This window comes from Lysinibacillus sp. FJAT-14222, assembly GCF_001278875.1.
Lineage (GTDB): Bacteria > Bacillota > Bacilli > Bacillales_A > Planococcaceae > Lysinibacillus > Lysinibacillus agricola.
Genome location: NZ_LIYL01000031.1, coordinates 1 through 49,923 on the forward strand (window position 1 = coordinate 1; position 49,923 = coordinate 49,923).

A 49,923-nucleotide genomic window follows, 5' to 3' on the forward strand; every position below is an offset into this window, starting at 1 on the left:
AAAGAGAATCCCACAGAAAAGCTGATAGGTCAGTTTTTCTGTGGGATTTTGTATATGTTGATGAATAATCTAGGTTTAGATATCAAATTTAATTAACAGCATAATTTTGATTACATTTGAGTTTACCTATAACTTTCAGCTTCAATTTGATTAATTTTTATACTAGTGGCATATGTATGATTAACTACTTATAATAAACAACATGGAAGTTCATTGTAATTTATTCTGAAGAACAATACTAAATAACCAGTCGTCAAATAAATTTCGACAACTGGTTAGGTGTATACTTTTTCGACTGTAATATATCAGCAATTTGCACTTCTACCTGTAGAAAGGATACTAAACATTAGTTTTTACAGAAGCAAGATCTCATCTTCTTTTGCAAATTCATTTTCTTTAAAAACTTTTTTACTTTTTGCTGGTCGGCTGTATAAATAATCAGCACTAGGGATTTAATGGCTCGACTACATGCAACATAAAATAATCTGTTTGTTTTATGAAAGATTATTACGTTCTTTCATGGGAGTTTAAGTATATTTCTTCACAAGGTGATTACATGCCATGCGTAAAGAGCAATACTTTGTTCAATTCGCATTTTACTACCTCAGGATACTGATATGTACGCTGTAATTGATTAGCTGTTAGATTCTTAAGTAAATATATCCAGCGTTCATGTAGACAATCTTTTTTTTTCAAACAGTACGACTTTATTTCAAAGACACAACGATCTTACGAGGGCACTGAAAAAGTCGATTTGCCACAAAAAATGTGATGCAAATCGACTTTTTTGAGTTTCTAAATCCAACAAAAGACAGATTTATAATATAAAAAATGAATTTCTTTAGTTTTTCAGTGCCCTTCGATCTTACTACCCACTTTTTATTTATCCTACACTCTCATCTGCTAGTACTACTATTTTTTATTACCAAATTAGCTGTTTCACTCGGATGGTTAAGAGGAAAATGATGACCATATGGAACAAAATCAACCTTACCAAGATGCGAAGGAGCAGAATAGCCTCTGTCATAATCCCCCCAAATAATGCGAAGATTATACTTTGTTACTTCATTGAAATCACCTTGAACGTTTTTCAATAGTAAACTGTTAAGCTGAACCGTAGTATTTAAAATTCTAGGAGAAGTAAAACTGTTACTTATTTTTTCAATATAATGTTCAGGGATGCTCTCCGTACTTTCAAATATACCATTACTTAATAAATAACGCTCTATCAAATTAGTAGTTGCCAATTTCAATGTCCATTTGTTCATAAATTGAGGAACATTTATCGATTTAGCATTTTTTTTAGCAACAGGTGGCTGAAGTAAAGTAATTGTATACTTCTTATCTATGTACTTTTGTACTAATGCTTCCAAAAGAATATACGCACCAAATGAATGGCCAATTAGATGGGCACCATTAGTAGCTTTCTCCAATAACTTTTTCACTACATTCAAATAGATATTTAAAAGGTTTTTCTCTCGTTTAAAAGGAGAACGTCCCAAACCTGGAAGGTCCATGATCCATACAGGTCGACCCGTTTTTTCATGAAGCTCTTTTCCTAAAGGAAATAAATCCTCTCCATCACTTAATAAACCATGTAATAAAATAAACGGTTTACCCTCTCCTTGTGATTGGTAAAGGGTAGTATTATTACATAATGTTCGTTTAAATAAATGACTGTGCTGGCCATTTTGATACATCATGCGATAATCCAGATCAGCTATTACGGCTGGGAAAAATTTCATTACATTTGTCTCCTTAAACCAATCTTCTCCCATAATCTTTTTCGCTGAACCATTTGAGAATGTTCGATTTGTAATAAAGTTCAGCCCATCAGCAGGAATTTGGGTTATTTTGCTTACGCCACTATTCATAAGTGCTTTCATAAATGGCAATGGGGCAGAAATTTTAGGTGCAGTCATATTCATACTTTCTGACATAGCATCTAATAATTCTGAAATATTCTGATCATGTTGTTTATCTTCAACAAGTGTATATGTTTGTATAGTTGGTTGCTCCAATCTGAAAACCTGCACAATAAACTTTGCTAGTTCATCGTTTGCAATAAGTGGTAATCTATATTTCTTACCTCCAGGAATCACTGGCATGAGCCCTTTTCGCATACTCATCACAAGCAAGCCTAAGCCTCCTGTTTGCTCCGTACTCCCTGTTTTACTACTACCAACTACAGTTGGTGGATTAATTACTGAAAGCGGATAACCTACTGTTGATGCCTGCTGACGGATATAAAGATCTGCTAAAAACTTTGTTCTCTCATATGGATTTTTTATTTTCAAAAAATTGTTTCCTTCTTTAAACACATCTATCGCAATCTTGCTATTTTTATCATCAAAGGGACTCATATAGCCTACAACATGAATAAATTGTTGCAATCCCTTCAATTGATGAATATTTTTAGCGAATTCACTAATATGTTGGGCACCATTCAAAAATACGGAAGCTGCCTCTTTGCTTGTCGCTTGAATATCCATGGGGCCTCCTGCGTGAATAATCACATCCGTTTTCAATACCCACTCCTTATCTTCAGCACTTAGACCTAAGTCTATTTTCGTCAAATCACCTTCAATAAAGTGCATAAATGCCTCTTTTAAGATGCCTCTTTCTTGATAAATGCGTGTTGCTTTACTTTTCGATCTCACTAATAGAAGAATTGTAACATGCTCTTTGGCTAATTCCTTCACTAATTGCTTTCCAATAAAACCTGTTCCACCAGTTAAAAATACTGTTCTCATATAAATCCTCCTTTTAGTACTATTCAGTACTAATTTGATGTAAAAAAAATGCTTCTTTTATCGAAGCAAGTTAAAAAAATGATCTGCTGTTTTCATGATTACAGTTGCATCCTTCAGTGTTTCTGAAATAAATAGCGCTCCTTCAAGATTTGTAATAAAAAGAGATGCAACCTCGTCAATATTAATTGTCTTTCTAAATTCACCATTCTCTACCCCTTGTTTAAGTAATATAGAAACTTTCGTTTGTAATCCTGCAAAAAAAAGACCTATTTTTTCTTTTACTTTTGTGGCATTTGTAGGGCTTTGAATATAAAGCGTAATAAATGGACAGCTCCCCTTATATTCTCTCGTCTGAACTCCTTGTGATAATTGCTTTAAAAACAGTTGGATACGATCTTCAACTAATAATTGGTTTTGAGATAGTAATCCATCAATTGCAGATTGATACATTTCAATCCAATAATCAACGACCCCTTCCAACAATTCTTCCTTATTAGAGAAGTGATAATACACATTAGACTTTGAAACTTTGCTTACACGAACTAATTCATCCATGCTTGTATAAGCAAACCCTTTTTCTAAAAATAATGTTGCAGCTACTTCAATCACACGTTTTTGATTCATTAATTTTCCCTTTGTCATAATTAGTACTGTACAGTACTATAATAGGTGTTGCAAGTATTTTTGTTAGTTTAATAAAAAAATTGATCAAAAAAGCTATACTTTAATTGATTTTACTGCTAAAAATTAATCTCATTTTGAACAAAGTTGAACTGAACCCCAAAACTGTTTTGGATGGCTTGCAATTTTTCACTTGTGTTTTAACGCTAGGTTCATATATTTTTGAAAAGAAAACAAATTCGCCTTGGGAAAATAATATATAAATTTTCTTCATACAATTCTACTTCCATTACACCCATCTCATACTTAGCAATAATGCTTCATCGGAAATGCCCTCGGTATTTATTATTCTATTAAAATTCACTGAAAGAGGACTTAATAAGAAGAAGAAAGATGATTGAACATTGGCCTAGGTATTCAGGGGGTATCATGGGAAGAAGCCCAGATTATTTGAACACAGTTTTAATGAGCTTTGTCTCTTCAGTATCCTTTTTAAATAATAAGGACAAATGTTTTCCAAACAATCTACAAGCATTTTACGAATTGGCTAGGGAAAATGACCTGTCGTTTACACATACCTTTATTTCCCCACAAGTGAATCGTTCTTATATCTACATTGAAAATACGGATGAGCCAATCTCCGCAAAAGTTATTGATAAAAATGAAGAAGGAATCATCATTAAAGGTGCACGTCTTCTTGCTACGCAAGGTGGTTTAACAGATGAAGTATTTGTATTTAGCGTAGGTAAATTTCTATTTAATGAAGATGAAGCTTTTGCTTTTTCGATCCCTTCTAACACAAAAGGATTAAAGTTTATTTGTAGGGAAACATTCATCGGCGGACAATCTTCTTTTAATCATCCATTAAGCTCGCGGTTCGAAGAAATGGATTCTATCGTCGTCTTTGACAATGTATTAGTACCTTGGAATAGGGTATTTTATTACAGCAATGCAGAAGTAGCAGGAGAATTCCCAATTCAAAGCTCTTTCCATCCCTTTACTAAGCACCAAGTATTGACTAGACAAATTGTAAAAACAGAGTTCATCTTAGGTATTGCTGAGCTTCTTATAGAAACTTGCATCTTTTAGAACTTTTAGATGGTGGGACAATGCTGGACGGGATAAATTAGTCTTTTTTGTAAGTTCACCCACACGTATACCCTTTTCAGATTCACTTTCACCTTCGATTAAAGCAATAATGATGGATTGGCGAGTTTCATCCCCGATTGCAGCAAGCGCTTTGCTACATTCTCTAAATTCTTCAGCTAATTTTTTTAGCTGTTTTTGTTTATCCATAAACCCACCTTCCTGTTCGTGACAAATTGTATAATATTTTTTTAATGGTTCAATCCCGTAAACCATACTAACATGGAATTGGCTTAGAAACAGTATTGGGAAAGAAAATCGAGACCATTGAACCTAAATAAATGGAGGAGATAAATAATTTCTTGACCATCATAAGGATTCACTAAAATAAGTAAACAATATACAAGATTCCTAAACAATCTGGCCCGATTGTTGAACACAAGTTAAACAACGCTATTGAACTAACCTGCCCCGTTAGTTGAAGAGCAACAATAATTTAAGCGAAGTAGGTGTCCTGCCTTAGGACATATTCACAAAGCCTGAAGACAAGCAGAATTCATGTGTTGTAATAGAAAGATGATACTAACACGCAGAAATAATGGGTTTAGACCTCTTAAGCCCCCCTTTGAAATAGGGGGTTGCCTTTGTATGTAGCCCGAATTTATGCTTAAAAATATAATTGGCTATAATAATAGCCAACATATTACCAAGGATATTTAATTAAGAAAAAAACAGCCATACTAGATGTAACATAACACCTAATCCGGCTATCTTATTATTTCAATTTATTAGAAATTTATATTCTACAATTATATTTCAACCACTTATAGCTTTGAAAAAAAGTTTGATCAAAAACAGCTCGCAAACCAACATTTCCTGCAATTAAAAAAGCATCCATTTAGAAAAAAGATTGATTAAAATGGATGCCTTCCAGCAGATTTTAATTGAATTTTTATAAAAAAGTTTGATCATTTTATACCTGCGTATCTTCCGCAATCGCGCCCGATTGTTGAATAATGAAATATGAGAAAAAGCTTTATAAATGAATCCTCAGTTATTGACGTTTGATAATTCTCTTTCAACTATCCTTCGTTCGTAAAAAAACGTTTAAATAGGCTAAATTCTCCTGTAAAAAAGTTTGATGTTTTTCGATACCTCTTCTTTTACACCAACCAATTGCATTAAACGCATCGGTAAAGCTATAAAACGGTAAAACTTCTTGTAAATCAATAAGTGGACGAATGGACTCATAGCCTTTGTGATACGCATCCCTTGTTCCAGGATATTTCATGAAAATCTCACGATTAATTTTTGTAAAGTCCATTTCGGTTGCGCCAATTCGGACACTTTCAAAATCAATGATGCCGGCTACATGATTTTCATGAACTAAAATATTACCTGGTCGAAAATCCATATGTATAAAACTAGGTCCGTCTGGAGATGGAAGTAATTTCAGTTGACGTTCAAAATGCTTCAATGATTGTTCGTATAAACGAGGATCAATCACTTCTTTTACATCTTCTGCAAAGGAATAAAATTGTCGCTTAATAAACTCAGACCATTGACCATATACATTGGAAACGGAACTTTTGAAATCCTGCTCATTTGGAATGATTGCATGCAGCCTTGCGTGGTGTACTCCGATATCATAAGCTAAAGCTGTATCCACCTTCTCTGTAATCGGCACACCGTAGATTTCGGATAATAATAAAGCACCAGTAACATCCTCATTACCTTCCCAATAGTCTAACATTTTTGGTACAGGTAGCTCATTGCGTAATCGTTTAAGTACAGTATACTCACGTTCAAGTTTTACTTTTGAATAAGGAATTTTTATATATACCGTACGATGATCAATTAGCTTAATTTTATATACAGTAGAACTAAAAGACTCAGGAACGTTCTCGACTGCTAACACATTCAACTTAAATTTATCTATTACTTGTTGCAACATATCCATTCGAAAAAAAACCCATTTCTGTACCGTTTATCTTCTTCACAATCTCTAACAAAATCCGGCTATCTTATTATTTCAATTTATATTCTACAATTATATTTCAACCTCTGTTTCAGACAAATTCAATGCTTTTCCGCCCACCTTTACCTCAATAATTTCTTTCCCTTGAGTGGTTAAGGCTATAACTATTTCTGAAGGTTTTTTCATAGAGTAACCTTGCTCAACAGATATATTAATAACATGTTCAGGTTTGATTTTACCATATTTATATAGATAACATGAAAGGGCACCATTGGATGTACCAGTTGCAGATTCTTCTGGAATTCCATATAAAGGTGCCAAATTTCTACAGTGAGCATTTGAACCCTTTAGTGATTCAAGGGTAAAAATATGATAACCAATGGTATTATATTTACTGCTGATATTTGTTACTTTTTCAAAATCTGGCTTTATAGAATTTAATATATCTAAGTTTCTAATCGGTACAAGTATATCCCTAAGGCCAGTAGATACAATTTGCACTGGTAGATCCCCTAACATTTCATCTATAGTAATATTTAAGGAATCTGCAATTTCCTCCTTGTCTATTATTTCATAATAGCTTGGAGCATTTTGATCCATCATAATTGATAGGTCTTCCATTACTTCTACATTTAAAATTCCAGCCTTTGTTTCTTGAGAATATTTTCCTGGTTTAATATATCCTTGGCTTGAAAGTGTATAGAACGCTGCTATCGTTGCATGGCCACAAAGATCAACCTCTTCATTAGGTGTAAAGAATCTAACCTTGAAGTCAGCAAGGTCTGACTTCATGACAAAAGCAGTCTCACTAAAACCGATGATACCTGCTATTTTTTTCATGTCCTCATCTGATAGATAATCAGCGCTAAGTACCACTCCAGCAGGGTTCCCTCCCTCAATGGATTTTGCAAATGAATTTAATGTATAAACTTTTAACTTCATAATATGATCCCTCCAAATTGTATATCGATTTTATATTTGCACGATTGTCCCAACATTCATTTCTTCTGCTTTTGATACAATATATTTTGAAACTGCAAGATCCTGCAATGCTATGCCAGTACTATCAAAAATCGTAATTTCTTCATCACTTGTACGTCCTTTCGCATTTCCAAGTATGAATTGTCCGATTTCAGTCAAATTGTTTTTGCCTAATATACCAGCCCTTATAGCACTTTGTGTTTCTCCGACTGTCGATGCTTGTGTAATATCATCTACATATACAGAAGCTACCTCAAAGATCTTTTCATCTATTTCCTGTTTTCCAGTCATGTCTGCCCCCACACAGCTGAAATGTATGCCTGGCTTAATCCACTCCTTAAAAATCAGTGGTTTTCGCGAAGGCGTTATCGTAATTACTGCATCGGTTTCTTCCAAAGCTTTCACTGGAGTTTCTACAGCTACAAACTGAACTGACTCAATTCTTTGTTTCCAGCTCTTATTATAAGTATCGTTGATATCATTTATGATTTTATCTAGTTCCGTCTTTATTGAATACTGGAATTTTGATGCATTTTCATATTTTACGGGGTCATATATATATACCTTGTTGATTGTCTGAACTTGAGATAGAGTGGCTGCTATTTGAAAAATCGCCTGAACTCCTGTACCTACAATCATTAGTGTTTTTGAATCTTGTTTTGACAGGTGTTTCACGCCTATTGAACCTGCTGCTCCAGTACGCATTCCTGTCAAATAACTTGCGTTGATCATTGCCTTAGGAAACCCATTCTTCAAATCAAATAACATAGTCAGCCCAGTTATAGCTGGAAGCCCTTGATTTTTATTATCACCAAACCATGAAACGAGTTTTAATCCAAACACATCTTCTTCATTAAGCATCCCTGATTTAATATCCATTTCTGCCCTACCCTCAAAAATCACCTCAGATACCATGGGGAATAGTCTCACCTGATTGTTGGCTTTAAGCGCATAGGCTTTTTCTACACATGCTACTGTATTCTTGATATCAAGAATGTTCTTAACATCATTATCACTTAGAATTCTTATTGGTACCATAGTTATCATTCTCCTTTAAAACTTTAATATCTGTTAATGTAATTGTATTTGAACAACAAAAAAAAGTCTCCAACCATTCTTGGTTGTTATTTAACCAACCAAATGATATTGTAAAAGTACTATGATTTTGGAGGAATTTTATGTTGGATATCAACTGGAGACCTGATAGAAATAGTCCTTATCGATTGAATATACAGATTGTTAACTTCATAAAAGATAAAATAGCAACTGGAGAATGGCCAGTTGGTTTCAAATTGCCAAGTCAGCGGACACTTTCTGAAATTTTCTGTGTAAACAGAAGTACCGTAGTATCTGCCCTTGAAGAGCTGGCAGCTGAAGGCCTTATTAGCGGTAATGCTGGTGGAGGTACAAAAGTAATAAACAATACATGGACATTAATGTCCATTAATCATTCACATAATTGGCTTCCCTATATATCTTCGGGATTACATCAAACAAATCAAAATATAATGCAGCAGATCAATCAGGCTGAATTCCAACCTGATATCATCCGAATGGGGTCCTGCGAACCTTCCCCTGAATTAATACCTAACAAAATGATTCAGGGCGTACTAAAAAAACTGTCTAAGTCTATGGCATCGCTGGGTTATGAAGAACCAAAAGGAAACATCCATCTAAGAAGAGAGGTATGCACATACCTTAAAACAATAGGAATAGAAGCTGATCCATCCTCTGTTTTGATTACCTCTGGTGTTTTGCAGGCACTGCAGCTTATTTCCCTTGGCCTTTTGCACACGAACTCAGTAGTATATGTTGAAAAGCCATCCTACCTATATTCTCTTAGAACCTTTCAATCGTTCGGAATGCAGCCTTCGGGAATTAAGCTGGATGAAGAAGGTATAGAAATAAAAGAATTGGTTGATCGACATAGGCGGAGAAAAGGAGCAATGCTTTTTACAATACCTACTTTTCAAAATCCTACCGGGAGTGTCATGTCACTAGAAAGAAGAAAAACGCTTGTTGATGCGTGTGATAGGGAACGTTTGCCTATTATCGAGGATGATGTATATAGGGAGCTTTGGTTTGATGAACAACCTCCACAGCCAATAAAGGCATTTGATAACAATGGACTTGTATTATATATTGGTGGAATATCGAAGAATTTAAGTCCTGGTCTCAGGATTGGATGGATTGTTGGATCAGAAAAAGTCATTGAAAGATTGGCAGATATAAAAATGCAAACTGATTATGGAACCAGCTCACTCTCCCAGAATGTAACCACAGAACTATTCTCTAGTGGTCTTTATTATCAGCATAACGATATAATGAGGAAAAATGTTAAGATCCGAAGAGATGTTGCTCTTGAAGCATTAAAGAAATATTTTACCGGCATCGGTACATGGAATATCCCTAGGGGTGGATATTTCATCTGGCTTAAGTTAAATGAAGGTATATCCATGTACCAGCTTTTTACTAAAGCCTTAAGTCGGAAAATACTTGTTCACCCTGGAGATTTGTATGAGTTTCACTCTGATCAATATTTAAGAATTTCTTATTCTTATGCATCCTTAAATGAAATTGACTATGGAATTAAAACTCTTTCAGAATTGGTAGCAGAACAAATTTTTTAAGTTTCATATAGAGATTTAAATATGGCAGATAATTATAAAAATGAGTATTGAATAACCACTGTATGAGATTCGAAAGCATCATCAACTCCTCTAGTTCCTGAAGTTTTGAATCATTAATCTATCTAATTTTCTAAAAAACCAATTGTCTTATAACTCAAATAACCTATGCGCAGAACCCGAACTTTAACACAAATATCCATAGTTCTGCGTTTTTGTTCGGCCCCCTAAAGCAAACTTCCCCCAAAATAATTAGTCTGAGGGAACACATAACACACTTCAATTTTTACTCAAAAACCTCCTAAGCCTTTAATATGAGACTATTTCTTCTCTATCAATACTATGTACTCCACATGGGCTGTCAGAATAAATATATAAAAGACCTCTATCATTAATTGTACGTTTCACCGTAGTTACTCCTAAACAAATTTAATTAAAAATAATATATCATGTAAAAATCCTAAGAAGTCAATAATTATCCTATCTTTTTAGTCACACGACTATTAATAGTATGACAATTTTTTAATTCATGTGCCAAGTAATAAATACTGCATAAATGTTATGTTAAAATTTGTTCCCATTGATGGTGATTGGCTTTTCCAAATTTAAAGGTTCAATCATATCTATGATGATGATTTTCCGAGATAATAAATGATAAAACAACGTTACAGCACTTCCAAAAGGTAAATGCGTGTCTCTATCAAATTCATTTGTGATTTTACGGATGCTTTCATTAGTGCCTAATAGTCTTTGCATTAAAGAAATCGATAAATCTTCAATATACTGTACATTAATTTCACGAAACACATCATAATCTCGAATGTCATAATAATCGTGGATATAACTGATGTTTCTTGCCATTGTTTTAGGTATTTCTTCTTCTGTTACAATGCCCCAAACAATTTCTTTTCGATGCCAATACTCACGTTCAATCTCAAAAGGATATTGCCCCTTCATCCCCACTTAATTCCGCTTCTGGCATCCTATAAAGCTTCTTTAAGAACATATCAAATTTATCCATCTGAACCTGTTTTCCTAAATAAAAATCGTAAAGCATTAGATTCGCGGGGTTTGCATGTCATTTTTAAAGATATGTTGAAAAAAGCAGGCCTCCCACCTACCCGCTTCACGCTACATCACATACGGCATACTTTTGCAACATTGATGTTACAGCAAAATAAAGAAAACGTTGATTTACGAACACTTCAATAAACTCTATCAACTTTATCTTTTACGTGATCACTTTGAATCCACCAGTCAACATAAAAGCGATCAGACGGAATACCAGAATTGAGATTATCTTCCATTTATCCATAATAGTTCTCAATATAAGTAGAGCAAACTCCCCCAAGCTTTTTAATATTTAAATTGGCATTCACTGTTTCTAATGGATCATACGTCCAAGTAACTAAATCATAACCAATTTTTAAAGCTTCTTTACACTGAGCAAGTTTTAATTGTTCACCAATTCCACTGATGCGATATTCTGGATGAACCCCAAGTAAATAGGAACATAAATAAGTATTGATTCCATTAAAGCCAGCAAAGCTATATTGAAATCCAATAATTTTATCGTCTAAAAATGCTCCAATTATCATTCCACCATTATCTACCGATGTAACTGCATGGGCAACGGGAACCGGATCATCTGATTCCCAAATGATTTTTTCTAATTCACTTACCTCAAAAAACTCCTTCACATCATGGATAGGGCGGATTGTAAATGAAAGGTTTTCGAACTGACCCATATACTAGTTTTCCTTTCTCTTTTCAATTTATATTTTTGCAGCATTTAATAAACATACTGTTAAAATTTTTGTACCGTAATTGAGTGCATCAATTTGAAAAGACATTTGTGGATGATGTAAGCCTGGCTCTAAACCACACCCTAATCCAATCATCGTTGCAGCAATATGCGGATGCTTCATTGTATAGAAGTGGAAATCCTCTCCTCCACGTGTAATACAAGGTTCTACGAGATGTTCAGGTCCACATATATCCGCAATGGATTTTTTGCTATTTCAATCATCTTCTCATTGAGTGCAGCTGCGGGTACAAACCCTTGAAATTCATAATTAATTTGAGTATTCGTTAAATTCCCTACTGATTCAAGAACTTTCGCTGTTTTCTCTTGCAACTCAGCCATACCTTCATTTGATTGAGCATGTAAATCTAACGTAAATGAAGCTTTTCCTGGAATAGTATTTGCACTTTCCCCTGAATGAAGCTGTGTCATTTTAACAGAAAAAGAACAACATACTTGAAGTCTAATCCCTTGCAACACTTGGATTAATAAAGACGCAGCCTCAATCACATTACTTCCATTCTCTGGACGTGCTGCATGCGCCTGCAAGCCATAAATAACACCAACCGTAGTTACAGAGGCACCATGGACAATAGCTGGAGCAGCTTTTCCATAAGGAACTTCGACAGTTGGACGTAAATGGATGCCAAATAACATCTCAATATCATTCAAAATCCCAGCTTCTATAAACCGCTTAGCACCTTCTCCAGTTTCCTCGGCTGGTTGAAAAATGAATCGAATCGTTTTTTCTGGACGAATCCCAGCTTGTTTTAATGCTAACGCTGTATGTAACACCATTGTGCTGTGAGCATCATGTCCGCAAGAATGGTTTGCACGAACAACATGATCAACTTCTTGAACAAGAGCGTCCATATCTGCCCTTAGTCCAACAACATTACTTGTTTTACCTTCAATTTCTGCAATGAATCCGTAATGTCCTGAAAAAGTTTGTACAGTAAATCCAGCCGCTTGAAGCTTTGCAATCAAATAAGCTGAAGTTTCCTTTTCTCCCCAACTAGGTTCTGCAAGAGCGTGTAAGTCACGATATGTCTGGATAATATCTCCTTGATTGTCACTAATAAAATCGATTGGGTTTAAATTCCTCATTATTAGCTCCTTAATTAATCAATAATATACATTTATTTAAGTAGATGAATGTCTAAATTAACTTTTTCTTCTAATGCTTTCAGAATATACTGTTAGCTCTTGTAAAATATCTTCATTTACATCAATGCCTAATCCAGGTCGTTCATTAAGCTTAATAATCGGAATGTCGTATTGTAAATTACCAACATCTTTTTCAAATTTTAATGGTCCTGTTAGTTCGGCACTTGTTATGATCTTCTTTGAAAATGCAACATGAAATCCTGCTGCAGATCCAATTGATGACTCTACCATTGATCCAATTTGACATTCGATTCCTGCCATTTCTGCCATATGAGCTAATTTTACTGCAGGATATATACCACCACATTTCATTAATTTGATATTCACTTTATCAGCTGCTCGCTTCGAAATGATTTGGCGCATCTCTACACTACTATGCAGACCTTCATCTATCATCATTGGTATAGTCGATTTGCTTTTAATTTCAACCATTCCATCGCTATCAATTGCTGTTACAGGTTGCTCAATCCAATCGATAGAGAGACCTGCTAATTTATCAAGGATTTGTAGGGCTGTCGCACTATTTTTCCAACCTTGATTCACATCAACTCGAATGGCAATGTCTTCCGCAACTCGCTCACGAACTGCTTTGATTTTTTTAACATCTTCTAATGGCTCTGTACCAACTTTTAACTTTAAAGAACGATATCCAGCTTCTACACATTGTGCAGCCTCATCCGCCATATTTTCTGGTGTATCAATACTTAAAACATGGGTAATTGGCATACTTTCACGATAACGACCACCAATTAACATATACACTGGTAAACCTGCACTTTTTCCTGCCACATCATAACAAGCAATATCAATTGCAGCTTTTGCGGTTGAAACACCAAAAATTGTCTCGTCCATAAGGTCGTGAATCTACTCAATATTAAGGGGATTCTCATCAATAATAATGGGCGCTAACGTATGAGCTAGAATATTATACGTACTTTCTAATGTTTCCCCAGTTACATAACTATCAGGTACTGCCTCACCATAACCAACAAATCCATTATCAGTTGTAATTTTAACAATGATAGATTGAATACTATTATATCCGCCATAACTAACTACAAACGGATTATTCAGCTGCAATTCAATTGCAAATAAATCTACTTGTTTAACCTTCATCGTTCTATTCTCATCCTTTTAATTCGTTATTTATAACTTTTTTCATTTGAATCAATTTCATAATTACTTATTCTAGTTATAAAAACGAGAGATTCGTATATTGAATTAATTCATTGTTCGTCACTATAGTGTAATACTCTCGTTGATTGGAGCGTAAGGCGGCGACTCCTGCGGGAACAGCGCGAGCTGAAAGCCGCGCTGTTCCCGCAGTGACGAGGAGATTGAAGCCGTGCCCACGGAAAGCTTTCGCCTGGAGCGGAAATCAACCTTGTTCGGATTTTAATGTTGATTGTTCAATTATGAAATTGACTTATTGTCAGTACGATTGCAGTCGCTTTTGGAACTTTAGCAATCACTTCTTGCTTCGCTGAATGAAGAAAAAATGAATTATCTTGCTAAATCACCACCATCTTCAGCTAATGAAACTGGCACTTCTTTTTTTCGTGTAAATTTAAAGTGATAGAAGATATAGCAAAGTGCTATAAAACCAAATCCAATAAATAACGAAATACGTTGCGTAGGATCAAATGCTGTCATGACTACTAAAACCAAACACAAAGTTATACATACAATTGGAATTAACGGAAAAAGTGGGACGCGATATTTTAAATCTTCAACTTTACCGCCACTAGCGACATATTGCCTTCGGAATCTGAATTGCGAATAAGCAATCACCATCCAAGTGACAATTCCACCGACACCACTAATCGCTAATAATAATACGAATAATGTTTCTTCAGCCATAACACTTGTCAATAGAGATACGTAAGCAAAGATTAATGTAAAAGTAAGAGCATTTATTGGTACTCCACGCTTGTTCACTTTTCCAAACATCAGTGGAGCTTGACCACTCTGTGATAAAGAGAACAAAATTCTTGCACAAGCAAACATACCCGTGTTACCTACTGAAAGAATTGCTGTTAAAATAACAAAGTTCATAATATCAGCTGCATATGGAATACCTACCATATCAAACACTGTGACGAACGGACTCTCAAGAATTCCCGCTTCTTTCCAAGGAACAATTGCAGATAATACAAAGTTTGCAAGTACATAGAAAACTAAAATACGTATAATGATTGTGCGAATCGCTACTGGGATATTTCTCTCCGGGTTTTCGGTTTCTCCAGCTGCTACTCCAACAATTTCCGACCCCATGAAAGCGTATACAACTGTCATCATTGAAACAAATATCCCGATAAATCCAGTAGGCATTAAACCAGAACTTGTAAAGTTTGAGAAGAATGGAGCTTCTTGACCTTGAATTGGTACAATACCAAAAATAGCGGCTCCACCGATTATAATAAATGCGATTACTGCAAGTACTTTAATCGCTGTAAACCAATACTCCATTTCAGCAAATGCCCTAGTTGTTAATGCGTTAATTCCGAACAATAATGTCGAGAAGACAAGACACCAAATCCATATTGGAACATCTGGGAACCATCTAGCCATCAATAGTCCAGCTGCTACGAACTCCAAACCTAAATATATCGCCCAGCTGAGCCAATATATCCAACCAATCATAAATCCAGTGGCCGGTCCAATAAATTTTTCCGCATGGGCTTGGAACGAACCAGACACTGGCATAATTACTGACAACTCACCAAGGCAAACCATAACAAGATACATAATAAGTCCACCAAATAAGTAAGCTGCAATAGCTCCAAATGGACCGGCTTCTCCAATAGCATAACCTGAACCTAGGAAGAAACCAGTACCCATAACTCCGCCGACGGAGATCATAAATAAGTGTCTACTTTTCATCGAGCGTTGTAATTCTTTCGGCCGGCTATCAAACTCATTTTCCATAATATTCACCCTTTTCAGTCAATTTAACTCATAGCACTACAATGAAAACGGACGGAAGATGCGTTTTGCATCTCCTGTCTATCAAATTTAATATACTACTGTTAGATTTGGTGAAACATATTCCATTGAATCACTTTTCGCCGGTTTAAAAATTTCATATGCAACATCTCTTTGATATCTGCTTTGCTTTTTAGCTTCCGTAAAGAGAGTGCGAACATTTTTACGGCAAAGCTTTTCAATATCATCAATTACTGCTTGTGGATTTGGTTCTACTAATCCAAAAATAACAGCATCGTAAGATCTAATTGCACCAAGGTTTGCTACGAAATCAATTACAATATCAATAGCTTTCTCCTTGATGATTTCGTCTCCTTCAGCAGAAATCGGGATGTTTGCTGCTTCAACAACTAGGCTTGCTTTTACTTGATTAGCATTAGATTTATTAATAACATCTTCTAGCGCACATGGAATTAAAATATCACAATCTACATCAAGCCATTCTGAGTTTGGACGTACTACATAGTCATTTTCAAAATAATTTTGATCCATTTCACCGAACTCGTTCTTATGATCAATTAACTTTTGAACATCTAATCCATCTTCGCTAGCGACAAATAGATTCGCATCAGAAATTCCTACAACTTTATACCCTAGTTGAGAAAGTTTTAACGCACAACTTGCACCAACGCAGCCGAATCCTTGAATAATAACTCTTGCACCTTCTCCACCATCTTTATATTTCCAAGCTTCGTCAGCAGAGAATGCAACGCCATAACCTGTTACTACATCATTCATATACAATCCATCGATTTTTTGAAGTAATAAATCATCATAATCTTTTATCCCTTTTAAAACAGCTGGATCACTTTTCATAGATTGGGTAAGAGGAATTTCAATCCCAAATTCACGGAAGATTTTCAGTACATCATTATATTTCGTACCAAGGTCACTTCCTAAAGAAACTCCGTTGTCAATATACGGTAGCATAGCAATTATATATCTCCTTAATACTTCAAAAGCATCTGGAGCTTTATAATCATAGGCAATACCACCTTTACAACCTCCAGTAGTTTCTGATTCACTTGCTACATATTTATACGCCATCGCTTCTGCAAGACGCTCAACTTCCTCTCTTGTAACGGATGGGTGCATTCTTGTACCGCCACCTGTGTAACCCTTTACAAAGTTGTGTACAACCATCCATCCTTTTGCATCTGTTTCCGTGTCGTTCCATTCAACAATTAAATATGGTTTTGTAGACATATATACTCCTCCTAAGTCGAAATATAGAATAGATTCTGCATTTTAACAAAGTTAATTTCCACAATAAATAGAGCTTCGGAACTTTCAAAATCACGCTTTGGCGGACGATTTCCAACGTCCAAGATGTCCTATTGTCGATAACCCCGGCGTAGCTTTTGTATCGACAATACAAATAAACTCACTAGTTTTTATTTTTTACAATTCCATAGAGTTATTTCTGGTGTATATTTAACTACTTTCTATCGATGAATCAAAGGGAATCATAAATAGAAAATTCGTTGGTTTGATTATTTCTCCCCTCCAATTTGCTAATATTGTCTTTGTATCACTCAAACCAATGGAGTGGTTGTGGGATTAAATTCATATTAATTTGTTTTGTTTCTTGGTACTCATCCAGTCCATATGTGTAAATACTACGACCTATTTCACTTTGTTTATAGCCGCCCCATGGTGCCTGAATGTTTGTGAGGTGATAAGCATTCATCCATGTAATTCCTGAACGAACTTTCTGAATGACACGTAATACTTTATTACTGTTGCTAGAGAAGACCGCACCAGCTAAACCATAATCATTGTCGTTTGCAAGACGAATAGAGTTTATATCGCTGCGTAATTTGGGATCCCCCTTGATTATCTCATTACTTTTGGTCACATAGTGTTCAATTCTTTGCAAAGGAGACAGCCATTTATAGAAAACGATCTCTTTATGCCCATCATTTTGTTTGCTTATTTGTGCGGACGGAAAGTGCGGATATATTCATTGGAATCTTTATAATTAAGAATTCCAACTGCCTCAACATCAACAACAACCATGTAAGATTTTTTGCTAGCTAAAGCATTCGCTAATCCCTTTTCAAACTCTTCCACAGAAGTTACTTTTTCCGCTTCATACCCCATAGATTTTGCCATCATAACAAAGTCTGGGTTTTTCAAATCAACAGCAGTTTTTCTGCCATAAGCAGCCTCTTGATAATACTTCAAAATACCGTAACCTCCATCATCAAATAACAGAACAATTATTGGCGCATCTTCATGTACAGCTGTAATCATCTCACCAGCATTTACCATAAACCCGCCATCGCCAGCTACAAGTACTACTGGTTTGTCTGGTTGACCTACTTTAGCACCGATCGCCATTGGTAAACCTTGACCAATTCCTCCGCCTGTCATGTAGAGGTAATTTCTTGGTTCATGTACATCAACTAATTTATTCGCCCAAGTATAGCCAGGAATTGTAACATCTGTTACTAAAATTGTGTCATGTGGCAATTGCTCGTTCAAAATTTCGGCAATTTCACCGTAAGGCTTGATTGTGCTTCGTAGTTCTTCACGAACTCCTTCACGAACTTCTTTAATCTCTTCTATATAAATTAGATCTGGAGTGATTTCTACATCCGCTAAACCTTTATTAATTGCGGCTAATACAACTTTTGCATCACCAATTAAAAAATCTTGTGTATCAAAGTTACGGTTGAATGCTTCTGGATTCAAGTCAATATTAATATGATTTTCCGGAACAGGTGTAGACCAACCATTTGTTTCAGTGCCACGGAAACGAACGCCAACACTAATAAGTAAGTCTGCTTTGCTTACATGCTCCTCAACACGTGGGAACCATGCAAAGTTTCCAATACATAGTGGGTGATCTTCAGGAATAGCACCTTTACCTGACTCACTTGTAATGACACCTGCTTGAATTTTATTCACTAGCGTTACTAATTCTTCTGATGCACCCGCGTGAATAATTCCATCTCCCACCCAAATCACTGGGCGTTTTGCTGCAGCGATTTTTCCAATGATTCCTTCCGGTAATGTAACTTGTACTTCTAGATCTTTAACATTTTCTACATTAACTAGATTATTTTCTGGAATGATCATTGCCTGAAAATTCGTGGGAATTTGGACAGTGACTGGCCCAGTCGGAACAGTTACTGCATCTTTAATTGCTTTTCTCATGAATGGTTTAATTAGTTTTGGACGTTTCAATAAAAAAGCAGATTTATTCACACCTTCCATCATTTTCAATTGATCTTTACATTCATGGATATAACGTTGATCCGTTCCAATATAGTTTGAATCCGCTTCGCCTGTAATGTGAAGAAGAGGTGTACCAGAGTTCCAAGTTTCTGTTAGTGAACCAGCACCATTTCCAGCTCCAGCACCCGTGCTTGTTAATACAACTCCTAGTTTTCCAGTTGCGCGCGAATAAGCATCTGCCATATTGACAGCTCCGCTTTCACCACGCGATGTCGCCATACGGATTTTCCCGTCTCTGAGTATCGCATCATAAATCGGCATATTATGAATACTCACAATCCCAAATATAACTTCAACGCCAGCGTCAACTAATTCTTCTACAATTGCATCGGCTACAGTGTATTCTTGGTAGTTTTTGCTTTTCTCTACAGCTACTTTCTCTAATAGTTTCTTCATTGTGTTCCTCCCAGTAATACATATTTTTTTATTATTGATATGGCAAGTTGCAAGTTAATTGCGAATGTCAATTTTAATTAGCCTTTAACTTGTTGATATTTTTCTAAACTACCATCTGTTACTTTATTAAAATTCTTCTCTGTATTAACGCCAACTACATATGTGACAACAAAGTTTATCATCATTATTAATAGCCCCGTATCAAAGTCTTTGATCATACTTGGAAGATTTGGATATAACGTCGCCAATGTAGTATCGGTTACTGTCGAATAAATAACTAGAATGACTCCAACAATCATCCCTGCGAAAGCACCTATTTTGGTAATCGGATTCTTTTTCAGAAGACTAAAGAAAAGTGCTGGGAACAGCTGGACAATAATGCTGTAGACCATAATGTAAATTAAACCAATCAACTTCGATTCATTCAAAGCGAAAAATATAGCAATGACGACTAAGATTGGTACCAATAGACGACTTAATCTTCCAAGTTGCTGGTCGGTTGTTTTAGGTCTCCACACTTTAAAAATGTTTTTCGATAAAAGTGTAGCGGATGACAGTAATACAATTGAGCTTGGAACAAGTGCCGCCAGTGCTCCTGCCCCTCCAACTAATCCGACAAACCAAGGTGGAAATGCACCCTGTGCAAGCTTAAATATAGACATGTCTGCGTCGTTTAAACCCGGCACTTGTAAAACCGCAGCAAACCCAATAAAAACAGAAAATACGATAATAAGTTGATATATAGGCATACTTGCAGCATTCCAACGAAGGGCCTTCGCGCTTTTGGAAGAGAAAACACCCGTTTGCATATGTGGAAAAAGATAAAATGCTAACGCTATCATAATCGACGTTGTAACAAACCATGTAATACTCAATCCTTCAGCCGGAAACAAGAGCATTTCTGGATGTGCGCTCTCAATCGCTTGGAACATCGGTTTGAATCCACCATAGTAGTGGAATGGAAAATAAACGCCCATAAATATGATAACTCCAAGAATTAAAATATCTTTGAATATCGCTGTCCAGGCAGATCCGTGCATCCCTGAAATTGTTACATATACGGTGACTAATAAACCACTAAGCACAACAGCAAGTCCTGATGAAATCGACCCATACGATGATGCCGAAACAATAATTCCTAAACCAACAAATTGCATTACTAAATAGGATACAGATGCAATCACACCAATAATCGCAACAACAACTCCAAGACCTACACTCTTATATTTTTTCTCATAAAAATCTGCTTGCGACATAACATTATGTTTCTTTGCATACTTCCAAATCGGTGGTAACATCCAATATGCAACAATAAAATAGAAACAGTTAAATGCATATACTGCAGGCATCCCAACACCATAAGCCATCCCACTTGCGCCTAGGAAAGTGAATGTGGTAAACATTTCTCCCGCTAAGATAAAGAATATAGTTAATGAGCCAAAGCTTCGTCCCCCAACAGCCCATTGCTCCATATTCATTTCTTTACCTTTCCTTGCGCTAACACCTAAATAACAAGCGAATATCAAAATTGCAAATGTAATAAAAAGTGATATATTCAAATGTCCTCTTCTCCTTCATGGTTAGCAGGATCTAAAATGTTAACGATGTATAAGAAAAATGAAGTTAAGATGACCCACAATAACAGCCAAAACAAAACGAAAGGCAAGCCAAGAACGTACGGTTCTATCTTATTTATTACAGTCAAACTCCCAATAGCAGGAATTAAACTGAAAAAGTATAACCATATTCTTCTTTTCATTCTCCTTTCCTCCTTATTCCAATTTTCGACGAAAGATTTTGGCTCATTACCATATTTCCATCTTCTCCAGTGTGAACGCTTACAAAAACCTTTAGTTCTCATTGGTTTGATTATTTCTATCTCTCCAATTAGCTAATATTGTCTTTGTATCACTCAAACCAATGGAGTGGTTGTGGGTTTAAATTCATATTAATTTGTTTTGTTTCTTGATACTCATCCAGTCCATATGTGCCAATGCTACGACCTATTCCACTATGTTTGTAGCCGCCCCATGGTGCCTGAATGTTTGTGAGGTGATAAGCATTCACCCATGTAATTCCTGAACGAACTTTTTGAATGACACGTAATGCTTTATTACTGTCGGTAGAAAAGACCGCACCAGCTAATCCATAATCAGAGTCGTTTGCGAGACGAATAGCCTCTTCTTCATCTTTGAACTTTTGAATCACAACAACTGGTCCGAAAATTTCTTCCTTAACAATTCGCATATCGCTCGTTACATTGGTAAACACCGTTGGTTCAATGAAGAAACCTTTCTCCATCCCATCTCGCTCAATACGATTACCACCGCAGGCCAATGTAGCCCCTTCTTCTTGACCGATACGGATATATTCAAGAATGCTGTTCATATGATTTTCGCTAACTATTGCACCCGCTTTTGAGCTTTCATCATGTCCGGGGCCAACTTTAATTTGTTGTGCGCGTTTTACGTATTCTTCAACAAACTTATCGTATATTCCCTTTTGCACTAACACTCGACTACCAGATGAGCACACTTGTCCACTACCATAAAAGATTCCAAATAAAGCATAGTCAACAGCTGTTTCGAAATCAGCATCATCAAAAATAATATTAGGGGATTTCCCGCCAAGTTCTAATGATACTTTCTTCAAGTTTCCTGTCGCCGCATGCATGATACTACGCCCAACTCCTGTGCTTCCTGTAAAGGAGACAACATCCACATCGTCACTTTCAGCAATCGTCTGGCCAACGACGGTTCCACCACCCAGAATTAATTGCGCAACACCTTTCGGTAAATCTGTTTCATCGATTAACTGAAACAGTTTGACAGCTGTTATCGGTGTAATTTCAGCCGGCTTTAATATAATTGAGTTTCCTGCCGCAAGTGCTGGAGCTACTTTCCAAACCGCCATTAACAATGGATAGTTCCATGGAACTATTAACCCCGCTACTCCCATTGGTTCTTTCACAATCATCGTTTGTAAACCTTCCATTGCTTCATATATTACACCTGCTTGATTTTGAATAAGGCCTGCATAATAACGAAAAGCGCTAATTGAGTCGGCAACATCACCCTCTGCTTCCCTTAACACTTTTCCGTTATTTTGTGTTTCTAACTGAGCAATTTCAGCTGCATGTTCTTCCATTTTGTCAGCAATTTGTAGTAATATCGCAGCTCTTTCTTGTGGATTTTTTGAAGACCAAACGCCACTTTCAAAAGTTGCTTTCGCAATTTTAATCGCTTGTTCAACCTCTTCTTTAGTTGCTTTCGGGGCTTTAGCAATCACTTCTTGATTTGCAGGATTAATTACATCAAATAGTTGAGGATTACTTGAATCAATCCATTCTCCATTTATATAAAGCTTTAATTGTTCCGTCATCTGCTTTCCTCCCTAACTGTTTATAAAATTATTTATGTTTATTAGTACAAAAGCATGCAGGTATTGCATAATTCATAAAAACTGCATAACTTCAACGTTTTGTTTATAACTTGATAAGAATTCAAGTGAGTTTTTTATACTCACATCTATGTGTTTTCTCCTGTTACATTACATTTTCTCTTTACAATTATTTAGGAATGATTAAAAGAGTCTGTTATTTATAACATTTTTTTAAATGTACTTTCCTTTTTATTAGCAAGTTTAAATTATTATTCAGGAATGCCCATTGCTTCCTTGTACTGCTTGTGAAAATGCTTTATGCCATGCTCAGTTGGTGAATAAATCCCATTATCAAAAGCCTTTGTATGAAGCCCAGATTGTAATAATTCAACGAGATCAAAGTCTTCTTTACGAACTTGATCGACAAATTTAATAAGTTCTTCTTGTTTATCCGTAATTTTCTCGGAACTAAAATAGTAGCTGTAAATTGCCAAAGATTGGTTTGGTGAGATAGGTAGTATTTGGCTTGTCGTTATGTTTCCTTCTTCACCAGGATAAATGCTAATCATTAAGTTAGGCCATACCCAATAGAAAAATGCTGGATCTGCTTCTTCTCCTTGTTTCATTTCAGAATATTGACAAGTGTATGTGTTAAACGTGTCGATATTGTAATTTTCCAAATCAAATGTTTTGGCAAATGCAGGGTGCGCTAATTTACAATGATCACACTCTAAATAATTGTCAACGACTGCTTTCCAATTTGCTTCAATCACCCTTTCAGTCGTTCGGATTCTCTTCAAAGTATTTATAAACTTATATTGATCAAGACTTTCAACTAGATCGCTATATTCGGATTGAAACGATTTAGCGTTTGGATCTAAGTTTACAAAAATGAGAGATTGGTAAATTTCTAGCTTAACAGATGTCATGCAATTGTGGTCACCTAAACTATCTTTATCAAAATTTGGTGCACGATTTACTTTTCCGTCTAGTTTGAAAGACCAACCATGGTATGAACAGAGAAATACTTTTTTGTTTCCGGAAGCGCTTTTTTCAACACGTGTACCGCGGTGTGGGCAAATGTTATAAAAGGCATTTACTTTTCCATCGTTGTTTTTGCTAACAATAATGGATTCTCCAGCAATTTCGAAAGTGAAAAAATCGCCTACTTTTTCTAATTGACTCATATGGCCAACGAAGACCCACTTTTTAGAAAAGATATTTTCTTTTTCTTCATCAAAGTATTGTTGTTCCACATAGTTTTTGTAAGACAAAGTCGCATTTGCTTTGTTGCTAAACGTAGTGATTGTCATTGTTCTTTCATCCTCCCTATAAAAAATGCATTTTGATATCTATAGCTCTATATCGCAATTATTGTACCAACTTCGAAAAGACGATGGCATCAAGGTAGAGAAGTTTTTTTCACGCTTAGAAATGGGGAAAGTGAGTTTTTCCTAACTCAAATTACGTCTTATTTTTTTATAGTAAACGGTTCGGTCGCGATTTTAATCGAATTTGTTGGACATTCCTCTACTGCAATTTCTAATTCCTCTATAAAATCTTCGTGGATCTCGGTATTACCAGCATTTAGATCAAGTAATGAAAAGGAAAGACCTTCTTCATCATGGTCAAATAAATGAGGAGCGTTTTCAGAACATGCGCCGCATGCTATACATGTTTCGCGGTCCACCATCGTATATACTGTCATATCTTTTCCTCCTCATATGATTTTTAGTTTGTTACTTTCTCTTTAAATGTTGTCTCCATCAGGCTTGTGCTATGAAGTGTTTGTTTTTTAGCTTGTGGATCAACGTACATTTTCGCCTCATTGACTGCAATCGGCACCTCTCCAAATCCTGTAACAATTAGCTTTACTTTTCCTTCGTACGTACAAATATCCCCTACTGCGTAGATCCCTTCAATATTTGTTTCCATCTTCGAGTTTACAACGATTGAATTTTTTTTGATCTCCAAGCCCCAGTTTTTTATCGGACCTAGCGAAGAAACGAAACCGTAGTTTACAAGAACATCATCTACCGTTAATTCAATTGTTTCTTCACTTTTGTTGTTTTGAATGATGACTTTCTCTATTTGTACGTCTCCGATTAATTTTGTTGCGACATATGGTGTTAGGATTTCCACACGTGATTTTTTTAACAGATCAACACTATACTCATGTGCCTTAAACGAATCTCTTCTATGAACTAATGTTACTTTTTTTGCAATTGGTTCTAACATAAGCGCCCAATCAACAGCAGAGTCACCGCCGCCGAATATTACAACTTCTTTATTAGAAAATTTCTCAATCGTGTCAACGAAATAATGCAAGTTCTTTCCAACGAAAGTTTCTTCATTTTCCAACTTAATCGTTTTTGGTTGGAACGCACCATTTCCAGCAGTAATAATAATCGTTTTTGAGTAATGCGTTTGTTCATTTGTCGTAAGTTCAAAAACACCATCTTCGCGTCTATAAATCGTTTGGACTGTTTGGCCAAGACAATGATCCACTTTAAACTGATTCATCTGTTCGATGAGGTTATTCACAAGGTTTTGCGCACTTACTTTAGGAAATCCTGCTACATCATAAATAAACTTTTCCGGATAAAGTGCCGATAACTGTCCGCCAAGTTGCGGTAAACTTTCAATAATATTGATGGAGGCTTGTCGCATTCCAGCATAAAATGCGGTGAATAAACCAATGGGACCTCCACCAATTATTGTAATATCATATATTTTGGAATATCCATTCATTAAAAAAACCTCCGTTTTTTACAATTAGAGTAATTATAAATATCAGACATTTACATTACTTCCTATATCCTATAGAGTAAACTTAGGCACATCATTTATTCATTCACAACAACATCCTCTCTTCACTTAAAAGTCCTTGATGAACGATTCATAAACTTATAAAGCAATTTTCATGCCACTTTTAAGTAAGCTTGATGATTAGCTAGTTTCGTTATCAAAATGCTTGAACTCTTGATGATTGAACGAACTTAAATTGACTCAATTTGAATTTTATTAGACTCAATTTTAATGAGGGGGAGGTTTTTAAATGTTCGCTAGTTTATCTACTGATCTTGAAATGGAGGCATTGCTCCAAATTTTAGATTATTCGTCGGATGAGATCTTTGTTCTTGATGAAAATAGACGAATTATTTTTGTGAATAATGCATGTGAGCGGCATTACGGATTGAAGAAGTCTGATGTAATCGGAAGATTTAGCGATGAATTATTTAACGAGGGGTATTGGACACCGTCTGTACTTCCTGAAGTATATGAAAAGAAAAGACCCATCTTCATAAAACAAACTACTATCTTAGGTGCTGAATTGCTAACATCTGCTATACCTATAATAAATAAGGATAATGAAATTAAATTAATTGTGACGACAGCCCGAGAATTGCAAAACTATAAAATGCTAAAATTGACGCAGCAAAATAAGATGGATCCTATTCGAGAACCCAATGTAATCGAATCGGCGATGATGACAAATAATAAAAAGGTAAAGAAATTGCTTCTATTAGCACAGAGAGTTGCAAAAACCGAATCGACGATCTTAATACAAGGGGAATCAGGAACTGGGAAGGGAGTGCTTGCGCAGCATATTCATAATGCTAGCAATCGTAAATCTCATCCATTCTTAACCATTAATTGTGCAGCGATTCCAGCAGATTTGTTAGAAGCCGAATTATTTGGGTATAGTGCTGGATCTTTCACGGGTGCAAATAAAGGCGGTAAAATCGGATTAATTGAATCAGCGGAAGAAGGCACATTATTTTTAGATGAGATAGGAGAGTTGTCTTTACCCCTTCAAGCAAAATTACTTCGAGTAATTCAAGATAAGATATTCATTCCGATTGGTAGTGCTAAAGAGAAAAAAGTGAATGTTCGTATTATCGCAGCAACGAATCAAAAGCTTATTGAAATGGTAGAAAAAAAACAGTTCCGCGAAGATTTGTTTTATCGTTTAAATGTGATCGATATTCAATTGCCATTACTTAGAGAGAGAAAAGAGGATATCATTCCGTTAACGTATAAATTTTTGTATAAATTTAATGTCATGTACGAAACGAATAAAGTTATTTCAGAAAAATGCTTAAAGTTGTTTACGGAGTACTCTTGGCCAGGAAATATTCGACAACTCGAAAATGTCATGGAAAGATTAGTCATTATAAGCGATGACGTCATTGATGTGGAGGACTTACCAGAGTTAATGTACCGTCAAATCGAACAAGTGCATCAAGATTCACCTGCTACGTTGGGAGAAGCGATCGATTTTGTGAAAGAAAAAATGGTGAAAAAATCATATGAAAAGTATGGCAGTTCTAGAAGAGTGGCAAGTGATTTACAAATTAGTCAAACACAAGCATCGAAACTAATAAGGAAATATTGTGATGAAAATTGATAGCAAGTCAAATCAGAAACAATATATTTAGCTTTACGATGCTCGTCATATCTATTCAATAAAAAACTCGATCACTTACAAAAGCGTACCGCACTGACCTAATTATATGAGACAAATAAAAACACCTTTCATTGAATAGCAGGTATTTAAACCTGAAATACTCAATCTGGAGGTGTTTTTTCTATGGGGACAAGGGTTCAAATAATATTATTTAGTTTAATTGGGGTATAGAATGGGACTCCCCCCTTTTAGTATTGAAAGAAGTGTATGAAATATTTCTACAATTAAATTTATCTTATTATTATAAAAATCTAAGGTTGTCCACAACTTCTTTAGCAACTATCCCAACTAACTAATCATTTTATACCTGTAGAACCAAACCCTTCTTCTTTTCTATCTGATACATTTAGCTCCAAATTAGTTTCAATTAGTTCAACCTCAGGAAGTTTTTTAGCATATTATCCCTCCCGTTAAGAAGGTATGTTCTACAGCTACCGAAAACACATTTCTTAAAGTAACTTGCTCTGCATTAATCCATGAAGTTATACTGCGCAAAGATGTTGAACTTTAAATGTGCAACATCATATTTAATTGGTTTTTATTTAATTATTTGTAGATTGAGTGAAAAATATTGGTAGTGGTGTTTATATCGTCTGCCTTCCTAGAAACCAGTAGGCGTGATTATCCATATTACCTTCAAAGTTTCTTTTCCAATATTGCGCCAAGCATGGGGTTTATGACTTGGAAAATTAATTGTATCTCCAATATTTAAGATATAAGTATTTGTATCTACGGTAATTTCCATCTGCCCTTCTAAAATTATAATACATTCCTCATCACCTGCATGATTATACTGAGAACCACTGCATCCTCCCGGCTCTACTTCACATAAAAGAACCTGTAATTTTCCCTCTCCTGTTGTCAGCATGTAGTCCGTTAACTTTCCATCTGGATATGGCATTTTTTTTCGTCTATCTTTACGAACGATCGAGACATCCTCAATTATATGTGGATCCACTTCATTGTCACTAAATAGTGCAGAAACAGGTAGATCTAAAGCATCTGCTATTTTTTTTATAGTTGCAACTGAGCCATCCGTCAAACCACGCTCAAATTGGCTGATAAAGCTTGCTGTTAATCCAGTTTTCTCTGCGATTATTTCAATGGTATAGTGTTTTTCCTTACGAATTCTTCTAATATTCTCTCCTAATGATTGGTTATTCATAAAAAAACCTCCTTGACTGAATTTTCAGAATACTATATATTTTAAGTGACGCTTAAATTTTTATATTTTTTTAAGTGATACTTAAAGTATACCACGAATTGGAAAGAATGGTTATTTCACTTTTTCATATCTAAGGGGTTTATTTATTATCTAAAGGAGGGGTTATAATGGGAGAATTTATTTTTACAATTGCTTATGGGAGTTCACTAATTGTTTTGGGCTTTATTACAAGGGGTTATTTAAAAAAAATGGAACAGCAAGCTTCTCAACCAACTATACCTAAAAAAGTTGATAAGGCGGTGTAGTCGATGGTATTTATCGTAGGGATCATTGTATCGTTTATTTTATATATTGCTATTGGTGCAATACTATCAAAAAACGTCAAAAATACGGAAGACTTTTATATATCTGGTCGAAGTGGATCAACGTTAATGGTTACAGGGACGTTAGTGGCATCTTTTTTAAGTACTGTATCTTTTATGGGGGAAGCCGGGTTTTCTTATGAAGGTTATCCGATTCCATTATTAATTCTAGTAATTTTTAATGCAAGTGGTTATATATTTGGAGTTTTTCTATTTGGACGTTATTTAAGAAGAAGTAAATCTCTTACTGTTCCTGAATACTTCGGGAATCGCTTTAATTCAAGAAAAGTTCGCTTAATTGCTGCGATTACAACAGTTATTGGAATTGCTGCATACTTAGTGGCAGTAACTCAAGGTTCATCTCTTCTATTGTCCGAAATATTCAATATCCCTTATGCCATAGCAATTGTGATTATGTGTATTGTCTTCGCCTCCTTTACGGTAATGTCAGGTGCAAAAGGTGTAATGGTTAATGACACGATCATGTTCTTTCTTTTCTCGTTAGCAGCTTATGTGTCTTTTCCATTCATCATCAAAGCTACTGGCGGTTTCCCTGATGCTATTATGAAAGCTGCTAATAATGTAGAAAAACCCAATATCTTTAGCTGGCACGGTGTTACCGGATCAGGTGCCTATATGGGATCGCCAACAGATGTATTAATATGGGCAGTTATAATGGGACTTGTATGGGGTTCTGTAGTAGCGATTAGTCCATGGCAAAGCAGTCGATACTTAATGGCAAAAAATGAGCATGTAGCCATTCGATCAGGTGTTTGGGCAACTATTTCGATTTTTACGATTTATATATTCTTACATTCTAGTATGGCGATGATCAACAATGTGAATTCATCTATTTACCCTACGGAAAAAGTATTCATTTGGGCAGCAATGCATCTTGTCCCTTCTTGGCTTGGAGTTATCATTGTAAGCGGCATTATGGCAGCAGCTCTTTCATCATGTGCAACATTTTTACAACTTATCGGTAGTAGTATCGCTAATGATATCATTCAACCATTCAGTAAGAAGAAATATAGTGATCAGAAACTACTGAGTTTTAGTCGAATTTCAATGATTATTGTGACGGTTAGCGTTCTAATAATTGGTGTATGGCAACCTCCTTCTGTCATGTGGATTGGCTATTTTGCAGCAACTCTTTTTGCAGCATCATGGGGACCTGTTGCTTTTTCAAGTGTATTTTCAAAAACTGTAACAAGTCTTGGTGCTTTCTGGAGTATTATTGCAGGATTTTTAGGAGTAATTGCTGGAGAAGCGATCGGTATATTAATTAAGTTACCTATTTACCTCCATCCAGTAATTATAGGATTTATCCTTAGCTCTATTACTCTGTATGTAGTTTCTAAATTTGGTGTTATTACTGAGGAAGAAGTTTCATATCAACGAATGCTTCATCAACAACCAATGGAAGAAAACGAGAAACAAGAAATGGCAATTACAAAACGATACCCTACTTATTTAATCATAAGTGGAATCGTTGTCGTAATTATCACATTTGTTTTCTATTATTGGCCTATCTCACATGCTTAAAAGAAGGAGGATTTGCTATGTCGGAATTTAAATATTTATTTACACCTGTTGAAATTGGAAATACGATAATCAAAAATCGTATTTTATCAACAGCACATCAAACAAATCACGTACTGGACGGTATTCCTACAGATGATTTAATTGCTTATCATGTTACTCGTGCAAGAGGCGGTCTTGGTCTGATTATTTTAGAAGCTGGTGCAGTGCATTCGTCTGGTCTTTTAACAACACATACAATTGCTGCTTTTGATCCTAGTATTAAAGAAATCTATCGTAAGTTGATAGAGAAAGTTTCTCCATATGATACGAAAGTTTTTGCACAACTTTTTCACGGAGGACGTGAAATTGTGTCCAGTAATTATCGATCTGCTGCACTTGCACCCTCTTCTATCCCAAGTTTGCGTTTTGGCACAATGCCACGGCCAATGTCATTCTCAGAAATTCAAGAGGTGATTACAGGTTTTGCTAAGTCAGCGCGCAATGCAAAGGATGGCGGACTACACGGTGTTGAGGTTTGTTGTTCCCATGGGTATTTGCCTGCACAATTTTGGAGTGAACAAACCAATAAACGCAACGATGAATATGGTGGAAGCTTTGAAAATCGTATGCGTTTTATAGTAGAAACAATACAAGCAATATGGCAAGAAGTTGACGAAGATTTTACTGTAGGAATTCGAATGAGTTCTGATGAGATGACAATGGATGGATTAACTATTAAAGACTCCATCAAAATTGCAGAGTATTTGACGGATAAAGTTCGTGTTGATTTTATTAATATTACTGCTGGCGATTCCAGTACTTATGCAGGTTCTACTCACATTGTTCCGCCGGCTCCGATGAAACAGGCATATTTGGCCCCTGATAGCTTTAAAATACGTCTAGAAGCAGCAGTTCCTGTATTCGTTGGTTCACGAATTGTCGACCCGATTCAAGGTGAAAAAATTATTAGTAGTGGTCGAGCGGATATGGTTGGAATGACACGTGCTACTATTGTCGATCCTAATATGCCAAATAAAGCAAAAAATGGTGAACATCAAATGATAAATGCTTGCATTGGTTGTCTACAAGCATGCATTGGGCATTATCATAAAGATTTACCAATTGGTTGTGTTCAAAATCCACAAGTAGGTAACGAAGTATTCTTTGAGCGCGTTCTTCAGCAAAATAACCCTTCTAGAAAAGTACTAATTATTGGTGCTGGACCTGGTGGACTTGAAGCAGCCATTACTGCGGATACTATGGGTTATGATGTAACAGTGGTGGATCAATCGGATCGTATTGGTGGGTCACTAAATTTGATGCTACATGCACCACAACGAAATGAAATGGCTTCAGCGATGCTCGATAATTATTCACGCCAACTGGCATTGACTAATATTCAACTAAAGCTTAATACAAAGTTATCTCCAAAGGAAATTGAAGAATTTAAGGCGGATGCAATTATTTGTGCAGTTGGTTCACGACCTTATATTCCTAATGTTGAGGGAGTAATGGATGAGAGAGTGATATTAATTGATGATTTATTTAAGAAAAACATTTTTAAAAAGAACGAAAAGGCAATAGTATTTGATTTTAAAGGAGATTGGGCTGGGCTAGAGGCAACTCTTTATTTAGCAGAAAAAGGTTGTCAAGTAACACTTGTTACTGCGCGTTTATATATTGCAGAAGATGTACATCAGTATTTACGAAATGAATACATGAAGCATTTATACGCGGCAAATATCGAAATGATTACACATCACGATTTTGGTGGAATCTCGAAAGATGGAATTCACATGCGTAATCTATTTACACATGAGAAAAGATTAATAAATGCTGATCATGTTATTTTAGCTGTTGGAAGAATACCGAATACAGAACTGTTTGAGACAATAAAGAACATGGCTCCTTATGTAGCTCAAATTGGTGATTGTCTCGCACCAAGAACGATTGAAGAAGCAACGTTGGAAGGTTTAACAACTGTTACTCAAATTGAAGAACAAATTACTAATTCTTTGAATTTAAATATATAGTTTAAACCTTAAAAGCGTATTCGAAAAAATCCCGAATACGCTTCATTTAATCTTCCATCGTTTCTAAATAGCCTTGCTGTAAACATGTATCCGTCAAAAATTTCTTAATCCTCGTAGCAAATGACATTTCAATCGTGCTACTCGTAACGGCTAATATCTCCCCTTCTCCAAAAATCACATGCTTTACTTTTGAGCCAACGATTAACGCTGACTCGGTTGTAATCGTCCGCTCATTACTGTATTGCTTCAGTGCTTTCCTCGGACTTTCCGGCGTTTTCTTTGGCAATTCCTGCGGTGAAACAATTTGTTTTAACGCCTTCATGAAAATCGATGGCACCACACTTGTTTTAAAGCGCTTACTATACGAAATTAATTCCAAATGGCTAATCGCACGCGTGATACCGACATAAAAGAGTCGCGTTTCTTCCTCGATTTCTTCTTCTGCCTCACTAGGTAAAATTCCCTCAATCAAGTCAATCAAATACACACGGTCAAATTCCAAGCCTTTTGAACTGTGCAATGTTGTCAGTGTAATTGCATTCAATTCATTTTTTATATGAGACGAACGTGCTAAATTTTCAAGCTGCTTCAAACGACCCGCAAATTCGGTCATCGTCGGCGTATGACGAGCAATTAAACCAAGTACATTCACAATATCTAATAAATTTTCATAATTAAAACCGAGTTTCTCACTCATTTTCTTTAAGGTACGCTCATAACCAAAGTCATAACGGATATGCTCTAGCATAGCTGTTGGCGTCGTTTTATCAAATTGAATGCTATCATACGTTTTGCGAATCCGCTTAATATATTCAGGCTGATAATCCTTTAACTCAACGTGCTCTAACAACTGTGTGAATACACAGCCATCATCCGGCACTTTCTGTAGCGCCTTCAATTGCGTTGGTGTAATATAAGCATTCATTTTTCTGTAAACTTTTTCAAATACCGTGATATTTTTTGTATTGTACGCTAAACGCATGAAGTTCTTAATATCCTCCACGACCCAATGCGTGAAAAAGCGAATCGTGGAATCTTTCATATAGAAAGGCAAACCTGCTCTGTCAAACGCGTCCATAAGCGGAATGGCTGACGTGTTATTTCGATATAAAATAGCCGTTGAGCCGCGCTTAGACAGATTTTTCAACTGGTCCACTAAATATTTGGCCTGTAAATTGTAATTCTCTAGGATTTTAAACGAGATTGGCTCTGCTGCAGGATTTTCCGTAAACATTTGTTTGTTATAACGTTTTTTATTTCGCTGAATGAATATATTGGCTGGCTCTACAATCGTTGCAGATGAACGATAGTTTTGCGTCATAAGTAAAACATGCGCCTCCGGATATATCTTTCGGAAATTCAACAAATAATCTGGCTCTGCACCGCGCCAGCTATAAATGGCCTGATCCTCATCTGCAACGACGCATAAATTTTGATGGACTGCGACGAGCTTCGCGATGATCGCATGTTGAACGGGCGATGTATCCTGACTTTCATCTGTTAAATAATAATCGTAGCGGCGTTGGTATTGCGCCAACACCTCTCGATTTTTCGTGAAAATATCATTCGCCATTAATAGCATATCGTCAAAATCAATTAACAAACGGTCACTACCTGTGCGTTTATATTCCTCATAACGCTGTAAAATCTCGACTTTTCTTGGCACCTTTACTTCTGCAATTGCCCATTCCTGTTCTGGTAGCATTTTATTTTTGATAAACGTTATGTACGTCAGTAGCTCGTCTAACTGATCTTCGGTAATTTTTGAACCATTTAATTGTTCAAAAATCTCGCGAAGCACTCGTTTTTTTGAAACAACACCAGGCTTGTCCGATTCTTCAATGATGCCGTACGAAATGCCCTGACGTTCAAGTGTCTGCCGCACAACTTGAAATGCTAAACTATGAATCGTCGAAAAATCAACCGGTGGCAAATGCGGGAAAAACTTTGCAAAACGTGACTTCATATCACCGGCTGATGCCTTACTAAACGTGACAGCCTTTATGCGAGAAGGATTAACACCAAGCGCCTCAATCATATAGCCGATACGCATAATAATCGTCGTCGTTTTTCCTGAACCGGGAGATGCCAATAGTAATAGCGGACCATTCGTTTGCAACACCGCCTGCGTCTGCACATCATTTAGACGAACGCCAAGTGAACGCTCCTTTTCCTCAAAAAACGCTTTTTGCGCTCCATTCATATCAATCGCTCCGTTCCAAAAAATCTATTCTTTATTATACCAAATGATGAGGATTCATCCGAGGAAAGCAGCACAATATTAAAGCAAAGAAAAGCTGTAACAAAAGCTCTCCCCCAAGCAGAAGTTTACTTTTGTTACAGCTCCAGTAACTCTCTATATGTTACTTATTGTTTTTTTCTGCTGACATGGCTTCTGTTACACTAGCGGCTTTTGTCAGCTTCCCTTCTTTTTCAAGCTGAGCAATCAGTTCATCTAACGTGATCCCTTTTTCTTTAGCCATTTCTTCTAAATTGACAGGTTCACTGGATTTAGTAGTTTCCCACATGTCGTTGTTGCTCGCAGCATATGCAGATCCTGCAACAACAGATAACCCTAGCATAAGTGTAGCGATTGATAATGTTTTCTTCATATAAATTCCTCCTAAATTGTTTTTAGCCTCTACCCTACGATGGATAGATTCCATAATCTCACAATAGAATCGGATTGCCTGCACCATTTCTATTGGATGTCACCAATATATAACAATCCATGTTAAATCCGTGTTAAGAGGAATACTTCTCCAAAATCCGAAAAAAAAGCCTTAAATAAACAGTTCTAACTGCCACTTAAAGCCTTTTACATATCCTGTTAAATTAATTTAATATAATCTTAAACCAAGTACCGCCATTTTTATTGTCTGTAACTGTAATTTTTCCGTTATGTTTGTTTATGATACTTTGCACAATAGAAAGTCCCAAGCCTGAACCGCCCATTTCACGAGAGCGTGATTTATCCACTCGGTAAAACGGTTCAAATATATTCTTCTTTTCTTCATCGGGAATACCAATTCCAGTGTCTTTAATGTCAACTATTATCTGCTTTTTATCCGATTTAACTTTAATCATTACCTTACCGCCATCGATATTGTATTTAATACCATTTTCAACAAGGTTATAGAACGCTTGATAAAGTAAGTCTATATTTCCATAAACAACAGCATCAGCGCAATCCAAATATAATGTAACATTTTTTTCATTAGCAATATGAGAAAGTTCGGAAACAATATCTTCTAAAACATCCTTCAAACAAATAGTTTCATTTTCAAATCCAACATTCATATTTGTCATATCCAAAAGGCTACGAACAAGCTCGGATAATCGCTGTGTTTGCTTTTCAAAAACAGAAATCAAAGCAATATATTCTTCTGTAGAATGTGTATGTTTCTTTTTAAATACATCAACCTTTGCTTTTAAAACCGCAAGTGGCGTTCGGAGTTCATGGGCCGCACTTGCAGAAAAGCGGCTTTGCATCATAAAAGCATCGTTTAGCTTATCCGTCATTTCATTAAAAGACTGCGTTAGCTCAGCTATTTCATCATTGGTTGGTGGAATGTCCATCGTTTCCGATAGATTATGCACAGTCCTATTCTTAATTTGACTATTTAGTGTATCAAGTGGTTTTAACACTTTGCCCGATACATAATATGTCAATATGCCCCCACCGACAATGACTAAAAGCAGATAAAAAACACTTTTAATCTGAAAGTCCGTTCTTGCTTCTTGTACATCTTCTGATGGTGTAGTCATCATGGCATTTGATGGCGTTTGGAGATTGTCAATAATATTGCTATCTTCACCAACCACTTGTGCAGGTGATAGAACCGCTGCATCAATTCTCGTTGCCATTATACCAGCAGAAAAATTTAAAATTAATGTAAGCCCTACACAACAAATCGTTAACAAAATTACCATCATTACAGTAAGTCGCAGCCGAATTGGCATTTTTTTAAACATCAAGCATCACCATCATTTTTAGTAATAAAATAACCCTCACCAATCTTAGTACGTATTGGATCATAGTCTAAAAGAGCTTTCAGTTTTTTTCGTAATGTAGCTATATGAACTCGAATAGCACCACTAAAGCTATCGGCATTTTCATCCCAAATGTGTTCAATTAATTCTTCTTGACTGATTACCTTTTCTTGATTAAGCAGGAAGTATTCAAGCAATGCGAATTCTTTTTTTGTTAGTTTTAGTTCTTTTTCACCCATAAATGCGGTGCGTTTTAATAAATCAATTTTTATATTACCGCAAGATAAAAGGTTATTTTCCTGCACAAATTTTCGCCTTAATAAATTTCTAATTCTTGCTTCCAATTCTGCAAAGGCAAATGGTTTAGCTAAATAATCATTTGCACCAATATCTAAACCTTTAACTTTGTCATTTACGCTACTTCTTGCACTAAGGATTAAGACTTTTATTTCTTTATTTTCTTCTCTTAACTTTTCTAAAACCTTTAATCCGTCCATTTTTGGAAGATTTAAATCAAGTATTATTAAGTCATAATTTTCAACGTACGCCAGTTCATAAGCATCTTCTCCATTACTACATGTATCAACTGCATACCCATCTATTCTAAGTCCCTCAGCAATAGCTTCCTGTAAATCTATCTCATCTTCAACAACAAGAATTCTCATATATCGTAATCACCTCATTTTTATTATTTTAAATAGGTGTGTGTTAAATCTATGTTAAGCAATTATTATTAAATAGTAATTTATTTCTGTAAAGGAATACTTTCATTGTAACTAGTTTATGCTTTGATTTATAGCAAATTTTCGACCTGCTTTCCTTCCTGTAGTAAAGTTCATAAGTTGATACTATTACATCGACTTTACGGAGTCGATACTGAAAATAAAAGCACCTCCAATAGGTTAGATTTTTGTCTAACAATTGGAGGTGCCATTAATTGTAAAGCTGTTTATTTTAACGATATTCTATAACACATATCTGAATATTTTAAGATTCAGTGATATTCAATGCTCGTTTTTATGAAGATTAAAGCGGAAGGTCTTTTCGTTTAAATACTTCTAGACTTGCTATATAGAGAACTATGCCAATACCTAAAAGAATGAGTAGCTTCCACCAATAGTTTTCGCCTTCTAGAATAGCAGTTGTATCAAATAATGCATTAACTGTGAAGTAATTAAGTACATTAAGGCTTTCGTCAACTGAGCTTAGCAACTGAAATAAGAAAAAGGCAATAGGAATACCAGCCCCAAAAGCAAGGGAGTTTTTCGTTAAGTTGCAATAGCTTGAGAAAAAGAACGAAATACCGCTAATTGCAAACATTAATAATAATAAACCAACATTCAGCATAACAAAATCAGCTACCACAATATCTGTGTTAGATTGGAACACTTGAATGGTTACAAGACCAGCAGCTGTTTCAATAAAGAACATGACAACTAAAGCTATAATTAAGTAAAAAGCTTGTGTAACAATAATTGTAGATCGTTTCGTTGGTGTTGATAATAAGTAGGCCATGGAGCCGCGATCAACTTGAGATGCAATTAAACTATTTGCTGTCATAATGATGAAAATAATTGGGAATATGACACCATGAATTGAATAAAATGTTGAAGCAAGCATACTTAGTAACGTCGTCTTTCCAAGTAATCCTGCTAGTGGTGTACCTTCTACTAATTGACTAACATCTGTTAATGTACTAGCATCGAATACAGCAATCATTACTACTTGTAATATAGTTAAAACAATAGTGAAAATAAGCCAAAGTTTCACATTTGCGCGTAAGGTTTGTTTAAAAATCGTACCATTAATCATTAGATTGTCCTCCTGAGTATAGGTGATAGAACTGCTCTTGAAGCGTATGTTTTTGTTCTGTTAAATTATCGAATTGATACGTTGATAAAACAGCTAAAAATTTATTTAATGTATTATTTTCAACATTTACAGAAACAGTTGTATTACTAATAGCCACCGAATCGATCTTCTCTTGAATAAAACGAGTACATTCCTGCTCATTACTAAACTCGATGATAAATTGTTGATTTTCATTTGACGTAATCGTTGAAATGGATTTGATCGTAATTATTTTACCCTCTTTAATCATCGCCACTTTATCACAAGTTTCTTCGATTTCTTCGAACATATGGCTAGACATAAAAATCGTTTTGCCTTTAGCTTTTTCCTCTTTGATAATTTGTATAAATTCCGCACGCATTAATGGATCAAGTCCCGTTGTAGGCTCATCTAAAATAAGAATTGGAGCGTTGGCCATCAATGCGACAACAATCGCGGTTTTCTGTTTCATTCCCTTTGACATACGTTTAATATTTGCTGAAGGGTCAAGCTGCAGTCTTTCAATTATTTGGTTTGCATAGCTTAAATCCGTTAGTTTTAAAAGTTCTGCTTGTTGATGAATGAACTCCCAGCCAGTTTTCACATCAGGAAAGGCAATTTCTCCTGGAATATAGCCAACCCACTGCTTAATTTCCGCAGCATTATGCCACGCATCTAGGTTCTTAATTTTCACTGTTCCGGTATTTGGTTTTAAAAACCCCATTAAATGGCGAATCGTCGTTGTTTTCCCTGCTCCGTTTGTACCAGCAAACCCAAATGCTTCACCGGATTCAATTGAAAGGTTGATATTAAAAATCCCTCGACTATCTCCGTAATCTTTCGTTACATTTTGTAATTCAATCATTGCCACGCTAATTCCCCTCCTACACGTCTATCATAAAATTCCATGAAATGCTTTTCTAAACTAAACGGCACTTCGTTGAAACTTGAGATAGGAAAATCGGCTAATAATTTGATGAGTTGTGGTAAGTCACCTGGATAGCAACCTACTTGAAGCTCATTTGTTTGTTCATTTTTAAAGAGTAGATGGATTGCTGCATTCGATTCAATCATCTGCACAAGCTGCGTATAATGCATTGCGTTTTGGACTGTCAAATTAAAGACCTTTTCTGTCATTTTTAATAATTCTTGTTTGTTAAATGAAGAAATCAAATGTCCATCTTTAATAATCGAAATTTCATCACAAGTAGCATCGACTTCAGTAAATATATGACTTGAAAGTAATATTGTTTTGCCACGTTTTTTTTCTTCTTTCACGAAATCGATAAAGCGTTGCTGCATAATTGGGTCTAAACCACTTGTTGGCTCATCGAGTACGAGTACATCCGGATCATGCATGAATGCCGTCACAATCGCTAATTTTCTTTTCATACCAAGTGACATACGTTTTATCTTTCCTGAAGCATCAAGTTCAAAGAAATCGATTAGTTTTTTACAATGTGTATCATCTTTAACTTTTCGTAAATCCATCATCATTTGAATGAATTGCTCACCTGATAAATTTTCCGGCAAAGCTACTTCGCCAGGTAAATAGCCGAGCTTTTCTTGGATGGTACTAGCATTTGTCCAACTATCGAGACCATTTACGGTAACGATACCTTGTTGCGGTTTTGAAAATCCCATAATGTGACGAATGGCAGTCGTTTTTCCAGCCCCATTTGGCCCTAAAAATCCATACACAGTACCTTTTTCAACATTGAATGAAACATCAAAAATCCCCCGTCCATGTCCATAATCCTTTGTGACATGTTGTAATGAAATCACCGTCATCTTCTCACTCCTCGAATCTCTATGAAATTTAGCCATTTTAGCTATACTATCGTATTAATACAATCTCTTTCCGAACATACTGTTGAATAAACCTCAACCTGCTTTCTTAGATAAACCTTTATCTAAATAATGATAATGGTATAAATCGTGATGGCAATAGCACTACTACTACCGAAGTCACAATGGTTGATGCTAAAGTATTATTTCCCTCAATGAAAAATATATATGCTTCACACGAAGAGGTGTTATCTTTTGAAAATTGTATGGAGGGAAAAGAATCACGACCACTTTATTTCCCCCTTATTTTCAGTTACAATGATAAACAACACGTTGTTCTATTACACTTCAAATTATAATCATCGATAAAACTCTTATCAATAATCAGAATTAACGGATGTGTCGTTTAGCCGACACCTTTCCTGAATGTGTTGGTAAAAAATTAGGAGGGAAATAATATGCGGGATATAAATACAGATTTACGTGTCGTTCGTACAAAAGAATCTATCCGGGATGCATTGATCGATTTGATAGAAGAAAAAGGTTTTGAGGCAGTTACCGTTAAAGATATAACAACTAAGGCAAAAATTAATCGTGGAACCTTTTATGCCCATTATCAAGATAAGTATGATTTAATGAACAAATGTGAGGAAGAATTTATGCAAGAAATGGCTGATATGATCATAAAGAATTATCCGGATCTCATTGCAGACATTGAAGCGAACACTCCAACTACTACCCCTTTTACCATTATGGTTTCAATTTTTGAATATATAGATCAAAATAGACGGTTTATGAAAGCCATGTTGGGTCCAAAAGGAGATTTATCGTTCCAAACTAAATTAAAAAAGTTCATATGGAAAACACTATTTGAAAGTAACAATAATCCACTTATTAAGCAGGAGAATTTCCTAGTTCCGGCTGAATACTTAATTTCCTATGTTGCATCGGCACATATAGGTGTTATTCAGCAATGGCTTAACAGTGATGGAGAGAAATCACCGCAAGAGATGGCTCGTATTTTATCCACGATGACTATAAATGGCCCTTTCTTTGCTGCAGGTTTAAAAAAGTAATTGGGAGGGGAAATATGGATCGACGTGTGGTGAAAACAAGAAAAGAAATACGGAAGGCACTACTTTCATTGATGGACGAAAAGGATTTTGAGGTAATAACAGTTTTAGATATTACAGAACGTGCAAATATCAATCGAGGAACTTTTTATTTACATTACATTGATAAATATGATCTGTTGGAAAAGTACGAGCAAGAGCTATTTGAGAAGCTTGAGCATGTTGTATTGGCGTATTTAAAGGATGATGATACTATGAGTGAATTTCTTCATAAACGGTATCCTACCATCGTTCACGTTTTTCATTGTTTACAAGAAGAAAGAGAATTACTCTCAATTTTATTAAAAACAAGAGGAATCTTTACCTTTCAAGATCGAGTAAAGAATGCATTTATATATATGTTCCGAAATTACACACCATCAAAAGTGACCGAACATCAATTTTCATACCCCGTTGATTTTTTGGCGCTATTTGGAAGTGCAACGTTTATTAGTGTGATTCAATATTGGCTTAAATCAGATATGAAACAAACACCGGAACAATTAGCTAAAATGATAACCGATATTATTTTTAAAGGGCCCATAGAAGCTTTTGGGGTTCTCCCATCTACTAAATAAATAATAACAGGCCCCTACTTTTAATGCAGAGGCCTGTTATTATTTTATTTTATAACTTCCGTATCTATTTCTTCAGGTTGACTAGGCTTTTCAATAAGCTGCTTTACCCATAGTAAAATAAACGAAATTACTGCAATCCAGGATAATACCACGCCATTTCCATTAAATACACCCTGACCGAAGTATAAAATATCTTTTAAACCATTAATTAAAAACTTCATCGGCAACCATGGTAAAATGTAATCTTGATAAAAAGCTGGTAACATTTCAGGTGCCAATTGAATTAAAGGTAATCCAAAGAACATCAGTAAAACGAAGACAACTAAGCTAGGTAGACTTAACCAAGTAATCGTTGCTAGTATTAAAAATAAGAAACCTAAACATGCAAGCGAACTAAATAAGGCGACTTTATTGAAACTTTCGAAAGAAAAACCTAGTATCCATGTTGTTGACCAAGTGACAAAATAGCCAGCAAAAAACGCGTAGATGATTGCAACAATGGATTGTACTAAATTGAATTGTAGCTTTTGTTTCTTTGAAATAAAAGTAGTCTTCTTCTGCGCTAAATAAATTAAAACAGCTCCGATAATACTCGCAAACCAAAGAGGTTGGAAGAATGCTGTTGGGGCAGATCCTAAATCCCCTACAGCGTTTACATAAATCGTTTCCGCATGAATGGGTGCAACTAATGTTGTGACCTGACCTGCTTGAATTGGTACGTTTGCTTGCTCAATATTTTGAAGCAATTGTGTACTCATTACCGAATTCAGTTGCTTAACAATGTTATCCAAGGCAGATGTTAGCATTGTTGATACTGTTGTATTTGCTCCTTGATTAATATAAATGAGCATCTTTGGATTTTCAGGAGAAGGTGTTTGTAACGAAGCAAATTGTGCAGAGAAATTTTCAGGTATCACTAATCCCCCATACACCTCTTGTTCTTTCATCGCTTCTTCCATCGATTTAACTGAGTCGTAAACTTTGAACTTAATCGTATCCATTCCCGTTGCTGCTAATTGATTTTGCAAATTCTGCAATAAGGTATCTCCCATTTCTCCAGCATCTTCGGACACAAGAGCAGCAGGTAAATCTTTTGGACTCATTTTAACAGCTGGAATTTGTGTTGATAGAAAAATAATTCCTAACACGATGACCGCAATAAATGGTAGTACTAAAAATTTGTTTTTCATCTTTTCTCCTCCAATTAATAAACATTGTGTTGGTTTATTAATATAAATATAAGTGAATAGATGATTAAACGCTATCGGCAAATGATAGCGAAACGTTGAGTAATGAACATCTGTGGTGGATATGTTTATTAAATTTATTGTTTTTATAAAGTTGTACGTACTTTGTGGCTGAACATACTTGCATGATTAACAGTCATCGTTGTTCATCCTTCTATTTAACGGCCAGAATAATAGCTGAGACAATATAATTTTCTAAATCATAATTAGGTTCCCATTCACGGATAAGTTCTTTTGAATCATCTTTTGGTTCAATTGAGATATTTGTAAAGCCTGCATCTTTTAAAAGTACTTCATATTCTGCAATTGAAATAGCCCCAGAGATGCAACCAGAATATAAATTCATATCTGATAAATAACTTTCTGGTAAGGTTGCCGTTAACACAACATCTGAAATCGCTAAACGACCCCCTGTTTTTAAAATACGGAAAGCTTCTTTAAATACTTGTTGTTTGTTTGGCGAAAGATTGATCACACAATTTGAAATGATAATATCAGCTGTATGATCAGCAACAGGCATATGTTCAATTTCACCTAAACGAAACTCTACATTTTCAAAACCTGGCTTTTCTGCGCTACAACGTGCCTTAGAAATCATTTCAGGTGTCATATCAATGCCAATTACTTGACCTTCTCTACCTACTTTTGGTGCTGCTAGGAAACAATCAAAACCACCACCAGAACCTAAATCGACAACAATTTCTCCAGGCTTCAAATCAGCGATCGTTTGTGGATTGCCACAACTAAGTCCCATATTTGCTCCGTCAGGAATAGATTCTAGCTCTTCTTTTGTATAGCCCATTTTTAGCGAAATTTCTTCAATGGAAATGTTTTGATTGTCATTTGGATTACAACAGCTAGAGGCTGGTGTACAGCATCCTTGTGTGCTGTTTAATTTTAAGGCTACTTTCGCATAATTATCACGTACATTTGCACGAATATCATCTTCTCTTTTCATTTAAAACCACTCCTTAACAAGATGTTGGCGAATATCCCAATAATACTAAACCTAGTTCGCCATTCTCTTCTTCTGCATGAATTGTGACTTCTGTTAACTGAGGTGCAATATCTGGATGAATGGCAACTTCGATCCCTTCAATTGTCTCTACAGCATCTTCATTTGTTGGTGCTGCTAAGCCCACCCCTAAATTAACACCACAGCAACCTGGAATGCCAAAGAAACGAAGTGTTTTCACCTCTGAATCAGTTAGTACTTGCTCTAAATAATTTTTACCTTCTGAACTCATTTTCATTTGTTTTTCTCTCCTTTAAGTTCATGTAAACCTTTTGTTCCAACTGGTGGTGTTTTTACCCATGGGATTGCCACGAATTGATTGTTGCTGAAGGATTTGATTTCTTCAAACCATTTTGTTTCAGCTTGTTGTTTTTGTATCAATGTTGGACTAGTTGTTTCGATAGATGAAAATGTCTGATTGACAACCCACCAATTAACAGACAATCCTGCACGCTGTAAATCTTGCTGTAAACGTGTTGCTTCAAAAACAGGTGTTGCTTCAGGTAATGTTACGATTGCTACACTTGTATAATTCGCATCACGTAATCTTGGTAACAGGTTTGAAACAGCTAGAGGGATTTCACCCTGCGAACGGCTTATTTCACGATGATAGGCTTCAGTGGCATCTAATAACAATAAGGTATGGCCAGTTGGAGCTGTATCAATAATAATTATTTCATCTTTATGATTCTCTACAACATTGGCAAATGCTCTAAATACGGCAATTTCCTCTGTACAAGGAGAGGCCAAGTCTTCTTGTACAAATGCTAAGCCTTCTTCATTCATTGTTTCACTTGCCTTTGCCAGCACTTCTGCTTCATAATTTGCAACTTCTGATTTCGGATCAATACGACTTACCGTTACATTTTTAATTTTGTCATCACCGAATGTCCAATTTAGATGCGCTGCTGGGTCTGTCGTAGTTAAATGCACATGCATACCCTCTTCTGCTAAGCGAAGAGCAATATACGAAGCAACTGTTGTTTTACCAACACCACCTTTACTCATCGTAAAAATAATCTTTGGTTTCCGTTCCAAATAATCAGCAATCATTTCTTCTACTTCAGGGATTGTCATACCTTTTTCTATTTCATTTTCATGTGTGATATCTTGATCTGTCATCCATGCTTGCATACGCTCCATACTTGATAATGAGTATGGTACAAACGGTAAGTAGTATTGTTCAAATTGCTTTAACTCTTTAGGAATCAACTCTAATGCTTTTATTTGGCGTGCAATGAATGCCTTCTCCATTTCATCATTAGAATTAAGATCTTTCATATAGCCATTAACTAGTAAAATCTGATTTTGAATACCGATTTCAAACAGTTCGTTGGAAGCACGTGCTGTCTCTTTTAAAGGGTTTACGTCTGGACGTGTCACAAGCATTAGTGCCGTTTGATCGGCGCTTTTTAAACGCTCAACAGCCTCTTTGTAGATTTCACGCTGTGGCTCTAGTCCTTTTAACGGACCTAAACACGAAGTACCAGTGGTATTATCATCTAGAAATGTAGACCAGGCAGAAGGTAGTTGTAATAGACGTAATGTATGCCCTGTTGGAGCTGTGTCAAACACAATTGTGTCGAAATTTTCAATCACTGAACGATCTGTCAGTAGCTTCGCAAATTCATTGAATGCAGCAATTTCAACTGTACAAGCACCTGAAAGTTGTTCCTCCATGTTTTGAAGGACTACTTCAGGCAGTTTCTCTCGGTACGGGCCAACCATCTGTTCTTTGTAATGTTGAGCTGCTTGTTCAGGATCTAAATTTAATGCAAATAAATTGTCTACACCTTCAATCTTTGTCGGGGTATTAGAAAGTGTTTGACCAAAAATATCTTGTAAGTTAGATGCTGGGTCCGTACTAATTAGTAACACCTTTTTTCCCTCACCTGCAATTGCTATTGATAAGCTACTAGCAACAGATGTTTTTCCAACGCCCCCTTTCCCTGTGAAAAAGAGGAAAGGAGTGTCCGGGAATTGGCTTCTTGTAAAGCGTTCCATTTTTACGCATCTCCTTTTAATGACAAACGTACTTTGGGTTTTTGTACTAATTCTTCTTCAGAAAGTCCTGACCACTGTGAAAACTGTGCATTAGTAGGGTATTTTCCTTTACAAAGTAACTCTCCATCTACAAATGTTGCTGGTAAGGCATCCATGCCTTCGGACATTAAAAGCTGATTAATTGCCTCATTCTCTACAAAGGCATTTGGTTCATTTGTTAAATTAAATCGTTCGGCCTCTATATCTGTTTTCTTTAAATTATTCATTACAAATGACATACGTAATAACTCTGGGTCAATAGATGGTCCACATACTCCTGTAGAACAGCACATCGCTGGCTCATAAATATGAATTTTTTTCATTTTATTTCAGCTCCTCAGCTACAAATTTTTCAATTCGTTTTCCAATAGCATCACGAACATTTTGGAAAACCGCCCATTTCTCTTCTTCTGTACCTGACGCTTTTGCTGGATCGTCAAAACCCCAATGCTCACGACGAACATGAGGTGGCGTCATCGGACATTTATCAGCTGCATCTCCACAAAGTGTAACAACTAGTGTTGCATTATTTAATGTCTCGAATTCAATTAGATCAGATGTATGATTCGAAATATCAACTCCTACCTCAGCCATGGCTTTGATAGCTTTCGGATTTACTCCATGTGCTTCAATACCAGCACTTTTAACTATCCAATCTGTAGGCAATAATTTTCTTGCCCACCCTTCAGCCATTTGACTACGGCATGAATTTCCTGTACATAAGAAATAAAGTGTATTTGTCATAAAAAGTACCCCTATAATTTAATGGTTTTAAAATATTTCTTCTGCCAGCGTAAGGCAACCCATACAAGCCCAATGAGTACTGGTACTTCAACAAGTGGACCAATAACAGCGGCAAAAGCCACTCCACTATGAAGTCCAAAAACACCTACAGCTACAGCAATGGCTAACTCAAAGTTGTTACTTGCCGCTGTAAAAGAAAGAGCTGCTGTGACGGGATAAGATGCACCTACTTTATGGGAAGAAAAGAATGAAACAGCAAACATTACAATAAAGTAAATAAATAATGGAATCGCAATTCGGACTACATCAAGTGGTAATTCCACTAATTTCTCACCCTTTAAGGCAAACATCATCACAATTGTGAACAGAAGTGCGATTAAAGTAAGTGGTGAAATCTTTGGTAAGAACTTTTCCTCATACCACTCTTTCCCTTTTGTTTTGATACCTATCAAACGTGTTAGGAATCCAGCAGCAAATGGTAATCCTAAGTAAATAAGGACGCTTTTCGTAATTTCCCACATGGAAATGGATACATTAAAATTCTCTAATCCAAACCAACCAGGTAATACATTTAAGAAAAAGTAAGCAAAAACCGAATATGTTACGATTTGAAAGATGGAGTTAAAGGCAACTAGACCAGCTACATATTCGCGATCTCCCCGCGCTAAATCATTCCACACGATTACCATTGCAATACATCGAGCTAAACCAATCATAATGAGCCCAGCCATATACTCCGGGTAATCTCGTAAGAAGATAATGGCTAAAAAGAACATTAAAAAGGGGCCCAATAGCCAGTTTTGGAAAAGTGACAGTAAAAGAACTTTCCAATCCTTAAACACACGCCACATTTCCTCATATTTTACTTTTGCCAGTGGTGGATACATCATCACAATTAACCCTATGGCAATAGTTATCGATGTTGTACCAACCGACATAGATTCTAATGCTTCACCGATATTTGGCATTGTAATACTTAATAAAACGCCAATACCCATAGCAACAAAAATCCAAAGAGTAAGGTAGCGATCTAAAAACGAAAGCTGTTTTGTTAAAGATTCATTATCCATTAATTTTCCTCCCCTATGTGTGTACAGTCAGAGCCGCAATTGCATCCATTTAAAGGCTCAATTTGTTCTAAAATACCTTTCATAAGTGGCGTTTGATCCTCAACTAGACGATAATGTTTCCATGTACCAACCTTTCGTTCCGTAATAATGCCTGCCTCCTTTAATTTTCGAAGATGCTGGCTAACTGCTGGTTGTGAAATGCCTAAAACATCCACAAAATCACATACACATACCTCCCCATTTTTCATACATGCCAGTAATTTAATTCGATTTAAGTCAGCTGCTGCTTTTAATTGTTTTTCAATTGATGTGTTTTCCATCTATCTGCTCTCCTTATATAATCATTTACTTATATTTAATCTAAAATAAAATCACCGGATTAGTACAGGTGACTAAATTAATATATAACTATATACTTATATTAAGGTTGCATTTCTTTAATTGCAATAGTTGTGTAGAAATTTTTTTTATTTGTTTAATAACTGTTTCTTTTATGTGTTGATTGCGCACATAACTAATAAATATCTAAGTCCCTATATTAAGTTTAGAAGAAACATCGTTCTATTTTAAAGCAAAAAAAGAAAATTCACATCCATAATTGTGTTCATTTTACATATTTAACATCAAAAAAATATCGTTAATTGTAACACCAAATTACTTATTTTTATTTTCTTGGTTTTCTTTTTGTAATAATAATTGAACCGCATTCGTGTTATTATTTACAGCCTCTGCAAGCAAACCTAGTGATTTATCAAACTTCCAAAAGATTAATAAAAAAGCGACAATCGGAAATCCTGTATTGCCAATTAAACCTATTAATAGGTTATGTTCTGATACTCTTACCAATTGTAAAAAAGCACTAGAACATCATCCCATAAAAAGTAGTTGCTCCATATATCAAAATAAGTCAATATATCCTCCTTACGTATAAAATAAATTTGGACAAACATACTTAATCTGTAAGACTCTTCAATCGTTTTAAATTGCTCGTTGACTAAATCTTACATAACTCCTAGCATTTATGGCGGTTGTTCTTCTTTCTATTATTCCAGTCTCATTAAATGTTCATTTTGTATTCTCTTTTTCCTCAAATGCTATATGCTCCTGTTTAGGTAGCATAAAATGGTAGTGTTATCATCAATAAACGGTAACTTACAACTTTTTACCTCACCTCCAAAAAAACACATCCTTATATTTATATTTGGACACTCCTGTCTTAAGGAATGACCCTTTTTCCTCAAATTTTTCATTAACACAATTAAATTCTATCTCCCTGTACTATTCACACACTTATAAAGGCTGGGGCGTTGGTTGACCGTCGCAGTTTTTTTATTTTTAAATCTACTTCTCAGGCAATTAACTATACAAACATAGCTACCACGTCATATTAATAGTAATGTAAAGCTAATTTAGCCTTACACCTCCGGATTTTGTTACTAAGGGTCACTCCTATCCCAAGTGACCCTTTTTTTATTGTCTTATCTAACAAAAATATATTTTTTAATGCCAATAGCTAAATGGTTTAATACCCCATTCCTTCTCTACAGCTTACATATTATATATTATAGAAAGGAGGTATACGTTATGGGATACTATGGAAATGTTGGTGGCATAAATGAAGGTTGCTATTACGGCGGCGGAAATCGTAATGGTTCATCATTTGCCTTAATTGTTGTTCTATTTATTCTTCTAATTATTATCGGCGCTACTTTCATGCATAGAGAGTATTAACATTTCCGATTTAAGGGTCGCCTTCCAGCCTGGTGACCCTTTTATAGTTACTTTTCTCATATTATTCAGTAATTCACTTTACTTCTTTATAGGACTCAAAGTTGGTATGGCTTAGCAATAAGGAGCATTCCTGTTAGAAAGATTTTCAGGGGCTTGAAAAAGAAAAAGCCCTCTTGTATGATGCATGAGTGTCAA

Annotated in this window: 43 protein-coding genes and 4 pseudogenes; 10 read left to right on the plus strand and 37 right to left on the minus strand. The window is 35.7% G+C overall.

The features are described 5' to 3' along the window. Positions 1-896: 896 nt before the first annotated feature. Both AN161_RS14200 and AN161_RS14205 read right to left on the minus strand, forming a co-directional pair. A complete protein-coding gene (locus AN161_RS14200) occupies positions 897-2,753 on the minus strand; it encodes an alpha/beta fold hydrolase (RefSeq protein WP_053595021.1) in 1,857 nt (618 codons plus the stop codon). A gap of 57 nt (positions 2,754-2,810) precedes the next feature. Further along, a complete protein-coding gene (locus AN161_RS14205; RefSeq protein ID WP_053595022.1) occupies positions 2,811-3,377 on the minus strand; it encodes a TetR/AcrR family transcriptional regulator in 567 nt (188 codons plus the stop codon). Positions 3,378-3,740: 363 nt separating this feature from the next. Here AN161_RS14205 and AN161_RS14210 point away from each other — a divergent pair. Beyond that, a pseudogene (locus AN161_RS14210) lies at positions 3,741-4,451 on the plus strand (4-hydroxyphenylacetate 3-hydroxylase N-terminal domain-containing protein); the annotation flags it as partial. Here the strand turns inward: AN161_RS14210 and AN161_RS14215 are convergent. The 4 genes from AN161_RS14215 to AN161_RS14230 form a co-directional block, all read right to left on the minus strand. Continuing rightward, positions 4,422-4,736, minus strand: coding sequence for an ArsR family transcriptional regulator (locus AN161_RS14215; RefSeq protein ID WP_347230949.1), 315 nt, complete (start codon positions 4,734-4,736; stop codon positions 4,422-4,424). The pseudogene AN161_RS14210 and the gene AN161_RS14215 sit on opposite strands and share 30 nt — an antisense overlap. 802 nt (positions 4,737-5,538) lie before the next feature. Then, the gene (locus AN161_RS14220; RefSeq protein WP_053595024.1) at positions 5,539-6,420 is read right to left on the minus strand and encodes an aminoglycoside phosphotransferase family protein; all 882 of its coding nucleotides are present in this window, start codon (positions 6,418-6,420) and stop codon (positions 5,539-5,541) included. Between the two features lie 90 nt (positions 6,421-6,510). Next, positions 6,511-7,380: a PhzF family phenazine biosynthesis protein gene (locus AN161_RS14225; protein ID WP_053595025.1), complete on the minus strand. Its 870-nt coding sequence runs from the start codon at positions 7,378-7,380 to the stop codon at positions 6,511-6,513. Positions 7,381-7,410: 30 nt separating this feature from the next. Next, complete coding sequence (locus AN161_RS14230; RefSeq protein WP_053595026.1) at positions 7,411-8,457, minus strand: ornithine cyclodeaminase family protein; 1,047 nt, start codon at positions 8,455-8,457, stop codon at positions 7,411-7,413. A gap of 140 nt (positions 8,458-8,597) precedes the next feature. On the opposite strand from AN161_RS14230, the gene AN161_RS14235 reads away from it, so the two are divergent. Continuing rightward, entirely contained in the window at positions 8,598-10,049 is a 1,452-nt protein-coding gene (locus AN161_RS14235) for a PLP-dependent aminotransferase family protein (RefSeq protein WP_053595027.1), read from the plus strand. Between the two features lie 561 nt (positions 10,050-10,610). Here the strand turns inward: AN161_RS14235 and AN161_RS14240 are convergent. Then, positions 10,611-10,985: pseudogene (locus AN161_RS14240) on the minus strand (TnsA endonuclease C-terminal domain-containing protein); the annotation flags it as partial. Between AN161_RS14240 and AN161_RS27585 the strand changes: the two are divergent. Beyond that, on the plus strand, positions 10,959-11,258 hold the full coding sequence (locus tag AN161_RS27585) for a tyrosine-type recombinase/integrase (protein WP_075807255.1): 300 nt from the start codon (positions 10,959-10,961) through the stop codon (positions 11,256-11,258). The pseudogene AN161_RS14240 and the gene AN161_RS27585 sit on opposite strands and share 27 nt — an antisense overlap. Positions 11,259-11,353: 95 nt before the next feature. Here AN161_RS27585 and AN161_RS14245 read toward each other — a convergent pair whose 3' ends face one another. From AN161_RS14245 to AN161_RS14305, 13 genes and pseudogenes are all read right to left on the minus strand, one after another. Next, positions 11,354-11,794 carry a GNAT family N-acetyltransferase gene (locus tag AN161_RS14245; RefSeq protein WP_053595028.1) on the minus strand — a complete coding sequence of 147 codons (441 nt, stop codon included), beginning with the start codon at positions 11,792-11,794 and terminating at the stop codon, positions 11,354-11,356. Positions 11,795-11,821: 27 nt separating this feature from the next. Continuing rightward, positions 11,822-12,957 (minus strand): annotated as a pseudogene (locus tag AN161_RS14250) (amidohydrolase). Between the two features lie 57 nt (positions 12,958-13,014). Beyond that, positions 13,015-14,133: pseudogene (locus tag AN161_RS14255) on the minus strand (dipeptide epimerase). 387 nt (positions 14,134-14,520) lie between these two features. Beyond that, positions 14,521-15,945 carry an amino acid permease gene (locus AN161_RS14260; RefSeq protein ID WP_053595029.1) on the minus strand — a complete coding sequence of 475 codons (1,425 nt, stop codon included), beginning with the start codon at positions 15,943-15,945 and terminating at the stop codon, positions 14,521-14,523. An 87-nt stretch (positions 15,946-16,032) separates the two neighbouring features. Then, entirely contained in the window at positions 16,033-17,208 is a 1,176-nt protein-coding gene (locus AN161_RS14265) for a Glu/Leu/Phe/Val dehydrogenase dimerization domain-containing protein (protein WP_053595030.1), read from the minus strand. A 325-nt stretch (positions 17,209-17,533) separates the two neighbouring features. Beyond that, positions 17,534-17,860 carry an aldehyde dehydrogenase family protein gene (locus AN161_RS14270; protein WP_241774565.1) on the minus strand — a complete coding sequence of 109 codons (327 nt, stop codon included), beginning with the start codon at positions 17,858-17,860 and terminating at the stop codon, positions 17,534-17,536. Positions 17,861-17,934: 74 nt separating this feature from the next. Beyond that, positions 17,935-19,641 carry a thiamine pyrophosphate-binding protein gene (locus AN161_RS14275; protein ID WP_053595032.1) on the minus strand — a complete coding sequence of 569 codons (1,707 nt, stop codon included), beginning with the start codon at positions 19,639-19,641 and terminating at the stop codon, positions 17,935-17,937. 77 nt (positions 19,642-19,718) lie between these two features. Further along, positions 19,719-21,200 carry a sodium:solute symporter family protein gene (locus tag AN161_RS14280; protein ID WP_053595033.1) on the minus strand — a complete coding sequence of 494 codons (1,482 nt, stop codon included), beginning with the start codon at positions 21,198-21,200 and terminating at the stop codon, positions 19,719-19,721. Beyond that, on the minus strand, positions 21,197-21,502 hold the full coding sequence (locus AN161_RS14285) for a DUF3311 domain-containing protein (protein ID WP_347230950.1): 306 nt from the start codon (positions 21,500-21,502) through the stop codon (positions 21,197-21,199). Before AN161_RS14285 ends, AN161_RS14280 begins: the two co-directional genes overlap by 4 nt. Before the next feature lie 47 nt (positions 21,503-21,549). Then, positions 21,550-23,022 (minus strand): aldehyde dehydrogenase family protein, encoded by a 1,473-nt coding sequence (locus AN161_RS14290; protein ID WP_053595035.1) that lies wholly within the window; start codon positions 23,020-23,022, stop codon positions 21,550-21,552. A gap of 269 nt (positions 23,023-23,291) precedes the next feature. Further along, positions 23,292-24,335: an aromatic ring-hydroxylating dioxygenase subunit alpha gene (locus AN161_RS14295; RefSeq protein ID WP_053595036.1), complete on the minus strand. Its 1,044-nt coding sequence runs from the start codon at positions 24,333-24,335 to the stop codon at positions 23,292-23,294. Positions 24,336-24,493: 158 nt separating this feature from the next. After that, entirely contained in the window at positions 24,494-24,730 is a 237-nt protein-coding gene (locus tag AN161_RS14300; RefSeq protein ID WP_053595037.1) for a ferredoxin, read from the minus strand. 23 nt (positions 24,731-24,753) lie between these two features. Next, on the minus strand, positions 24,754-25,773 hold the full coding sequence (locus AN161_RS14305; RefSeq protein ID WP_053595038.1) for an NAD(P)/FAD-dependent oxidoreductase: 1,020 nt from the start codon (positions 25,771-25,773) through the stop codon (positions 24,754-24,756). A gap of 307 nt (positions 25,774-26,080) precedes the next feature. Here AN161_RS14305 and AN161_RS14310 point away from each other — a divergent pair, with 307 nt between their 5' ends. Continuing rightward, the gene (locus tag AN161_RS14310; RefSeq protein WP_053595039.1) at positions 26,081-27,433 is read left to right on the plus strand and encodes a sigma 54-interacting transcriptional regulator; all 1,353 of its coding nucleotides are present in this window, start codon (positions 26,081-26,083) and stop codon (positions 27,431-27,433) included. 661 nt (positions 27,434-28,094) lie between these two features. Here AN161_RS14310 and AN161_RS14315 read toward each other — a convergent pair. Next, positions 28,095-28,658, minus strand: coding sequence for a cupin domain-containing protein (locus AN161_RS14315; RefSeq protein ID WP_053595040.1), 564 nt, complete (start codon positions 28,656-28,658; stop codon positions 28,095-28,097). Positions 28,659-28,825: 167 nt separating this feature from the next. Between AN161_RS14315 and AN161_RS29695 the strand changes: the two genes are divergently transcribed. From AN161_RS29695 to AN161_RS14325, 3 genes are read left to right on the plus strand one after another with little or no spacing between them, the layout of a single operon-like run. Next, positions 28,826-28,963: a hypothetical protein gene (locus AN161_RS29695; protein ID WP_158003031.1), complete on the plus strand. Its 138-nt coding sequence runs from the start codon at positions 28,826-28,828 to the stop codon at positions 28,961-28,963. Positions 28,964-28,966: 3 nt separating this feature from the next. Further along, the gene (locus tag AN161_RS14320) at positions 28,967-30,565 is read left to right on the plus strand and encodes a sodium:solute symporter family protein (protein WP_053595041.1); all 1,599 of its coding nucleotides are present in this window, start codon (positions 28,967-28,969) and stop codon (positions 30,563-30,565) included. 17 nt (positions 30,566-30,582) lie between these two features. Beyond that, complete coding sequence (locus AN161_RS14325; protein ID WP_053595042.1) at positions 30,583-32,577, plus strand: FAD-dependent oxidoreductase; 1,995 nt, start codon at positions 30,583-30,585, stop codon at positions 32,575-32,577. A gap of 46 nt (positions 32,578-32,623) precedes the next feature. On the opposite strand, the gene AN161_RS14330 is transcribed toward AN161_RS14325, so the two are convergent. The 7 genes from AN161_RS14330 to AN161_RS14360 form a co-directional block, all read right to left on the minus strand. Further along, positions 32,624-34,780 (minus strand): ATP-dependent helicase, encoded by a 2,157-nt coding sequence (locus tag AN161_RS14330; protein ID WP_053595043.1) that lies wholly within the window; start codon positions 34,778-34,780, stop codon positions 32,624-32,626. 160 nt (positions 34,781-34,940) lie between these two features. Beyond that, complete coding sequence (locus AN161_RS14335) at positions 34,941-35,189, minus strand: hypothetical protein (protein WP_053595044.1); 249 nt, start codon at positions 35,187-35,189, stop codon at positions 34,941-34,943. A gap of 223 nt (positions 35,190-35,412) precedes the next feature. Next, complete coding sequence (locus AN161_RS14340) at positions 35,413-36,552, minus strand: HAMP domain-containing sensor histidine kinase (protein WP_053595045.1); 1,140 nt, start codon at positions 36,550-36,552, stop codon at positions 35,413-35,415. After that, positions 36,552-37,235 (minus strand): response regulator transcription factor, encoded by a 684-nt coding sequence (locus AN161_RS14345; RefSeq protein WP_053595046.1) that lies wholly within the window; start codon positions 37,233-37,235, stop codon positions 36,552-36,554. Before AN161_RS14345 ends, AN161_RS14340 begins: the two co-directional genes overlap by 1 nt. Positions 37,236-37,596: 361 nt before the next feature. Continuing rightward, a complete protein-coding gene (locus AN161_RS14350; RefSeq protein ID WP_053595047.1) occupies positions 37,597-38,382 on the minus strand; it encodes an ABC transporter permease subunit in 786 nt (261 codons plus the stop codon). Beyond that, on the minus strand, positions 38,375-39,265 hold the full coding sequence (locus tag AN161_RS14355) for an ATP-binding cassette domain-containing protein (protein ID WP_241774567.1): 891 nt from the start codon (positions 39,263-39,265) through the stop codon (positions 38,375-38,377). Before AN161_RS14355 ends, AN161_RS14350 begins: the two co-directional genes overlap by 8 nt. After that, positions 39,262-40,191, minus strand: a complete 930-nt coding sequence (locus tag AN161_RS14360; protein ID WP_053595049.1) for an ABC transporter ATP-binding protein — start codon at positions 40,189-40,191, stop codon at positions 39,262-39,264. Before AN161_RS14360 ends, AN161_RS14355 begins: the two co-directional genes overlap by 4 nt. Before the next feature lie 455 nt (positions 40,192-40,646). On the opposite strand from AN161_RS14360, the gene AN161_RS14365 reads away from it, so the two are divergent. Both AN161_RS14365 and AN161_RS14370 read left to right on the plus strand, forming a co-directional pair. Further along, on the plus strand, positions 40,647-41,264 hold the full coding sequence (locus AN161_RS14365) for a TetR/AcrR family transcriptional regulator (protein ID WP_053595050.1): 618 nt from the start codon (positions 40,647-40,649) through the stop codon (positions 41,262-41,264). A gap of 14 nt (positions 41,265-41,278) precedes the next feature. Further along, entirely contained in the window at positions 41,279-41,878 is a 600-nt protein-coding gene (locus AN161_RS14370) for a TetR/AcrR family transcriptional regulator (protein WP_053595051.1), read from the plus strand. Positions 41,879-41,922: 44 nt separating this feature from the next. On the opposite strand, the gene AN161_RS14375 is transcribed toward AN161_RS14370, so the two are convergent. The 9 genes from AN161_RS14375 to AN161_RS14415 form a co-directional block, all read right to left on the minus strand. Further along, a complete protein-coding gene (locus AN161_RS14375; RefSeq protein WP_053595052.1) occupies positions 41,923-43,068 on the minus strand; it encodes an ABC transporter permease in 1,146 nt (381 codons plus the stop codon). A 211-nt stretch (positions 43,069-43,279) separates the two neighbouring features. After that, complete coding sequence (locus AN161_RS14380) at positions 43,280-44,083, minus strand: arsenite methyltransferase (protein WP_053595053.1); 804 nt, start codon at positions 44,081-44,083, stop codon at positions 43,280-43,282. A gap of 13 nt (positions 44,084-44,096) precedes the next feature. Continuing rightward, positions 44,097-44,378, minus strand: coding sequence for a Fe-S cluster assembly protein HesB (locus AN161_RS14385; protein ID WP_053595054.1), 282 nt, complete (start codon positions 44,376-44,378; stop codon positions 44,097-44,099). Then, complete coding sequence (arsA, locus tag AN161_RS14390; RefSeq protein WP_053595055.1) at positions 44,375-46,144, minus strand: arsenical pump-driving ATPase; 1,770 nt, start codon at positions 46,142-46,144, stop codon at positions 44,375-44,377. The genes AN161_RS14385 and arsA overlap by 4 nt, the downstream gene beginning before the upstream one ends. 2 nt (positions 46,145-46,146) lie before the next feature. Further along, positions 46,147-46,506 (minus strand): arsenite efflux transporter metallochaperone ArsD, encoded by a 360-nt coding sequence (gene arsD / locus AN161_RS14395; protein WP_053595056.1) that lies wholly within the window; start codon positions 46,504-46,506, stop codon positions 46,147-46,149. Position 46,507: 1 nt separating this feature from the next. After that, positions 46,508-46,927, minus strand: coding sequence for an arsenate reductase (thioredoxin) (gene arsC / locus AN161_RS14400; RefSeq protein WP_053595057.1), 420 nt, complete (start codon positions 46,925-46,927; stop codon positions 46,508-46,510). Between the two features lie 11 nt (positions 46,928-46,938). Continuing rightward, positions 46,939-47,997 (minus strand): ACR3 family arsenite efflux transporter, encoded by a 1,059-nt coding sequence (gene arsB / locus AN161_RS14405; protein WP_053595058.1) that lies wholly within the window; start codon positions 47,995-47,997, stop codon positions 46,939-46,941. Then, positions 47,997-48,317, minus strand: coding sequence for a metalloregulator ArsR/SmtB family transcription factor (locus AN161_RS14410; RefSeq protein WP_053595059.1), 321 nt, complete (start codon positions 48,315-48,317; stop codon positions 47,997-47,999). The genes arsB and AN161_RS14410 overlap by 1 nt, the downstream gene beginning before the upstream one ends. 334 nt (positions 48,318-48,651) lie before the next feature. Further along, the gene (locus tag AN161_RS14415) at positions 48,652-48,843 is read right to left on the minus strand and encodes a hypothetical protein (RefSeq protein ID WP_053595060.1); all 192 of its coding nucleotides are present in this window, start codon (positions 48,841-48,843) and stop codon (positions 48,652-48,654) included. Between the two features lie 738 nt (positions 48,844-49,581). On the opposite strand from AN161_RS14415, the gene AN161_RS27590 reads away from it, so the two are divergent. Next, positions 49,582-49,728 (plus strand): YjcZ family sporulation protein, encoded by a 147-nt coding sequence (locus AN161_RS27590; protein WP_075807256.1) that lies wholly within the window; start codon positions 49,582-49,584, stop codon positions 49,726-49,728. The last annotated feature ends 195 nt before the right edge of the window (positions 49,729-49,923 follow it).

Bases quoted from the DNA above. Each gene is read 5' to 3' on its own strand.
- AN161_RS14200 (WP_053595021.1), bottom strand. From the start codon at position 2,753: ATGAGAACAGTATTTTTAACTGGTGGAACAGGTTTTATTGGAAAGCAA.
- AN161_RS14205 (WP_053595022.1), bottom strand. From the start codon at position 3,377: ATGAATCAAAAACGTGTGATTGAAGTAGCTGCAACATTATTTTTAGAA.
- AN161_RS14215 (WP_347230949.1), bottom strand. From the start codon at position 4,736: ATGGTTTACGGGATTGAACCATTAAAAAAATATTATACAATTTGTCAC.
- AN161_RS14220 (WP_053595024.1), bottom strand. From the start codon at position 6,420: ATGGATATGTTGCAACAAGTAATAGATAAATTTAAGTTGAATGTGTTA.
- AN161_RS14225 (WP_053595025.1), bottom strand. From the start codon at position 7,380: ATGAAGTTAAAAGTTTATACATTAAATTCATTTGCAAAATCCATTGAG.
- AN161_RS14230 (WP_053595026.1), bottom strand. From the start codon at position 8,457: ATGGTACCAATAAGAATTCTAAGTGATAATGATGTTAAGAACATTCTT.
- AN161_RS14235 (WP_053595027.1), top strand. From the start codon at position 8,598: ATGTTGGATATCAACTGGAGACCTGATAGAAATAGTCCTTATCGATTG.
- AN161_RS27585 (WP_075807255.1), top strand. From the start codon at position 10,959: ATGCCAATACTCACGTTCAATCTCAAAAGGATATTGCCCCTTCATCCC.
- AN161_RS14245 (WP_053595028.1), bottom strand. From the start codon at position 11,794: ATGGGTCAGTTCGAAAACCTTTCATTTACAATCCGCCCTATCCATGAT.
- AN161_RS14260 (WP_053595029.1), bottom strand. From the start codon at position 15,945: ATGGAAAATGAGTTTGATAGCCGGCCGAAAGAATTACAACGCTCGATG.
- AN161_RS14265 (WP_053595030.1), bottom strand. From the start codon at position 17,208: ATGTCTACAAAACCATATTTAATTGTTGAATGGAACGACACGGAAACA.
- AN161_RS14275 (WP_053595032.1), bottom strand. From the start codon at position 19,641: ATGAAGAAACTATTAGAGAAAGTAGCTGTAGAGAAAAGCAAAAACTAC.
- AN161_RS14285 (WP_347230950.1), bottom strand. From the start codon at position 21,502: ATGAGAACTAAAGGTTTTTGTAAGCGTTCACACTGGAGAAGATGGAAA.
- AN161_RS14290 (WP_053595035.1), bottom strand. From the start codon at position 23,022: ATGACGGAACAATTAAAGCTTTATATAAATGGAGAATGGATTGATTCA.
- AN161_RS14295 (WP_053595036.1), bottom strand. From the start codon at position 24,335: ATGACAATCACTACGTTTAGCAACAAAGCAAATGCGACTTTGTCTTAC.
- AN161_RS14300 (WP_053595037.1), bottom strand. From the start codon at position 24,730: ATGACAGTATATACGATGGTGGACCGCGAAACATGTATAGCATGCGGC.
- AN161_RS14305 (WP_053595038.1), bottom strand. From the start codon at position 25,773: ATGAATGGATATTCCAAAATATATGATATTACAATAATTGGTGGAGGT.
- AN161_RS14310 (WP_053595039.1), top strand. From the start codon at position 26,081: ATGTTCGCTAGTTTATCTACTGATCTTGAAATGGAGGCATTGCTCCAA.
- AN161_RS14315 (WP_053595040.1), bottom strand. From the start codon at position 28,658: ATGAATAACCAATCATTAGGAGAGAATATTAGAAGAATTCGTAAGGAA.
- AN161_RS29695 (WP_158003031.1), top strand. From the start codon at position 28,826: ATGGGAGAATTTATTTTTACAATTGCTTATGGGAGTTCACTAATTGTT.
- AN161_RS14320 (WP_053595041.1), top strand. From the start codon at position 28,967: ATGGTATTTATCGTAGGGATCATTGTATCGTTTATTTTATATATTGCT.
- AN161_RS14325 (WP_053595042.1), top strand. From the start codon at position 30,583: ATGTCGGAATTTAAATATTTATTTACACCTGTTGAAATTGGAAATACG.
- AN161_RS14330 (WP_053595043.1), bottom strand. From the start codon at position 34,780: ATGAATGGAGCGCAAAAAGCGTTTTTTGAGGAAAAGGAGCGTTCACTT.
- AN161_RS14335 (WP_053595044.1), bottom strand. From the start codon at position 35,189: ATGAAGAAAACATTATCAATCGCTACACTTATGCTAGGGTTATCTGTT.
- AN161_RS14340 (WP_053595045.1), bottom strand. From the start codon at position 36,552: ATGTTTAAAAAAATGCCAATTCGGCTGCGACTTACTGTAATGATGGTA.
- AN161_RS14345 (WP_053595046.1), bottom strand. From the start codon at position 37,235: ATGAGAATTCTTGTTGTTGAAGATGAGATAGATTTACAGGAAGCTATT.
- AN161_RS14350 (WP_053595047.1), bottom strand. From the start codon at position 38,382: ATGATTAATGGTACGATTTTTAAACAAACCTTACGCGCAAATGTGAAA.
- AN161_RS14355 (WP_241774567.1), bottom strand. From the start codon at position 39,265: ATGATTGAATTACAAAATGTAACGAAAGATTACGGAGATAGTCGAGGG.
- AN161_RS14360 (WP_053595049.1), bottom strand. From the start codon at position 40,191: ATGACGGTGATTTCATTACAACATGTCACAAAGGATTATGGACATGGA.
- AN161_RS14365 (WP_053595050.1), top strand. From the start codon at position 40,647: ATGCGGGATATAAATACAGATTTACGTGTCGTTCGTACAAAAGAATCT.
- AN161_RS14370 (WP_053595051.1), top strand. From the start codon at position 41,279: ATGGATCGACGTGTGGTGAAAACAAGAAAAGAAATACGGAAGGCACTA.
- AN161_RS14375 (WP_053595052.1), bottom strand. From the start codon at position 43,068: ATGAAAAACAAATTTTTAGTACTACCATTTATTGCGGTCATCGTGTTA.
- AN161_RS14380 (WP_053595053.1), bottom strand. From the start codon at position 44,083: ATGAAAAGAGAAGATGATATTCGTGCAAATGTACGTGATAATTATGCG.
- AN161_RS14385 (WP_053595054.1), bottom strand. From the start codon at position 44,378: ATGAAAATGAGTTCAGAAGGTAAAAATTATTTAGAGCAAGTACTAACT.
- arsA (WP_053595055.1), bottom strand. From the start codon at position 46,144: ATGGAACGCTTTACAAGAAGCCAATTCCCGGACACTCCTTTCCTCTTT.
- arsD (WP_053595056.1), bottom strand. From the start codon at position 46,506: ATGAAAAAAATTCATATTTATGAGCCAGCGATGTGCTGTTCTACAGGA.
- arsC (WP_053595057.1), bottom strand. From the start codon at position 46,927: ATGACAAATACACTTTATTTCTTATGTACAGGAAATTCATGCCGTAGT.
- arsB (WP_053595058.1), bottom strand. From the start codon at position 47,997: ATGGATAATGAATCTTTAACAAAACAGCTTTCGTTTTTAGATCGCTAC.
- AN161_RS14410 (WP_053595059.1), bottom strand. From the start codon at position 48,317: ATGGAAAACACATCAATTGAAAAACAATTAAAAGCAGCAGCTGACTTA.
- AN161_RS27590 (WP_075807256.1), top strand. From the start codon at position 49,582: ATGGGATACTATGGAAATGTTGGTGGCATAAATGAAGGTTGCTATTAC.